The sequence below is a fragment of the Gilvimarinus polysaccharolyticus genome, from assembly GCF_001187555.1.
GTDB lineage: Bacteria > Pseudomonadota > Gammaproteobacteria > Pseudomonadales > Cellvibrionaceae > Gilvimarinus > Gilvimarinus polysaccharolyticus.
This window is the reverse complement of record NZ_LFIJ01000002.1, coordinates 1,107,888-1,165,558: the sequence shown is the minus strand read 5'-3', so window position 1 is coordinate 1,165,558 and position 57,671 is coordinate 1,107,888. Positions and strand designations below refer to the sequence as shown.

The following is a 57,671-nucleotide window of genomic DNA, read 5'->3' as shown; positions in this document are numbered from 1 at the left end:
CACTCTTATTGACGCTCAAAAAACTGCTCGCACGATTCGCTGGTCGATCGATATTGACCCGCAAGAGATGGGCTAACACAACTCATTCGCGCTTATTACGTACAAGCAATTGCAGCGGTGGCACTTGCCCCCGTAAAATAGCGGTTTTTATCGGTAAACAAACAGCCATGACCCGCGATTACGCCCGCAAAAAACGTCCTACTCCTAAGCGCCAAGCGCCGCGCAGCCAAATACCCTGGTGGGTCTGGTTGTTTATCGGCTCGATGCTGGGCGCTTTTATCATGTTTTTGGTGTATTTGTGGAATGTAGCCCCTAACCAACAGCCGCCAAAGGCCGCCGCTACAACACAAACCCCAACAGAGCCAAAACCCAAAGCCGAAAAAGAGCCCGATGCCCAAGCAGAACTACCCAAGCCGCGCTTTGATTTTTATAAGCTACTGCAAGAAGAGGAAGTCATCGTCCCGGCAACCGAGCCAAACCGGCGTGATAACGATACGCCGCCGGCCACGCCAGTTAAATATTTATTACAGGTGGGCTCGTTTCGCAACCCGGACGATGCTGACAAATTACGTGCACAATTGATCCTGCTCAACTTAGGTGCTCGCACCGAAAGCGTAACCATTAATAATAATGAACGCTGGCATCGAGTCGTGGTGGGCCCGTTCGACAATCAACGTAAGCTATCCAAAGCTCGCTCTACGCTGGTCACCAATCAGTACAATGCGTTGGTATTACAACGTAAGCCAGGCGGCTAACAACACTCGGCGCCACGCTTGAAATCATCAGGCGCGCCCCCATTTAACCTGTTCAAGGCCGCCGCAAATATATTTGCGGCGGCGCCTAGCATTTTAGTGCGTGCTTAACTGCACCCTTAACAACACAAGGACTTTCTGTGGAACAGTATCGAGGCACCACCATACTCTCCGTGCGCCGTGGCAACACCGTCGTCATCGGCGGCGACGGCCAAGTATCACTGGGCAACACCATTATGAAAGGCAACGCCCGCAAAGTTCGGCGTTTGTATAAAGACCAAGTACTAGCCGGATTTGCCGGCGGCACCGCCGACGCCTTCACCTTGTTTGAGCGCTTTGAGGCAAAACTTGAAGCCTATAATGGCCAACTGACCCGCGCCGCCGTAGAGCTGGCCAAAGACTGGCGCACCGAGCGCTCGCTGCGCAAGCTAGAAGCGTTATTAGCGGTTGCCGATAAAGAAGCATCGTTAATCATTACCGGTAATGGCGATGTCATTCAGCCCGAAGATGATTTGATTGCCATCGGTTCCGGCGGGGCTTTTGCGCAATCGGCCGCCCGCGCTCTACTCGACAACACCGATTTAGACCCCGGCAGCATCGTCAACAAAAGCCTCAACATTGCTGGTGACATTTGTATCTACACCAATCACAACCAGACCATCGAAACACTGGAATACTAACCCGCGAGTAATAGCGATATGTCTAGCATGACTCCCCGTGAAATTGTTCACGAGCTCGACCGTTTTATTGTCGGCCAACACCAAGCCAAGCGTTCAGTGGCCATTGCCCTGCGTAACCGCTGGCGCCGCATGCAAGTCGATGCCGACTTAAGAGCTGAGATCACCCCTAAGAATATTTTAATGATTGGCCCTACCGGCGTAGGTAAAACCGAGATCGCTCGGCGCCTAGCCAAGCTGGCCAACGCGCCATTTATCAAAGTTGAAGCGACTAAATTTACCGAGGTTGGTTACGTCGGCCGCGACGTGGAATCGATCATTCGCGACCTCGTTGAAAGCGCCATTAAAATGCAGCGCGAACAGGCCATGAAGCGTGTCGAACTGCGCGCGGCCGAAGCCGCCGAAGATCGAGTACTCGATGTACTACTACCCAAAGCGCGCGGCGAGAGCAACACTGACAGCGGTGAAAATACTCGCCAAATCTTTCGTAAAAAATTACGCGAAGGTGAGTTAGATGAGCGCGAGATTGAAATCGAAGTCTCGGCCACACCCGTAGGTGTAGAAATTATGGCACCGCCCGGCATGGAAGAAATGACCAGCCAGCTGCAAAACATGTTCTCATCTATGTCGAACGACAAAAAACAAAACAGCAAGATGACCGTTAAGCAGGCGCTTAAAACCCTGCAAGAAGAAGAGGCCGCTAAGCTCGTCAACAACGAAGACCTAAAGGCACAAGCCATTGAATCTGTGGAGCAAAATGGTATCGTCTTTATTGACGAAATCGACAAAGTCGCCAAACGCGGCGAAACCAGTGGCACCGATGTATCACGTGAAGGTGTACAACGCGACTTACTGCCATTGATTGAAGGCTGCACCGTGAGCACCAAACACGGCATGGTTAAAACCGACCATATTCTATTTATCACCTCCGGTGCGTTTCATTTAAGCAAGCCTTCGGACTTGATTCCAGAACTACAGGGACGCCTGCCTATTCGGGTTGAGCTGCAAGCGCTGACCCCCGATGATTTTGAGCGCATTCTTACTGAGCCCTCAGCGTCATTAACAGAACAGCATCAAGCGCTATTGCAAACCGAAGGCGTTAACATTCAATTTGCCGCCGGCGGTATTCGTCGCATTGCAGAAATGGCCTATGATGTTAACGAGCGCACCGAAAATATTGGGGCTCGACGCCTGCACACTCTCCTTGAGCGATTACTAGAAAGTATCTCGTTCGACTCTGGCAGTGGTGATACCGAAATATCAATTGATGCGGCTTATGTCGACAAACAGTTGGGCGAGCTGGCGCAAAACGAAGACTTGAGCCGATACATTCTTTAATAGCAAGCTGTCATGGACACCGTTAATGAGTAAAGCCCCAGACCGCATCACCTTGCACCGCAAAAGCGCCGAACTGGAGCTCCAGTTCGGCGCCGACCACTACCGGCTAACCGCCGAGTTTTTACGGGTACACTCACCCAGTGCCGAGGTGAAAGGCCATGGGCCAGGACAAGCGGTACTGCAAACGGGCAAACAAGAGGTCAATATCAAACGCATAGAGGCCGTTGGCAACTATGCTATTAAGCTGGTGTTTGACGACGGCCACGACACGGGTATTTACACTTGGGAGCAACTGCACGAGTTTTGTCAAAATCGCGAACACTTCTGGCAAAGCTATCTAGACGCAATACAAAGCGCAGGGGCAAGTCGGCTGCCCGATGATATTCAGGTAATTAAACTGATGTAGTGGCGCAACTTTCGCGTTTTTTTTAGATTATCGCTACAATAGCCAGCCTTTACTTAACCGGCCTTTTACCATGACCACCGTTCCCGCCTTTTATCCGCAACGTTACTTTTGGCTGCAAAGCTTATTATTACTTTCGTTGCTGGCAATCATTGCCTATTACTGGCAAGTCGACGACGTTATTACCGAGCACGCGGCACGCGAAGGCGGATTGATTGATTTAACCTCGGCACTCGGATACTTTTTGTGCTCGGGTTTAATGGTGGTACTGGGCGGCAAGTACATGGTCAAACACCACTACCCGCTGATTATCTCGGTGGTATTACTTGGATTGCGCGAACTGGACTTTGACAAACGCTACTCTAGTCTCGGGCTATTCAAGTCAGCGACCTTCCGCTCACAGGATGTATCAATACTAGAAAAAGTGGTAACTCTTGGTATTATTCTAATGGTGATTTGGCTTGTCATCATCCTCATCACCAAATATTTACGACCACTGCTGGCACGTGCTTTAGAGTTTAATATGCTCGCATTGAGTATTGCTTGTGCCGGCGGCTTATTGGTCGTAGCCCGAACCCTAGACGGTATCGCACGTAAATTGGCAACTTTTGACATCAATATCAGCCTGCACACCGGCATTCACACCACAATTATTGAGGAGGTGTTTGAACTAGGTGCGCCTTACTCACTGATTATTGCGCTGTTTTGTTATCTCCACGTGTATCGCCGCACCCGCTGATTTGCACGACCTACCTATAAACATCACAGCACTTTAAAAAAACAGCGCTAAGCCGAAACTGAGCCTACCGCTGTTTTTTAGTGATCGTCTCAATAATATTTGTGGTGGAACAGTCGTCATAGAAGCGCAACACAGCCACCTCACCGCCATACTCTTTAACAATTGGCCAGCCGACCACATCATCCTCTCCGTAATCGCCGCCTTTAACTAATACATCAGGGCGCAGCTGACGCAGCAAATTCTCAGGCGTATCTTCACTGAAACTAACCACCCAATCCACGGACTCAAGCCCGGCAAGTACCGCCATCCGCCGATCAACTGGATTAATAGGACGCGAAGGGCCTTTCAGTCGCGTCACCGACTCATCGGCATTAATCGCCACCACTAACCGATCACCCAAAGTGCGGGCTTGCTCAAGGTAACCTACGTGACCGGCATGGATAATATCGAAACAGCCATTAGTAAAAACAATCTTCTCGCCCTGAGCGCGCGCTTCAACCAACGCCAAAGACAACTGCTCGGCACTGACGACGCCACGCTCAACGCCTTGCTCTGCACCCACAGCTCGGCGTAACTCGGGGCCGCTAATAGTCGCCGTACCTAACTTTGCCACCACCAAACTAGCCGCCAAATTGGCAAGCCCTGTGGCCTCGGCAAGTGAATAGCCTGAGGCAATCGATGCCGACAACACTGCAATCACGGTATCGCCAGCACCTGTTACATCAAACACTTCGCGCGCACGCGCCGGTAAATGCAGCTCGCCCATTCCGGGGCGCAGGAGCGTCATCCCCTGCTCTCCTCGCGTTACCAGCAATGCCTGTAAATCCAGCTCGGCCATTAGCGCCGAAGCCTTATCAATTAGCACTTGCTCGGTGGGACACGCCCCTACAACAGCTTCCAGCTCGTGTAAGTTTGGCGTTAGTAAGGTTGCGCCGCGATAACGACTAAAATCGGTACCTTTAGGGTCTACCAGCACCGGCACTTGCTGCGCTCGTGCTAAACGAATCAAGGTTTGGCAATCGGCCAATGTACCTTTGGCGTAATCCGATAGCACCAGAGCACCGACACTCGACAACATAGCTTCAGTTTTACTGGGTAACTGGGCAGCATCATCAGCGCTAAATGCCTGTTCAAAATCCATTCGTAATAACTGCTGGTGGCGACTCATTACTCGTAGCTTAGTAATGGTCGGCTTACCGTTAGCCACCTGAAAGTCCGTGCGGATATTAGCCGCTGCTAACTGACCACGTAACACCTCAGCCGCCTCATCGGCGCCCACCACACTAATTAACGCAGCGCCGGCCCCCAGTGCCGCAATATTAAGCGCGACATTGCCAGCACCACCTGCGCGGTCATCTGTCTCATCAACGCGAACAACGGGCACTGGCGCCTCGGGTGAAATTCTCGAAGTGTCACCATGCCAATAGCGGTCGAGCATCACATCGCCAACCACTAAAATTTGCGCCCGATCAAAACGCGCTGCAGGAAGTTGCATAGTTTGAAACCTTTATAACTTAAACAATAAATCTTAGTGGGCAAGCACATCACTCGATGATGCATTGTGCAAGCGCGCATAATGACCATTCAATGCCATTAATTCGTGATGATTACCCTGCTCAACAATTTCACCGGCATCCATGACCACAATCTTATCGGCCTGCTCAATCGTCGATAGCCGGTGCGCAATCACAAACGTGGTGCGCCCTTTAGAAACTGTCTCTAAGGCCTGCTGAATATAACGCTCCGATTCATTATCAAGCGCCGAGGTGGCCTCATCGAGCATTAAAATAGGGGCGTCTTTTAAGATCGCTCGGGCAATAGCCAAACGCTGGCGCTGCCCTCCCGAAAGTCGGGTGCCACCTTCGCCAATAATGGTATTAAAGCCATCGGGTAACTCTTCGATAAACTCCAGCGCATAAGCTAACTCTGCCGCTTTACGGATTTTTTCTTCGCCAATATTTTGTAGCGCACCGTAGGCAATATTATTGGCAACCGTATCGTTAAATAACACCACGTTCTGTGTCACTAACGATATTTGTGCGCGCAAATTAGCCAAGCGGTAATCGCGGATATTAACGCCGTCGATATCAAGCGCACCATCAAACTGATGATAGAAGCGGGACAGCACGCTCACTAAAGTAGATTTTCCGCTACCCGAACGCCCTACTAATGCCACCGTCTCACCAGGGTTAACCTCCAGCGACAGGCCTTTAAGCACGGGTTTATTATCATCGTAGGCAAAACTTAAATCCCGAATCGATACTTTGCCACTTACGCGATCAACACTATAAGTACCGGCATCTTGTTCAGGCTGTTCATCCAACACCTGAAACACACTGTCGGCCGCTGCCACGCCTTTTTGAATAATCGGCACAATCTCGCTCAACTGGCGCATAGGCTTTAACACCATGCCGACAGCGACAAAGTAGGCAATAAAAGCACTGGCGTCGTGAATTTCGATATAACCTAGGGCTACCCACAACAGCGCTCCCATCGACAGCGCTACTAACGTCTGAATCAAGGGCGTATTAATCGTGGTGGTCATAACGATTTTTAAATTCTGTAGATAGTTGCGCCAGCTGGCGGCGGCAAAGCGACGGACTTCGTAATCTTCTCCGCCAAAACTGCGCATCACACGATAGCCATTGATCATCTCCGAGCTGACTTGTGTAATCTCTCCCATGCTGTGTTGTACTTTGGTACTTAGGCGACGCAAACGCTTTCCGACAAATCCCACTAATGCCGCAATGACCGGCACTACGGTCATCATTAATAAAGTTAACGCCCAATTTTTGTAAAACAAATACGCCAGCAGAGCAATTACTGTCGTACCCTCTCTTATCAATGTTTTTAAGGCTTCTGTCGATGCAGTCGTAACATTATTAACGTTAAAAGTAATAACCGACATCAGCTGACCCGAGTCGTTGCGATCAAAGTATTCGCCGGGCAAATAGACCATATGACTAAACAACTGTACCCGCAGCGTATCGACTATTCGGAACGACACCTTAGCGATTAAATAATTACCGACAAAACCAAAAAAACCACGCACCACAATAATGCCAAGAATAATTAACGAGGGCACCCACGCCGGCCCGCGCTCTTCGGCTTCAATAAATGTCAGCAAGTAATCCAAAAACTGAGCCATCGCCGGCTGTGCAGAGGAATACACCAAAAAGCCTAAAATACTAAAGACAAATAACATTCTGTGCGGCTTAAGGTACGCCAGCAATCTTAAATAAACAGCCAAGGAGGCCGTCTCGGATGCAGGGTTTGAGGTGTTAACTTTATTGCGAATCATAAGCCCTTCAGGTTCAGGGTGAATTAGTATTGGGACGTGTGCGCACCCAAAGATCGGCATATTTTACAAAAGTCGAATGAGACATGACTACCGCAATCAAAAAACCCTGCCCGCCATCGAGAAATCCACGACGTAAAATATACATCCGAATAAAACAAGATAAACCATGAGTGACAGCTGACAGTAACGAGCAACGTTTCCCGGCTTCGGCGCGAGCAATCGCCCACTGCTCGGCGTAAAGTGCCGACTTATTCACTAAATGGCGAACATCATCATACACAAAATGCAGTAAATCGCCGCTAAGACGTTGTTGCGGTAAACTCTGGGGGTTACTCAAACGCTCATGTACACGGGTATCATCAAAACCCGCCTGAGTGCGCGGATATAGACGCGGAATCCAATCGGGGTACATCGCTGTGTGCCGCATAAAGCGGCCAAAGCACCAACTTAAACGGTTCACATAATAAATTGTGGGTGAATTACAAATAGCCAATTCGATACTCGCGCGCAACTCAGGGGTAACACGCTCATCGGCGTCAATCATTAACACCCAGTCGCCAGTCGCCAATGCTTGTGCTCGCTGGCGCTGTACCCCAAAACCCTGCCAATCACTATTGCTCTCGACCCGCGCGCCATACTCATGCGCGATCTCGGTGGTGCGATCACAACTGCCTGAATCAAGCACCACAATTTCATCGACAAATTGTAAGCTCGCCAAACAATCGGCCAGCTTAGCAGCCTCATCTTTTACAATTAAAACAGCCGACAAACGCACAGCGGGAGTCTGCTGATCAACCTCACTCAACACGATGCTCCTCTATTTCTTGTACCACAACATCGGCGATCGTCTCGTCATTATCAGATTTGAACCTGCCTCGCTCCGCAGCCCGGACATACGCCCATAACACCACCATATAAAATAGGTACACGGTGACGCCGCTGTTATGACGAAAAAAAGCTTGGGTCAAACCAAAGGTCGCTATTGAGGCCACCAAAATCAGACCTGCGATGGCGTAAGGATCGCCCGCGCCACCACGCACAAATTTACGTGCAAACAGCGCAAAAGGCACCGCATACACTAGCAGCAGTGCAAACAACCCCAACAGCCCACGCCGTAAAAAAGCATCCAGTGAATCGCTGTGCACATGATCGTACTGATTAATAATAACCCGCGAGCGATCATCTTCAATCATGCCGGTGAGCTTTTCACCATAAGCTGATTCCCCCCAACCTAACAGAGGTTGCTTGGTTGCCAGGGCAATGCCTGCGCTCCACATCTCAAGCCGCATTCCTACCGAACTGCTCATGTGCACGCCACTACTGTATTCTTGATAATCACTGATTGCGCGATCAATACGTGCCTGAACCCCAGTCTGGGGAATGATATACAGTGCGATCAACCCGCTAGCGAACACCGCCAATGTCAGTGCCAACGTGCGTTTTGGTAAATAGCGCCGGTAGGCCCAATAAAGCAACGCCAGCATCACCGGTAACGCCAACCAACCGCCGCGAGCACCGGACAATAAAGACGCAGTGGCCCCCGCTAATGCGGCCACACAAAGCGCAGCCCACCACAATGTTGCGTGACGTTGTTCGCGCGCCCAACCAATACCGGTCAAACACAATACGCCCATCAACAACGATAAATTACCAAATTGAATCGGGTTCATAAAACCACCCGCGCGAACACGATTCTCGACCAGTATTTGCCACAACGCTAAAATGCCGCCGGCTAATGTGCCAATAATTAACGCACTCCACCAGTAGCTCTGACGTGGAGGGTAAGCCAGCAAAAGTAACAGTACCGGAATCGTCAATAAAAAACGGCTAGGCTCTTCATATGAGCTGCTAGGCAATTGGTGATAAAGGCTAATCGCCGCAGATATCATAAAATAAAATAACAAAGTGCCAATAAGCACCCAATCCGAGCGCCCTAAACACAGGCGAGGACGCTTAATAAATAAAATAGGTAGGCTGCACAAGATCAGCAAAGCTGGCGCATAAGAATAGCCAGAGGGAATAGCCAGGCACAAGGCCACCGCCGCCGCAACAGTATACGAGGCATAGCGACGCAATGGGGTTAACGGGGTTAAAGAGTCAGCGATGGCTGTCGGTTTCATTAATACACTCACCTACGCCTTCGCGCTCATGCTTGTTACTGCGTTCAATTCATCAACGCCTGTACATATAACAATGATGGTTACCGGTCTCAGCGCATTACTCTAGTGCTGCAAGCGCCGGCGTATTGAAGCATAAAACTCTACAGCCCGATACCGAGTGGCTCTACCAAGCTGTGAAAAACTGTAACATCAACCGCTAATGGCGCCATCGGTTAAACTCGCCAACGCCGCCACTACGCGAGCGGGCTCAAGCTCGCGCAAACACCGTAGGTGCTCAAGCGGACACTCGCGCTTAAAGCATGGCTGACAATCCAGCGCCTGCGACACAACGGCAACACGATCACTCAATGGCGGCGTGAAACCGGGAGAGGTCGATCCGTAAACCGCCACTAGTGGACGCCCTAATGCGGCTGCGATATGCATCAAACCCGAATCGTTACTCACGACAGCCGCAGTTACAGACATAAGATCAATCGCGTCTGCCAAGCTGGTACGCCCGGCCAACGAGACACAGTAAGCTCGATCACTCTTGGCAAGCGCGGTAATAATACTGTCGGCTACCGCGCGATCTTTTTCAGAGCCAAACAGCCACACCTGCCAACCTGCGGCAATAGCGCTTGCCGCTACCGCCGCATAGTGCTCGGCAGGCCACTGTTTAGCCGGACCAAACTCGGCACCGGGACACAAAGCCAGAACCGACTGCTGTAACGTTAAGCCGTATTGCACGCATAATGCTGGCAGCGTCTCACTTTGAACGTGTAATTCAGGGCGCGGCAAAACATCCGGCAATGATGCCCCCGGCTCAAAAGCCAGCGCGGCAAAACGTTCAACCATTAATGGATAGCGTTTAGGATCGAGCTTACGAATGTCATTCAGCAAGCCAAAACGCATCTCACCCCGCCAACCAATACGCGTTTCGATACCGGCAAAAACAGGCACTAAAGCCGACTTAAGAGAATTAGGTAAAACGTAGGCACGACTGTAATCGCGCTTGGCCAGTGCGCGCCCCAAGCGATAGCGCTCAGCCAACAACACTTGACCATGCCCCAAAGGCATATCGATGCTATCTGCTACCTCGGGCATGCGCTCAGTCAACGGCCGACTCCAAGCCGGCGCCAACACATCGATCTCGCTATTAGGGTACAGCTGACGCAACAGCTTAAATAAACTTTGCGCCATGACCATATCGCCGACCCACGAGGGGCCGACAATCAAGGTACGTCGAGACGAGTTGGGCTTACTCACAAAGACAATTAACCGGCAACTGGAGCCAACCAGCCTTTGTGTTGCGGCAAGCGGCCTTTAACGGCATCAAAATACAAGCCTTGCAGCTGGGTGGTGATAGGTCCGCGCTTACCTTCGCCGATCACCCGACCATCGAGTTCACGAATAGGTAAAACCTCGGCAGCCGTACCGGTAAAGAACACCTCATCGGCAATGTAAACTTCGTCGCGGGTAATACGTTTTTCACGCACTTCATAACCGCACTCTGCTGCCAAAGCAAAAATAGTATTACGGGTAATACCATCTAAACATGAGGTGAGCTCGGGCGTGTAGATGATGTTGTCACGAATCACAAAAACGTTTTCGCCACTGCCCTCTGCCACGTAACCTTCGTTATCCAGCAACAAAGCTTCTTCACAGCCGCTATCGAGCGCCTCTTGCAAAGCCAGTAACGAGTTAATGTAGTTACCGTTGGCTTTTGCTTTACACATAGTGATGTTTACGTGGTGACGCGTGTAGCTTGAGGTGCGAACTTTAATGCCGACATCGCGCGCCTCAGGTGACATGTATGAAGGCCAATTCCAGGCGGCCACCATCACATGCACTTTTAGATTATCGGCCCGTAAACCCATACCCTCTGAGCCGTAAAAAGCCATCGGCCGCAGGTAGCTCTCGTCTAGGTTGTTTTCACGCACCACTAATTTTTGCGCCTCGTTAAGCTGCTCTTTTTCAAAGGGCAGCTTCATGCGCATAATATGAGCCGAACGGAACAACCGATCAGTGTGCTCTTGCAGGCGAAAAATACAGGTGCCGTCTTCGGCAGTTTGGTACGCACGAACCCCTTCAAACACACCCATACCGTAATGCAATGTGTGTGTCAGTACATGTACCCGCGCATCGCGCCAAGGCACCAGTTCGCCGTCCAGCCAAATTACGCCGTCGCGATCGGCAAATGACATAGCCAACTCCTAAAAAATTAAAATAAAAGTAAGGGAGGGGCGCAATGCCCCCAACGAACAGTGCAATTATTCAGCACTGCCTGTAACTGTTCAGATTGCATTAAAAATTGCACCGAGCAAGGCAAAAAATATGAGTTTACGCGTGTAAATAATCATTTTTAAACGATGCACTGCTCGATTTAGGCTGTGAACTTAAGCTGCCGAGCGTTATGTTTGATCTGGGCTTAACATTAACTGCTGCCACAGCTCGTTCACTTGCTGACGCTCGGTGGTAAACACATCCTCACCTTGCAGTACCGCCTCCTGGCGCTGTAACGCTAGGCGGTGTCCGGTGGACCGATAAGCCTTGTAGGCTGCAATCAGTTGGGCTACTGTTTCTGCGGTCATCAGACCAACTTGCTCCAGCGTCTCCAGTATCCGGATGTTATCCGTGTACTGGGTTAGCGCAGGCGCTTTTTGGGCCCATGCTAAAACGCCATATTGAACCATAAATTCAATATCGACGATACCTCCAGCATCCTGCTTAAGGTGAAATAATTGCGAGTTTTTATCCGCCTGCCCTAGGTGTGCACGCATTTTCTCGCGCATTTCGATCACATCGTGACGCAGAGCCGCAGTATCACGTTTTTGCCTTAACGTCGCTTCGCGCACCTTTTCAAATCGCTCGGCTAATAATTGATCGCCGGCCACCGGTCGCGCCCGCACCGCTGCCTGATGCTCCCAAGTCCACGCCTCTGTGGATTGATATTTTTGGTACGCGGCCAGCGAAGCAACCAACATCCCAGAATTACCCGACGGCCGCAGCCGCATATCGACTTCGTACAATTGTCCAGACGCCATTTGCGTGGTGATAATATGAATCATGCGCTGACATAGACGCGTGTAAAATGTTTGATTATCGACCGATTTTTCGCCATCGGTGCTGCACTGGGTATCGATGTCGTGAATAAATACGAGATCTAAATCCGAGCCGTGCCCCAACTCGATACCACCGAGCTTGCCGTAGCCGACGATAATAAGGTTTGGCTCGCGCTCCACCGAGCCATCTTGGCGACGGGGATAACCATTGCGCGCGACCATATTCTCCCAAGCCAACGCCAACACATGCTCTAAGATCACCTCCGCAATATAGGTGAGGTAATCACTGACCTTCATCAGTGGTAACGCGCCGGTTACCTCACTGGCGGCAACACGCAGTGCGTGCGCCGAGCGAAAATAGCGCAGCGACTCCATGTGCCCTTCTAGATCATCCCACCCCATACGCAGCACTTCACGGCGCAACTCGTCACGCAGCTCATCCTTGCCCGGCGGCGCGTACAAGCTCTCGGGAGTGAGCAGCTCATCCAGCAAAATCGGATGGTTGGCAAGCTGATCGGCAATCCAGGGACTCGCCGCACTCAAGCGCACCAGTTGCTGCATAGCTGTGGGGTTTTCGACCAGCAGCACCAAGTAAGCACTGCGCCGAGCCACCGCCTGAATAAAGGGCAACACTCGCTTTAGCCCCTCCGATGCCTCGATCTCAGGGGCCTGATCTAGGGCGTGCAACAAGCGGGGCATAAACATATCTAAACGGGTGCGACTCGACGCCTGCATCGACAACACTGGCCGGCTTTGGCGCAAGTCCTCTAGCAGAGCAAGCACGCGCTCGGCATTTACCCAATTGGCCTCGGTGAGCACTTCAAGCGCTTGAGCGTCAGAGTCCGCCACCTCCCACACACTAAACCAAGCGTCCAGCGCTTCGGCAGCTACCTCGTGCTCGGCGTCGGGATCGGCGATCACTTGCTGAAACTCACGATCAACAAGCGTACGACGTGTCTCGAGCGCCGCTAAAAATGTTGCCCAATCGGGGTAACCCATCACCATCGCCAAGCGCAAGCAGTCAAGCTCATCAATGGGCAACGATTGCGTCTGACGATCTTGATAGCCTTGGATCGCGTGTTCGGTGTTACGCAAAAATATATAGGCCTCAAGCAACTCGGCCCCCGAGCCCTCGGGCAAGTATTTTTGTTGTTCTAGCAACGGCAATAATTTACACACTTGGCGCTCGCGCAAAGCCGTCTCTCGGCCACCGCGAATCAACTGAAACAATTGCACCACAAACTCAACTTCGCGAATGCCACCCACGCCAAGCTTAACGTCTAGATCCATGCCTTTGCGCTGCACCTGACGGTTGATCAACCCCTTCATGGAGCGCAAAGAGTCGATCACGCCAAAGTCGACGTACTGACGGTACGTAAACGGCGCCAACAGCTGCATTAAGTCATCACCGGCAGCCTCGCCTCCCGTCACCCAGGCCACTGGGCGCGCCTTGATCATGGCGTAGCGTTCCCAGTCACGCCCTTGCGATTGATAATAACGCTCCATCGCATCAAAATTTTGTACCAACGCGCCGCTTTGCCCATGGGGCCGCAAGCGCATATCAACCCGAAACACAAAACCGTCGGCACTATTAGTGTCGAGACTCTGAATCAACTTTTGTCCGAGCCGCACAAAAAATTCTTGATTGCTTAAGGTTTTGCGCTCACCGTTCGTCTCGCCCGCCTCGGGGTAAACAAAAATCAAATCAATATCGGAGGAAACATTTAGCTCGCAGGCACCCAGTTTGCCCATCCCCAATACAACTAACGGCTGCACTAAGCCCGAGGCGTGTCCTACAGGCTCACCGAAACGCTTAATCAGCGCGGCATAGTGCCAGTTAAGCGTCGCATTAATAATGGTGTCAGCCAGTGCCGATAGCTCGGCGGTGGTCTCAACCATACTCGTGGCGCGGGTAAAGTCGCGCCAAATAATACGCACCATGGCGCGGTTGCGCTCAAGCCGTAAGGCACGGTCCAGCGCGGGCTGATCGGGGCAGGCAGCAAGTTGCTCGGTCAGCGCTTGTAAGTCGCGAGGAGTTTGTGCGCGAAACAAGCTATCACGAGCCAAAGTCACCAAATGTGCAGGGTTAACACTTAGTGTTTTTGCCACAAATTCACTGGCAGCCAACACATAACGTAGCTGCGCCAAAAACTCGTCCGCCGCCGGTGCCTCCGGCACCTCATCAACCAATGCCGCAGGGTCGCCTACACCTTCGTCAGCAAGCGCTTGCTGCAGGGCTTTTAACCATTTATCGGCGGTATCGGCTAACGGCGCGGGCAGGTTCCAGCGGTCGGTCATGGTAGCTCCAAGGCTTACAAGTTACTGCGGCGGTGCGACGCGCAGCACTTCTTCTAGGGTGGTAAGGCCGGCGGCAATTTTTTGCGCACCCGATAACCGCAGCGTACGCATTCCTTCACGCATGGCCTGTTTGCGCAATGCCTGTAAGTCGCAGCCTTCGGTAATCAACTGTTTCAAACTATCGGACAACACTAAAATTTCAAAAATACCTTGGCGCCCTAAATAGCCCGTGTTGCGGCACTCTAAGCAACCTACTGGGCGATACACGGTCTCGGGCATGGTAACTTTCCAAGGCTTCACCAGCGCACCCCACTCTTCACGCGGTAAGCTACCAGCCTCTTTACAATGCGGACACAAAGTTCGCACCAATCGCTGCGCCATAACACCCAGCAAGGTGGCATTAATAAGGTACGCAGGAATACCCAAATCTAACAATCGCGCAATGGTCGCGGGGGCATCGTTAGTGTGCAGCGTAGACAATACCAAGTGGCCGGTAAGCGCCGCCTGCACCGCCATTTGAGAGGTCTCTAAGTCACGCATTTCGCCCACCATAATAATGTCTGGGTCTTGGCGCATAAGTGTGCGAATGCCAGCGGCAAAGTCCAACTCAATTTTGTGATGAACCTGAGTCTGATTGAAACTCTCTTCTACCATTTCGATAGGGTCTTCAACGGTGCTGACGTTCACCTCACTGGTGGCCAGCTTACGCAACGAAGAATACAAAGTAGTGGTTTTACCCGAGCCGGTAGGGCCGGTCACCAACACGATACCGTTGGGCTTGCTGGTCATGCCTTCCCAGCGAGCAAAATCTTCGCCGACCAACCCCAAGTCGTGAAAGCTTCTGAGCAACACCTCGGGGTCAAAAATACGCATCACTAATTTTTCACCAAAGGCGGTGGGCAACGTGGAAAGCCGTAGCTCCACTTCGCTTTCATCACTGCGGCGGGTCTTGATCCGGCCGTCTTGCGGCTTGCGTTTTTCGGCGATATTCATGCGCCCCAACACTTTAAAACGGCTGACAACCGCCATTGCCACCGAGGCGGGCAGCTCGTAAACATCGTGCAGCACGCCATCTATGCGAAATCGGATGCGCGCCACCTCGCGGCGCGGTTCGATATGAATATCGCTGGCGCGCTGATCGTAGGCATATTGCAGCAACCAATCGACAATATTAATAACGTGCTTATCATCGGCATCTGGATCGCCCAGGGTCTTTAACTCAACCAGCTGCTCAAAATTAGTAGCCCCCGATCCAGCCGATCCACCGCTGGCACCAGAAACCGAGCGCGCGAGGGTATAAAACTCTATACTGAAGCGATCTATATCGGCCGGATTGGCAAACACCCGCCGCACCCGGCGGCGTGCCACATGCTCTACCTGCGGTTCCCAACCGGCCATAAACGGCTGGGCGCAAGCGATAACTACTTCGTCAGGGGTCACCTCAACACACAATATACTGTGGCGCCTGGCAAATGCGTAAGAGACCACAGCGGTAACTTGGGAGACGTTAATTTTGAGCGGATCGATATGCACTACGTCCAATCCAGCGCGCTCGGCCAACCAATGGGTTAGAGTTTCGGCATCCAGTAGTTTGCCGGGCCGAGTTAAGTCATCAACCGCTTGGCTGGCGATATACGCCAAAGGGTGCATGGCTGTTTGCTGGCGATTACGGTTAGCGCCCTGCAGCAAGTTGGCGTCTGCCTGACTCATGCGCCCATCGGCCACCAACTCATTCAACAGTGAGCGTAAATCCAACACTCGATCCGTCGCAACCTTTTGCGTCATACCATACTCCGTCAAGCTTTATGTCAGCTGCGATTGTAGCGCGCATCGACGGCAGCCGTCACGGCGCCGATTGCCATCTACTGCAAACAAATATGCCTTAACGGGTGACCTGACGCACAGATATTTTTATACTGCCCGCTCATTTTACGTAAGGAATACATTTTATGGCCCTTGGTAACCCTTTTTCCAACATGTTTGGACGCTCGCCCATTAAGCCTATGCAAGAGCATATGGCCGTGGTCGTTAACGCCTCAAGCAAGCTGGTGAGCTTCTTCGAGGCTGTCATCAACGATGACTGGGAACAGGCTCATGCCACCCAACAAGCCATTGTTGAGCTTGAGCACCAAGCCGATGACATGAAGAAACAACTGCGCTTGCACCTACCAAAAAGCTTATTTTTACCCGTACCGCGCACCGATTTACTCGAACTATTAAGCATGCAGGACAAGATTGCCAATAAAGCGCAAGATATTGCCGGTATTATGCTGGGTCGTAAAATGCGTATTCCCGCGTCACTGCAGCAGCTGTTTATCGAGTTTGTGCAATCGGGCCAGCGCACCGCAGAGCAAGCCCTCACCGCCATTAACGAGCTCGATGAATTACTCGAAACCGGGTTTAGTGGCCGCGAGCTTACTCTGGTAGAAGACATGATTGAAAAGCTCGATCAATACGAGCGTAAAAATGACGACCTACAAGTCGAGATTCGTTCAGAGCTGTATAAGCTCGAGTCCGAATGGCCGCCTGTAGATGTTATTTTTCTTTACAAGGTTATCGACTGGGTGGGGGATTTGGCCGACCGATCTCAGGCCGTTGGCAGTCGCCTACAGCTTTTACTTGCTCGCTGATACACGGCAGAACACTGCCTGATTTGCACCAACAATATTACTGGGGATACCTACATGACCGTTATCGCAGAATACGGCCAGATTCTTTTAATACTCGCCTGCGTATTTGGGCTTTTTATGGCCTGGGGGGTTGGTGCCAACGATGTTGCCAATGCCATGGGCACATCTGTTGGCTCTAAAGCGCTAACTATTAAACAGGCGATAATCATCGCCATGATTTTTGAATTCTTAGGTGCCTATCTCGCCGGCGGCGCCGTTACCGCGACCATCCGCAAAGGGATTATCGACCCCGCCATTATGGCCGGAACTCCCGAGCTACTGGTGTACGGGATGCTCTCGGCGCTACTGGCCGCTGGCACTTGGCTGATGATCGCCAGCATCCTCGGCTGGCCGGTATCCACCACCCACTCCATCGTCGGCGCCATCGTCGGGTTTGCCGCCGTGGGTATTTCGGTAGAAGCCGTCGCCTGGAGCAAAGTGCTGTCCATCGTCGCCAGCTGGGTAGTGTCGCCCATGTTAGCGGGAACCATGGCGTTTTGGATATTTCGCTCTGTCCAGCGGCTGATCTTAAATACCGAAGATCCGTTCTCTTCCGCCCAACGCTACATTCCTTTTTACATGTTCGCCGTGGGCTTTTTAATAGCCATGGTAACCATCCTTAAAGGCCTCAAACATGTCTTTAAAGATTCTGGTTTTTCCTTGAGCTTTCTCCAAAGCGCCGGAGTCTCCACCATTTTGGGTTTGGTAGTCGCTATCATCGGGGTGTATTTTTTACGTAACATCAAACGTGATGAAGCGAATGACTCTGGCAACCGCTTTGCTAATGTTGAACGTCTGTTTGCCATCCTTATGGTATTTACCGCATGTGCCATGGCATTTGCTCACGGCTCAAACGATGTTGCCAATGCTGTTGGCCCACTGGCCGCCATTATCAGTGTCATCAAAACCGGCAGTGTCACAACCACATCGGCTATGCCCAGCTGGGTGCTACTCATTGGTGGCGCGGGTATTGTTATTGGCCTTGCTACCTACGGCTTTAAAGTCATGGCAACCATCGGTAAAAAAATCACCGAGCTTACCCCCAGTCGCGGCTTTGCCGCCGAACTAGCCGCCGCCGCCACAGTAGTATTTGCCTCGGGTACCGGCCTGCCGATCTCCACCACTCACACCTTGGTAGGCGCCGTTCTTGGGGTTGGTCTGGCGCGCGGTATTGGCGCACTTAACCTGCGAGTTGTCGGCTCTATCTTCATGTCCTGGATCGTCACCTTACCAGCCGGTGCCGGACTCGCCATTTTATTCTTCTTTATGTTTAAAGGGATTTTTGGCTAACACCTCAACTCCACGTAAACATCTGTAAAAAGCCCGCATACGCGGGCTTTTTACTTTTAGCGGCAGAGTTAAAGTAATCCACAAATAGTGCCAAGCAATATTAGCTGTATTACACTCTCAAAACGATTTCTGAGACAAGCTGTTATGACCCTCAACCTAAAGCGCTACACCCACCACTTAAGCCGCTTGGTCGCCCAGCGTTCGGTCAGCTGTGCGCTGCCCGAGTGGGACACCAGCAATAAAGGTGTCATTGATCAACTCGCGGAAGACTTCAGCGAGTTGGGGTTTCAGGTTGAGGTTATCGCCGTGCCGGAGCATCCTGGCAAGTACAATTTACTCGCCACACTCGGCCGTGGCGAAGGCGGTTTAGTGTTTGCTGGACACAGCGATACCGTACCGTTTGACGCTAAACACTGGAGCTCCGACCCGTTCACCCTCACCGAGCGCGACGGCAAACTGTATGGCTTAGGAGCCACCGACATGAAAGGGTTTTTCCCTGCGGTTATGGAGGCGGTGCGCGATATTGACCCCACCAAACTACAGGCGCCGATTATTGTGCTTGCCACCGCCGATGAAGAGAGCAGCATGAGCGGTGCTCGAGCACTATTAAACACTGGCATCGCCCCCGGCCGCTATGCCGTAGTGGGCGAGCCCACCGGTATGCGCCCGATCAATATGCATAAAGGCATTTTGATGGAGTCTATCCGGGTGCTGGGTAAAAGTGGGCACTCATCCAACCCCGCTTTAGGCAATAGCGCGTTAGAGGCTATGCACGAAGTCACAGGCGAGCTTATACACTATCGCCAAGAGCTACAGACACGTTTTCACAACCCAGGCTTTACGGTAGCTGTACCCACGCTTAATTTAGGCTGTATTCATGGCGGCGATGGCGCCAATCGTATTTGCGGCGAGTGCGAGCTACACTTTGATTTACGCTCTGTGCCCGGCATGCACAACGATGAGCTGCGCGCCGAGATTAATCACAGGCTTGCGCCAATTGCCGAGCGGCGTCAGATTGATATTGTTTTTTCGACCCTATTTGAAGGTGTTGACCCGTTACTGCAACCACGCGACAGCGATCTTATTCGCGCCTGTGAAATGCTAACGGGAGTCACGGCGGAGGCCGTCGGCTTTGCCACCGAGGCTCCTTTTTATCGGCAGCTAGACATGCAAGCGGTTGTCATGGGGCCTGGCTCCATTGATCAAGCTCACCAACCCGATGAGTTTATCGCTATCGACCAACTGGCACCGGCAATTAAGGTATTAAAATCGCTTATTCATCATTTTTGTCAGCGCCAAACATCTGCGCCTCCACACCACAAGGGCCAAGCATGAGTGTGAGCAATATCCAAGATTACGCAAAATGGTTTCGCCATTCATCGCCCTATATTAATGCCCACCGCGGTAAAACCTTTGTGGTTATGCTGCCCGGAGAAGCACTCACGCACACCAACTTTAGCCATATCATTCACGACTTGGCGCTACTGGCAAGCTTAGGAGTCAAGCTGGTACTGGTGCATGGCGCACGCCCGCAAATCGATTTGCGCTTACATACCGATCAACGTACACCGGTGTTTCATGGCAACTTACGCATCACTGACAGCGAATCACTGCAAGGAGTCGTACAGGCTATTGGGGAAGCACGCATCACCTTAGAGGCGGCGCTGTCTACCGGGTTGCCCAACTCGCCCATGCACGGCGCACGCATCGAGGTGGCCAGCGGCAACTATGTCGCAGCCATGCCTCATGGGGTCATCGATGGTGTCGATTTACAGCACACAGGCAAAGTGCGCCGCATTAATGCCACCCAACTCACCCGCGCCCTAGATGCTGGCGCGATGGTGCTTCTATCTCCACTGGGATACTCCGCCACCGGCGAGGTGTTTAACCTCACGTACGCCGATGTTGCCACTCAAACGGCCATCGCGCTTAAAGCCGACAAACTCTTGGCCTATTGTGACACCGACGGCGTAACCGATGCCTCGGGCCGGCTGGTACGGCAATTTACCCTCGCTCAATGCAAACAGCATTTAAATGAGAATATCGACCAAGCCAGTGAGCTGGCACAGCTCGCCCTAGAAAGCGCCTACCTCAGCTGCTTACAAGGCGTACAACGTGCCCAGCTAATTAACTACACCACAGACGGCGCCCTACTGGCCGAATTGTTCACTCGCGACGGCCAAGGGACGATGGTTTACTCTGGCCACTACGAGCAATTACGCGGCGCCACGATCGACGATGTGGGTGGAATTTTAAGCCTAATAGAGCCGCTAGAGTCAGAGGGCATACTGGTTCGTCGCTCCCGCGAACTACTCGAAACCGAGATTTCAAAATTTAATGTATTGGAGAAAGACGGCACCATTATCGCCTGCGCCGCCGTCTACCCGTACGGCCAAGTAGCAGAGTTAGCATGTGTTGCCACACACCCTGAATACCGTAAAGGCGGGCGCGCCAGCCAGCTGTTAGAACAACTGGAGCGGCGCGCTCAAGATACCGGTATCAACACGTTATTTGTACTCACTACCCAGACTGCTCATTGGTTTTTAGAGCACGGCTTTGTTCCCGGCGCCATCAGCGATTTACCATTAGAGCGCCAGTCGCTGTACAACTACCAACGCGGCTCTAAGGTATTTATTAAAGATATTCGCTAAACCCACCCACCAGTGTCCAGCTACGCCGCCTGACCTTGCCGCGCCGATCTGATATTATCGGCGGTTAAAATTTTCCGACGTTTAGCTTTTGTGCTGAATGTTTTATTTGATAGTGCCAACGGGGTATTTATGCCAACCTATCGCTCCAGAACCACCACCGCCGGCCGTAACATGGCCGGCGCCCGCGCCTTGTGGCGCGCCACCGGTATGAAAGACGATGACTTTCAAAAGCCGATAATTGCCATCGCCAACTCGTTTACGCAATTTGTGCCAGGTCATGTGCACTTAAAAGACATGGGTCAACTGGTTGCTCGCGAAGTTGAAAAAGCCGGCGGTGTAGCCAAAGAATTCAACACCATCGCGGTGGATGACGGCATTGCCATGGGCCATGACGGTATGCTTTATTCGCTGCCTTCACGCGATATTATTGCCGACTCCGTCGAGTACATGGTTAACGCCCACTGTGCCGACGCAATCGTCTGCATCTCTAACTGCGACAAAATCACTCCAGGAATGTTAATGGCCGCCATGCGCCTTAACGTGCCCGTTATTTTTGTCTCGGGCGGCCCTATGGAGGCCGGCAAAACAAAATTGCTCGATCATGGCCTCGACTTGATCGATGCCATGGTGATGGCCGCTGACGACAGCGTCGACGATGAGACTCTCACCGAAGTTGAGCGTAGCGCCTGCCCTACCTGTGGCTCTTGTTCGGGTATGTTTACCGCGAATTCGATGAACTGCTTAACTGAAGCACTGGGTTTGTCTCTACCCGGTAACGGCACCATCGTCGCGACCCATGCCGACCGTGAAAAACTGTTTAAAAATGCCGGACATCGGATTGTCGAATTAGCCAAACGTTACTACGAAGGTAACGAGAAACACTTGCTGCCTCGCGCAATTGCCTCGAAGGCCGCTTTTGCCAATGCCATGGCGCTAGACATCGCCATGGGCGGCTCCACCAATACTATTTTGCACTTGTTAGCTGCAGCGCAAGAAGCCGAGTTAGATTTTAGTATGAGCGATATCGATCGTATATCGCGCGAAGTACCCCAGCTGTGTAAAGTCGCGCCCAACAGCCCGCAATATCATGTCGAAGATGTTCACCGCGCCGGCGGTGTAATGGCCATCTTAGGTGAGCTGGATCGCGCTGGCGTACTGGATACCAGCGTACCAACCGTTTACGGCGACACCTTAAAAGAAGCGTTGGATGAATGGGATATTATGCGTAACCCATCTGCTGAGGTAGTCGAGTTTTTTAAAGCCGGCCCCGGCGGTATACCCACTCAAGTTGCATTCTCGCAAGCGGCGCGCTGGCCCAGCCTTGACGGCGACCGCGCCACTGGCTGTATTCGCTCACTCGAACACGCATTCTCCACCGAAGGCGGTTTAGCCGTTCTATACGGTAACATTGCCGAAGATGGCTGCGTGGTAAAAACTGCAGGCGTAGATGACTCTATCTTGGTGTTTGAAGGCCCTGCGCACGTAGTGGAAAGCCAAGAGCAAGCAGTCGAACATGTACTAAACGATAAAGTATTAGCTGGCGAAGTGGTGATTATTCGCTACGAAGGCCCTCGCGGCGGACCGGGCATGCAAGAAATGCTCTACCCAACCAGCTACCTTAAATCAAAAGGTTTAGGTAAAGCGTGTGCCCTGCTAACAGATGGGCGCTTTTCTGGCGGCACCTCTGGCTTGTCCATCGGCCACGCCTCACCCGAAGCCGCTGCTGGCGGTGCTATTGGTTTGGTCGAACATGGCGACATTATTCGTATCGATATTCCTGCGCGGACCATCAATGTACAAATCAGCGCCCAAGAGCTAAATGAACGCCGCGAACGCATGGAGCAACGGGAAAAACCCTGGAAGCCTGAGCAACCGCGCCCGCGTAAAGTAAGCGCATCGCTTAAGGCTTATGCCATGCTGGTCACCAGCGCCGATAAAGGCGCTGTACGAGATTTAAGCCTGCTCGATTAAACACCGGCAGCCAAAGCAATCTAAAAAGCCTGTGCCATTCATTTGTGTCACAGGCTTTTTTTGTATCAAATAACAAACCTTATTAGATATGTCTTGATTTAACTAAAGCGGTTATGCCACTCAAACACCAAGCACAAAAAAACCGGCATAAGCCGGTTTTTTTGTGCTGATCAACAACTAATTACTTAGCCGTCTTTCAATGCTTCTTGACGTTTTTTCTCGCTTTCAGCGTATTTTGTCCACTGAGTGGCAAACTTACGACTGCGATCATCTTTTGCAGCTTGCTTAAAAGAAGCTACAGCAGCGTCAAAGTTATTACGCGATAGCTCTGCTTGACCAATGGTCAAATGAACTGAATCTGGGCGACTTAAACCGCCTTTTTTCAGAGCATTTTTACCAGCGGCAACAGCTTCGTTAAATTGATCTAACGAAAACAACAAACGCGCCAAATTAAAATACAAGTCGCCATCTTCAGCTTTAGCGGCTGCTCGTTTCATTTCGACCAAAGCTTTGTCCGTCTCTTGCGCTAAACGCCAAGAGTTAGCCAGCAACTCTAAGTTTTTAGACGTAGGCTCAATAATTTTATCTACATTGATGCCTTTATCTAAAACTTTAGCCGCCTTGTAAGGCGCATCCTGATCAATAAAACCGCCAGCTAGAGTACGCAACTGACCATCTTTATTTAAACCACCCATTACGTACATAGAGTCTAACGCACGATAGTAGTCATCAGTACGACCCAACTCGTAATACAAGCCCACCAGCTGACGCCAGTAACTCATCTTAGGGTATTGACGCACCAACTGCTCGACCACTTTCAAAGTAGCCGGATAGTCTTCACGCGTGTAATAAACTGCGCGAGCGAAGCCTAACCACTCTTCTTTAGGGATTTTGCCTGCGTCTTCATACTGACGAATAGCTTCCAGCATGTTTGCCAGTGCCGCATCTGAATTTTCGTTGGCATAAAACACCTGAGCGATCACAGCATACTGATCGGCCGAGATGTTGGTTACCATCTTGCTCCAACGCTTTAGATAATCTAGTGCTTTTTTCGGCTGATCTTCTTGGCTATACAGCTGCGCCAAGGTATACAGATACTGAGCTTCAGTACCCACTGGAAGGTTCGGAGTTTGCTTTACTACGTTCTCAAAACTTTCGATTGTTTTTTCGGTATTTTCGAGATTGTAATAAATAGAACCAAAGTAGGTGTAAACCATAACCTTTTCATACGGGTTGTAATCACCCATATCTTTGGCCATTTCGTTTACGATCTGCAACGCTTTACGCGGGTCAGACTTAGCACCCTCGGCAATAGCTTCTTCTGTCGGGTCTAACGCTTCGCTGACCTCTTGCAGATCTTTAATGAAGTTCTGCGACAAACCAGGCAAGCGACGCGGACTCAGCTTTTCCTCCGCCGGACGCATAATTTCTGAACTTTGAGCCTGTACACTACCGGCAACAAATAGCGATTGCTCGGGCACCAGTTGATACGCAGCAAAGCCAGTAAGTGCTGGCGCTGCAAGCAGCGCCGATGCTAATAATGACTTTTTAAAGGTGCCTGAAATTATCGATTTTACATTCTTCATTTTCATCACCCTTATTGCGCAAGCTCAAAGACAAAGCGGTTACGAACACCCACTACTTCCATAGGCGTACCGTCAACAACTCGTGGCTTATACTTGAACTTCTCGGCTGCTTTAATGGCTGCACGGTCAAAGATGCTGGTTTCCTTACCGGCTTTATCGATACCTTCGATAACAACTACATCTTTGGTAGAACCATTAATGGTTACCGTAAACTCTACTGTCACAAAACCTTCGATACCACGTTGCGCCGCACGACGCGGGTACTGAGGCGCCACTTTAACGATAGGCAGATATTCACCATCACCACCAATGCCACCGGCACTAATATTGATATCAGAGCTTAACGTCGGTGCCGTCATATTTAACCCTTCAGGGTTAATATCAGGCGTATCGAAATCAGGCTCTGGAATATCCGGCGGCGGAGTTTCAGGCGTTTCAGGCTTATCAGGCTTAGCCGTCTCGTAACGGACTTCGATCTCGGTATCCGGCATGCGAATATCTTCGATACGTACCTGCTCTTCTTGCTCATCAGCCTTCAGATCAGAGTTGATCAGTGAGTGCATCAGAAAAAGAAGGCCGAGGGTCACGACCACCGCCAAAACGGCAGCAATAATTACTCTTACAAGATTCATAGCGGCCTATTTCTTAGCTGTAGAGACAGCGACGTTACTCACATTCAACTGACGAGCAGTATCGGCAACTTCGGCTAGCAGTTCAACGCTAGATTCAGCATCAGCCTGAATAACAACGGAGCCTCTTGGGTTGTCGGCAAGCAAGCGCTCTATTTGCGCTCGCACCCCACGGGGATCGATCTGGTTTTTATCAATCCAGATTTCATCCTCGTCTGTGATAGCAATCAGGATACTGGCGTTTTTCTTTTCGTCAGCCATGGTTGCTTCAGGACGAGTCACTTCGACCCCGGCCTCTTTAATAAATGTGGCAGTCACAATGAAGAAGATCAACATGATGAAAACCACATCGAGCATAGGGGTTAAATCGATCGCCCCGGTCTGATCGTCTTCAGATTCGTTTTTCCTGCTCATGACAAATCTCTTATTACTGGTTGATACGACGTGCCAGCCTTAGTGATCCATTGTCAGGTGATCGGCAAACAACTGATTTTCACGCTCGGCAATACGATTGAGGTAGGTGTTGGCAAACAAGCCAGACAGCGCAGCAACCATGCCCGCCATTGTCGGGATTGTCGCTTTAGATACACCGCCTGCCATTTCCTTGGCATCACCACCACCGGTCATCGCGAGAACGTTAAACACTTCAATCATACCGGTAACCGTACCCAGTAGACCAAGCAGAGGACATAAGCTCACCATAGTGGCGATCATGTCCATATTGGTATTCACCTTCTGCTCAATCTTAGAAATCAGTGCCGTACGGATCTGGCGGGCGTTCCAAGATTTGCGCTCACTGCGCGCTTCCCACATATCCAAAGACTGTTGAAGATCACCTTTTAGACCGCCTTTGAAATACCACACCCGCTCAAAAATCAGGGTCCACATGACAAAGGTAAGGGCGGCAATGAATAACAATACCATACCGCCCTGATCCAAAAAGGCTCTAATGGCTGCGATAGCTTCCATTAATGCCAGCATGCTTCTATCTCCTACTTGCGTTCTGCGTTTTCGGCGATGATACCAGCCGACTGTTCTTCAAGAACATGAATAACACGCTTGGCTCGGCCATTAACCACGGTGTGGATCAATACCACAGGAATCGCTACTAACAGACCCCAAACCGTTGTGATCAATGCAGAGGAGATACCGCCTGCCATGTTTTTCGGATCACCTGCACCGAAAATTGTAATCGCTTGGAAGGTCAAGATCATACCGGTAACGGTACCCAACAGACCCATCAGCGGTGCAACAGCGGCGATAATTTTTAGAATCGCCAAGCCACTTTCGATAGCCGGACGCTCTTTCAATACCGCTTCTTCGAGTTTTAGCTCCAAAGTTTCGGTATCGGCGCTTGAATTTTCTTCAGCCGCTTTCAATACACGACCCAGAGGGTTGTTAGTATTGGCCTTCTTAGACTTCAACTGACTGCTAACCTTCGCGCTTACAGTAAACAGGTAAACGATGCGCCACAGACCAATCAACAGACCCAGTGCACCCACAGCCATAATGGCATAACCAACCACACCACCTTGAGTCAACAAGCGCTCTTTCCAGGTTGGGCTGTTAATCAGCGCACCTAGCAAAGTGCCGCCAGCGGGACCGGTGGGGTCAAGACCAACACCAACCAAACCAGAGGTGGCCGATTGCAACTCAGACGCCGAGTTCAAGTAGTTACTGTCAGGCTGACGAATCAGCTCTTCCATTTTGTAACCGTCTTGCACGTAGTTTAAGTATTTGCCTTCAGACACTAAGTTGTAAGAACCGATACGCACAACTTGTTGCTCAGCATTTTCGCCATTAGGCTTGATCACAGTACCGGTAAAGGTAACAACGCGACCGCTCTCAACCATTTGACGCTGCTGCTCGTACCACAGACGCTCGATTTCATCGAGGCTAGGCAAGCGAGTGCTTGAGTTCATTTTATCGATCAGCTCTACCAAGAACTCACCGCGGTTTGGATACTGCGCCGAGATTAGAGAGGTGTTCAAGGTTGAACGTAAGTCACCGGCAGTAGAAGTTAAATGACCGAACAGTTCACGCAGTGAACCGAGACGCTCATTAAACTGCTGACGCTTGGCATCCACATCAAGCTCTTGCTTGGCATGGGTATCTTCTAAACGCTCAGAACGACGCTCTTCAGCAGCCAAAGTATCTTGGGACTGCTTTAACAAGCTCGCCTGATTGCCTTTTTGGCGGGTAAATTGTTGCTCACGCTTACGATGCTCTGCAGTTTCAGAGATGCGTGAGTCTTTTACCATGTTTAACAGCTCATCAAGGCTTGCAGCCTTGTCGCTTTCTTGTGCCATTACAGCACTGGTGCTCAGTAAGCCGGCAGCCACAACTACCAGACAGCGTTTTGCAAACTTCATTTTCATTTTGCTGCCTCCGGCGCTTGGACAGGTACAAACATAATGTCTTTAGAGGCTTCGTTACGCGCAATGCGCAAGCCTTTCAGGATAGTGCTGCGGTATGAGTCATCTAACTCAACCCATGCACCCTGAGTAGGATCCCAGGCACCTGAAGATTCGGTGTCGGTTGTTTGGTACATCAGAGAAACGCGGCCGATACGCAGAATGTTAACTTCGCGCTCTTGTCCACCCACTTCTAATGTGTCGCGGTACGCCTCGATGAAACGACCGTAATCGCTCTCGATTTTGTAGGCTTCCAACACTTGACGGAATTTTTCAGCAACTGAGATATCGGCGCGATCTTGGTTGTTACGCAGCATCTCGATACGAGCCAGACGATCATCTATTTTAAATGGCTTGTCTAACTTCACGAACTGTTCCAGCCCGTCGAGCATACGCATAACCAACGGCTGGATGCGACGTTCGATAACGGTAACGTTTTCGATGGATTCGTCCAGATCTTTGATTACGGCCAACTGAGCAGCGATTTGCTTTTCAAGCTGACTGTTGTAAACGCGCATATCTTCGACCTGCTTATTAACCTGCTTAAATTGCACTAGCAGATCCTCAGTCTCCTGAGATAAACGGTCAATACGTTTTTGAGAGTCTCGCGCCAAAGTAGTTTTGGCCTGACTTACCTGAAGAATTTCGTCCAGGGTTTGATCTGCCAAAGCCACACTACCTACTAGTGCGCTGGCAGAAAGCACAGTGGTCAGAGCCACGGCTTTCAATCGCTGTTTTTTCATAATTCCCCCAACTCGGGTGCTTGCAATCAGGTTATATGCGACAGAATTCTGCCACAGACACATAATCCACGAATACCTCTTTCGAGGCTGCTTAAGAACGCAGCATTGTAATAAGAGGGTTCCTCTACATTCAATGCTTTATCCAAATGGTATTGCGCATGTGTACATCGGTATCAGAAAGGTAACACTTTTTGGCGTCACACCCGAACACGAGTAACACTTGGTCAATCATTAACCTGCACATTGTTGCTAAATCGGCCTGCCTTATACGGTTTAATTATTAAGACTCGGCGACTCTGCACGACTCCAGTATCAAAAACTGATGACGCAGCGGAGCCTCTGCATCACCCTCTTGGCGAGATACTTCCCGCCAAATCTCGCTCGACAGCTCAGGGAAAAATGCATCCGCCCCTTCCACTGTTACCGCTATTTCCGTTTTGTAAATTCGATCGACGTAAGGCAGGGCGGCACGATATATCTGCTCGCCACCAATAATTACCACCTCGTCACCTTCGGCCTCAGCTCGTGCCAGCGCAATTGCCTCTGGCACACTGGCAACACACCGCACACCCTCGGGGGCGGGCCACTCTCGATCACGACTAATAACGATATTTAACCGGCCCGGTAGCGGCCGACCAATTGACTCGTAAGTTTTGCGGCCCATCATAATAGGCTTACCTAAGGTCACGCACTTAAAGTATTGTAAATCGGCCGGCAAGTGCCAAGGCATTGCATTGCCTTTACCAATCGCATTGTCCTGCCCGCAGGCGACAATCATTGCTACCTTCATAATATTCTCGGCTTTTTATATGCCCGCAATTAAACGGCAATAGGAGCCCTGATCCGCGGATCGGGGTTATAGCCCTCAAAGCTAAAATCTTCTAGCTGATAATCAAATACCGATGCCGGCCGGCGCGCAATAACCAAGCGCGGCAAAGCTTTAGGCGTGCGCGCCAACTGCTGATAAACAATGTCATCGGTCAGATGGTTATGATACAGATGGCAATCACCAAAGGTATGCACAAAATCGCCCACCTCTAGATCACACTGCTGGGCGATCATATGAGTTAATAGCGCATAGCTGGCAATATTAAACGGCACCCCCAAAAACAAATCGGCACTGCGCTGGTACAGCTGGCACGACAACTTGCCATCGGCGACATAAAACTGAAACAGCGTATGGCAGGCCGCCAACGCCATTCGACCCGCTGCCACATTGGCTTGCGGCGCCATCGATTCGTCGGGAAGGTCGGCCGGATTCCAAGCGCTGACAATTAAGCGACGCGAGCTGGGCTTAGTTTTAATTTGCTCTATAACATCACTGATTTGGTCAATTGTGCTGCCGTCGGGGCAGGCCCAGCTGCGCCATTGCTTACCATACACGGGACCCAGGTCCCCCGCATCGCTGGCCCACTCGTTCCAAATATTACAGCCACGCTCTTGCAGCCAGGTAACATCGGTTCGGCCCTGCAAAAACCACAGCAGCTCGACAATAATGCTTTTTAAATGCACTGCCTTGGTGGTGACCAACGGAAACCCTTGGCTTAAATCAAAACGTAACTGACGACCAAACACCGAGCGGGTGCCAGTGCCGGTGCGATCGCCGCGATCTGTGCCGGAGTCGACCACATCGCGCATCAAATTTAAATATTGTTTCACGAGACATCCTTAGTGACGGCTTGTGGTTTAGTGCGGCCGCTAAACTTGTAGGCGTAAATTAACAAACCGACACCCAAGATAGCCATAGGTAAGCACAGCAACTGGCCACGAGTAACCCAGCCGAGCAAATCAAACTGAATGTGCTGATCCGGCTCACGGGCAAACTCGGCCAAACTGCGAAAGCAAGCATAGCCAATTAAAAACACACCACTTACCGCCGCCGTGGGGCGTGGCTTACGTGAAATCCAATACACTAAAACAAACAGCAGCAGCCCCTCAAGAACCAACTGGTATAACTGCGATGGATGGCGCGGCAGCAACTCGGGATCTTTGGGAAACACCATCGCCCAAGGCAAATCGGTAGGGCGCCCCCACAACTCTTGGCCGATAAAGTTGCCCAGCCGACCAAAGCCAAGCCCTAACGGCACAATAGGCGCGACGAAATCTGTCAGACGCAAAAAAGGGATATGAATACGGTGAGCATAAAACAGCATGGCCAGTGTTACGCCGATAAGCCCGCCATGAAACGACATACCGCCTTCCCATATACGGAACAACCAAAGCGGATCGCGCATCCAGGCATCAAAATTGTAAAACACGACATAGCCAACACGCCCCCCCAGCACGACACCAAACGCGCCGTAGGTGATGAGGTTTTCGACCTGTGCAGGCGTTACTGGAGAACCCGGCAACTTGGCGCGACGCATTGCAATGTACCAAGCCGATGCAAACGCCAGCAGGTACATAAGGCCATACCAGTGAACATCCAGAGGACCAATAGATACAGCGATGGGATCGATATTGGGATGGGTGAGCATAAAACAGCGCCAGCAATAAAAAGAGCGGCAATCATAACACCGCAAATGAGTCAGTTAAAACCACGACACCGCTTAAGCGCGCAATTTAAAAAATCCGATAAAACATCCAAACCAAACCGCTAGGCGTCAAGCTCTAGCGGTCGCACCACACGGTTAACACCGATATCTTGCAACATTTGGTCGATTCGCGCGCGCACCTGCTCGGCCTCGACCAAGTGCATAACATCCTCTAATAACGCCTCAGCTTGAGCCAGATTGATGGCGCGAATCACCGACTTAACTTTAGGCAGGTTAGTGGCGTTCATTGACAGTACATCGTAGCCCATCGCCATAAGCAAAATCGCCGCGCCAGGATCGCCCGCCAACTCGCCACAAATACCCACGCTAACACCTTGAGTGTGGCCGTCGCTTACCACCTGCTGCAAGGCGCGAAGCACGGCCGGGTGAAAGGCTTGATACTGATCGGCAACTCGGGCGTTATTGCGATCGACCGCCAGCAAGTACTGGGTTAAATCGTTACTGCCGACCGACAAAAAGTCCACCCTTGCGGCCAATTCGCGAGCCTGATAAACCGCTGCGGGCACCTCAATCATCACCCCAAGCGGCGGCAAATTAACCTCATAGCCCTCTTCTAGCAATTCATTGTAAGCGCGATAAATAAGCGCCTTAGATTGCTCCAGCTCCGACACACTAGAAATCATGGGCAGCAAAATGCGCAAGTTATCCAGTCCGCTACTCGCCTTTATCATTGCCCGAATTTGGGCAAGAAAGATTTCGGGATGATCAAGGGTTACCCGGATGCCGCGCCACCCCAAGAACGGATTGTCTTCCTGGATGGGGAAATACGGCAAGGCTTTGTCGCCGCCAATATCCAAGGTACGCATGGTAACTGTGTGAGGTGCAAAAGCCTCTAATTGTTCACGGTAAATAACTCGCTGCTCTTCTTCCGAAGGAAAACGATCACGCAACAAAAACGGCACCTCAGTCCGATACAGGCCCACGCCTTCGGCACCACGCTCGAGCGAACGCACCACATCGGCCATCAAACCGGTGTTTACCCACAGAGGTAAACGGTAGTGATCTAATGTCTCACAAGGAAGATCTTTAAGCGCCTCCAGCCCCTTTACCAGCTCTAGCTCTTCTTTGGCGATAGCTTGGTAATGTTTACGTAATTGCTTGCCCGGATCGCTGTAGACCACTCCCTTGTAACCGTCGACAATAACCGGCCGACCATCCATTCGGGTATAGGGCAAATCAATCGCCCCCATCACTGTAGGAATCCCCATGGCGCGAGCCAAAATAGCGACGTGCGAGTTACCCGAGCCCTGCACCGACACCAAACCCGCCAATTTACTCTCGGGCACTTCGCCCAACATTGAAGCGGTTAGCTCATCGCCAATTAAAATAGTGTTTTCAGGGTAGATTTTACAGCTTTGATTGGACTCTTGCAGGTAAGCCAGCACTCGACGCCCGAGATCGCGTACATCGGTGGCGCGTTCGCGTAGATACGCGTCATCCATATCGGCAAAATTATTTTCGTGCTCGAGGATCACCTCACTCCAGGCATAGGGGGCACAGGTGCCCTCGCGAATCCTGTTGGTCACCTCGCCGCCCAGAGCAGCATCATCGAGCATCGCCAAGTAAGCATCAAACAGCGCTCGCTCTTCGCGATTCAAGCGCCCCTCCAACTGCTCTCCCAGCGCTTTAATATCGTCCCGCACAGCATTGAGGCAGCGCTTAAAGAATGCCAGCTCTGCATCAATATCCTCGCATCGCTGGTATGGCACGCCTTTTAAATCGGCCAGCGGAGCCACTACCACCGACTCGCCAATAGCGATGCCAGGCGCGCCCGAGACACCGACAAAGCGTGTCTGTGCGGCCGCAGCACCCACGGCCACCATAGTGCCAGTCGCCTCGGCATGGGCAATAACACCGGCCAACTGAGCCGACATAGTCACCAAGAAGGCCTCATCGCCTTCGTCAAAACGGCGACGTTCGGATTGCTGTACGACCAACACCCCCAGCACCTGGCGATGATGAATAATAGGCACACCCAAAAACGAGCTAAAGTGCTCTTCACCCGTCTCTGGAAAGTATTGATAAGCAGGGTGAGCTTCGGCATCTTCTAAATTAACCGGCTCTTCGCGCGTTGCCACTCGCCCCACCAAGCCCTGGCCGAGCATCATCCGCACCCGCCCTACCGCTTGTTGCTGCAGACCGTCAGTGGCCATTAACACATAGTCGTTGCTCGGGCCGCGTAAATACACCGAGCACACCTGGGTTTGCATAGCTCGTTTGACACGCGTGACGATAATCGCCAGCGCTTTGGGCAAATCGCGAGCGGCATTCACCTCCTGAACAATACTACGCAATGAGTTGAGCATGGATTCCATTAATTTCTCAGTTCTTAATCACTCATTTAAACTGCACTCAGCCGGCAGCGGTACGCTCAAGCTGACAGAGCACTGGCGACAATTCTTTTAAGGCTCGACGATAGACGTCGCGCTTAAACGCAACTACTTCGCCCAGCGGGTACCAATAACTTACCCAGCGCCAGTCATCAAACTCGGCACGACCGCCATTTTCTAAGCAGATACGGGCATCACCCGCTTTAATTTTTAATAAAAACCACTTTTGCTTTTGACCAATACACAACGGCTGCGTATTTTGGCGAATTAAGCGGTGTGGCAAGCGGTAACGCAGCCAGCCTCGGGTGCAAGCGAGCACCTCGACATCGGCCTCGGTGAGTCCCACCTCTTCTCCCAGTTCTCGAAACAGCGCCTGCTCTGGGGTTTCATCCTGGTGGATACCACCTTGAGGAAACTGCCAAGCATCTTGGCCGCCCACGCGCCGCGCCCAGAGAACCTGCCCCTGATCGTTGCTTAAAATAATCCCAACATTGGGGCGAAAGCCATCGGCGTCTATCACATTAAATTCCCGTTGTGTCCGTCTTTTTATTACGTGGCGGTGAAACTCTTGTATTGTTCCACAAAAAGGCCTGCTGCAGCAATTGAGGTTACACAACCCGGGCGCGAACACCAAGTCAATAACTCGCAAGGCTTGAGAGCTAATGCCGCCGGCGCTATGCTAGCGCGCTTATCACACAGAATTTAAGGAAATCATGTGGCACTGGCCATTTTTGACCTAGACAACACCCTGATTAACGGTGACAGCGACCATAGCTGGGGCGAATTTTTACTGGCGCGTAAACTGGTGGACGAACAGCAGTATCGCCGCCAAAACGATCAGTTTTATCAAGATTACCAGCGCGCCTGCCTTGATATTGATGCCTATTTGCGGTTTGCTCTAGAGCCTTTAACCCAGCACAGCCCTACCGAGCTGGCCCAATGGCAGCAAGACTTTATGCGCGAATGCATAGAGCCGATTATGCTACCAAAAGCGCAACAACTGCTAGCAAAGCATCGTGAACGAGGTGATTACTTACTCATTATCACCGCCACCAACGGTTTTATTACCCGCCCAATAGCCAAACGCCTCGGAGTCGATGAAATCCTAGCCACCGACCCCGAACTTAAAAACGGCCGCTACACCGGCCGCTACCTAGGTACGCCATGCTTTGGCGCCGGTAAAGTTACCAACCTCAACGTGTGGCTTAAGCAACACAATAAAAACCTAGAAGACAGCTATTTTTACAGCGATTCTATTAACGATTTACCATTACTCGAACAGGTATCACACCCGGTTGCCGTCAACCCTGACGAGCGCTTAGCCGCCATTGCCCGCGAGCGTCATTGGCCGATTATGGATTTACACTAACCATCATGAAAATTATTTGGGGGGTTTTTGCCTTAACTCTGCTGACCAGCTGCGAGCGCAATACGGCGCCGCCCCAGCCATCAACCCAATTACCAACGGCCAATAGCACAACAAGCACCGCCGGAGCCGACCAAACTGCTATTCAACGCAAGAGCGTGCAGCTGTGGGATGATACCGGCCGGCAATTGCAGCAATTTACTGCCAGCTGCGAAACATTACAGACAACGGTAGCACAACTGCTGCTAACCCCCGATGACTCTCACCTGCAGGCCGCTCAACACCAGTGGCGTCAAACCCACGGCCAGTTGCGTCAACTGGCGATACCCATGGCCCTTGCAACGCATAACCCCGGGTTATTTACGCCGCTGGCACAGGCGCTCAGCAGTATCGACCAACAGCCCATTGCCGCCGGCTACCTAGACAGCGTCACGGGCTATCCCCACAGCGGTCTGATCAATGACATTAGCCTCGACATCAACCACACCCATTTGCGCCAGCAACACGGCTTAACCGCCGCCAACGAGGCCAGCCTAGGCTTACACCCGTTAGAATTTATATTGTTTGGTGAAACCGGACAGCGCCGCGCCGCAGATTTTGTCCAGGCAACTGCGGGCACAGCAACATTGCTTGACCCGCACAATCGGCGGCGTGACTACCTTACTGTTGCCAGCACACTCTTGTGCGATGACAGCGCCGCGTTAACACGCCAATGGATCGATCCGCAATCGCCCATCGCCGCACCCTATTTTGCCTTAACACCAGCCGAGCGATTGCAATTGTGGCAGCAAATGCTCAGCCATGAATTAGCATCTCTAAGCTCACCGCAGGCAACGCAACACTGTGAGTTTGCCGCAAACGGTTGCAGCGTAAGGTGGCGCCAGCAAGGGCTAAACCACTTTATTATCGAAGCCGAAGACTTGCTGCCCATTCTGACAAAACAGCAAAAGACTCAATGGCTAAGCGCTGCGGCAGCTCTGCGCACCGCACTCAGCACCGAGCCGAGCAACGATGCCGCCGCGCGGCAAGCGGTATCAGCATTAGCCCAAGCCCTTAATGATCGCGATTAAATACTCGGGTAAACACGGCTTTTAAGTAATTTGTTTCGATAATCGCGGGGTGTACTGGGTGATCTGGTCCCTGCCCGCTAAAATGAACCAAGCGCGCATCGCGTCCGGCTTTTTGAGCACTGGCCCGGACGATGTCAGTTAACGTCTCGGCGGCCAAATGCATCGAGCAAGAGGCTGACACTAGCAAGCCGCCCTCTGCCAACAACTTTAACCCCAGCTCATTAATATGTCGGTACGCCGCCTCACCCGCTTTTTGATCTTTACGACGCTTAATAAACGCCGGCGGGTCGAGTACGACTACATCAAATTTTTCGCCCTCGGCCAACAGCGCTTTCATCACTTCGATCGCTTTGCCCTGCCGCCCACTAACACGATCCTGCACGCCATTTAACTCGGCATTAGCCACCACTCCGGCAATCGCACGGGCCGACGCATCGACACATACCACCCGCTCGGCACCCGCGGTTGCCGCCTGAATACCCCAGCCGCCAATGTAGGAAAAAACATCTAACACGCGCTTGCCGTTGACCCACTGGCGCAGCTGTGCCCGACCCATTCGGTGATCGTAAAACCAGCCCGTTTTTTGTCCCGAGGCGATCGGCGCGACAAATCGTGTATCGTTCTCGATCAGCTCGACCTCGTCGGGCACCTCGCCGTAAGCCACCTCGGTATAACGGGTCAAGCCCTCCAGCTCGCGGGCGCTGTGATCATTAGCAAGCAACACTCCTGTGGGCTGTAATAACGTCACCAGCTGTTCAACCACCAGCTCGCGCACCGCCTCCATTCCCGCCGAGGCGATCTGTACGACAAGGTAATCACCAAACCGGTCGACCACCAAGCCAGGCAGCAAATCACTATCGCCAAAAATCAAACGATAATAAGGCTGACTAAAGGCTTGTTCACGCAGAAAAAGAGCATTAGTAATTCGCGACTGCAGTAACTTAGCGTCAAGCTGGGCTTCATCGCGACTGATAAGCCGAGCGCAAATAAGGCTGGCGGGATTAATCAGCGCCACGCCTAGTAATTCATCGCGGTTATTCACAACCCGCACCTGTTGACCGGGGCTGAAAGCTTTCAGTGGACTGCGGTTAACGTCTACTTCGTTGCTGTAGATCCACAAATGACCACGACGCAAACGGCGATCAGTTTGTGGCTTGAGGTAAAGGCTGGGCAGGTTCATCGGCGATCTCCGCGATCTAAAGGGGCTAAACCGCGCCAGTATACTGAAAAACTACTCAGTCAGTGTATTTAATGGCACCTGCGTTTGATCACCAAAGGTTTTTATGTCGACCTCAGTCGCACTTTCTTTGCACTCACCACGCAACCATTGCTGTTGCATATTAAGACGAAAATCCAGCTCCATATATCCGTCTCGGCAATAACCTGTTGCCGCCACAACGTATGCCGTACGACGCTGCAGTTTTTCGTAATCACGCCGGTCCGGAACGTAGCGTGGCGCTTGCACCAGTGCACGTGCGGACAGCTCGGTCGCCCGCCCTAATAAATAGGTAAATTGCTTACTATTATTGGGCGAGATATGAACCGTGAGTGACTGCGGGGTATTGCCGTAAGAAGGCACGGATGAGCAGCCCACTAAACCTGCCAGCAATAAAATGCTGCCCAGCGGCCAAAACAATGCCAACCGGCAACGAGCAGTTAAAACTGGACTGATTAAAAAGAAGTTGATCATAAATGGCTTAGGTTGAATAAATCAGACGTTACCCTAAGCCATTTTTTGCGTCGCAACAAGAGCGCCGGCAAAGCTACGGCAGCACTACCTGCACCATATTAGAAGGCGCCGACTCGCCGCTCTCGTTAATGGCAATCACTCGGTAGTAATACATCTGGCCCGGCACTAAGGTATCGGGGTCACGAAACAACGCTTGTTGATAGGGTCGATACTCTTGCAAGCCATCTGAGATATTGTCACCAATCACCCGCCAAGGGCCGGCAGCATTAATAGCCCGCTCGATACGATAAGTACGCCCCAGCGGTGCGCCCATAAAGTCTATTCGCACGCGTGGATCGGCAATGGCCCGCAACTTAGGAGCCTCGGGTGCGGGCAATGGCGGTGCGGCATTTAAACCAATCATTTGCGCTTGCGCTTTACGCACTAAATTCACCACTTGCAACTCCTCGTTCGCAGCGCCCTCAGAGAAACCTGGAATATGGTAACTGTAGTGACCGGTATACTCTTTATGCCAATAAAAGCCACCGTTATGACGATGCCCGCGAAAGCCCCAAATAAAAGCACCCGCAGCACGCGCGCCTTGATACTCGGTGTGTACCGCCGCCTGCATAATGTCATTCAGCCCTGCGGCATCGCGCAGGCCAAACTCACCGATTAAGTAAACCTTTTTACCCGCTATCGATTTCAAATCCGCCAAAATTTGCTCGGGGTTATTATTGTTATTTGTGGTGTAAAAATGATTAGAAATAATATCCACATTGGGATCATCAAGAGCAAACTTATTAATTTTTAAATAAGTCCCATCTATGACCAAATGATTGCTATCGAGCTCTTTAATAAGCGCCGCTGTCTGGGTCACAAACGCCTCGCCGGAGTCTTTTAACTCGTTGCCAGTCTCCCAAGCCATAATGGCTTTTTCATCTTTGTAACGACGATTAGTCAGAGTGTTAGTGCGATTGATAACTTGACGAATAATAGCTTGATAAGCCGCATAAGTTTTACTATTAGTGTCGTAAAAATCGTCGGCTGATTCACCGTAAAAAGCGGCCAGCTGCTCGCGTCCACCCCACCATTTCCAGTGATCAATAAAAGGTAAAATCAAACGCAGGCCATACTGATCTGCCAGTGCAATCATGCGATCATAATGCACCATCGCGGCCTCATTTAAGCGCGGCATATCACCGGCTTGTAGCGGGGCCAAAATATGCGTTTCTCGACCACACTCAACATCTGCCGGAGTCGCCACAGACAATACGTAAACACGCATTGCACGGTGGCCACTTTTTACCAACGCTTTAATCCAGTTTTCTTGTTCATCAGCGGTAGGCCAACGAAAGTACTGCCCCCAGCCACGTGGATCTGCAACGCAAGTGCCGCGTGCATCATCTTCTATGCGGTGTAGCTCGGGGGCGTGAATGCCGGCAAAGCGAAACTCTTGCTCCCCCTCCATCAAGCGGTGCCCGTCGCGACTAATAAACTCATCCAAAGCCTGGGACGGCAAAGCGACCAACAATAAAGACATAAATAAAACAAAAAGCATTAAAGCTCGAGGGGAAATCGCCATGACTGCTCCGGAAAATGATATTTCCCGCAAGCTTAGCAGCTTAACGGCAAAATGTAACCCGTTACACGCATTGCTTCTTGGTCGACGAACAACGCCTAAGCTTGCACGCAGACCCGATTGCGACCTTCGTCTTTTGCGCGATACAAGGCGCTATCGACGCGATCAAGTATTGCATTAAAAGGCTCGCCTGGATGACATACGGTGACACCAAAGCTCATTGTCATATGGATCGAATCGTCACCAAAGCGAAATTCGTGAGCCTCGACCGCGGCGCGAATAGCCTCGGCCGCCGCCTCTGCTTGCGCCAAATCACAATTTTCCAACAACAGTAAAAACTCTTCGCCGCCCCAGCGGCACAATGTGTCTGAATCACGAACACAACTAGCAATAACCGCCGACACTGTGCGTAACACCTCGTCACCACGCTGATGGCCATAGCTGTCGTTGATTTCTTTAAAGTGATCCAAGTCCATACTCGCCAAAGCCAGCGGAGTATTCCGGCGTCGGGTGTTTTTAACGGCGCGGGCAAAGACCCAATCGAATGCTTGCCGATTAGCGGCTCCGGTAAGCTTGTCTTGGGTGGCCATTTTTTCAAGCCGGCGCTGATAACCTCGCACAGTTAAGTGTGCCAGCAGTACAACAATCACGGTAATCGCGAGTGACACTAAAATGTTAAGCACCAGAGCGCGCTCGATCCTCTGGGCAGCTGGGTCGTTGATCTGCTCCACCACCAAATACCAGTCAAACTCCGGCACTAAACGACTGTTAAGGTAAACCTTATTACCATCTTCCCTATTGTAAGTTAGCGAGGCAGTCTGACTGGTGAGCACTTGAGTAAGAAGTCGATCCTGGCCAACTTTATCTTTTAAATACATGGCACTGTTAAAGCCACTGCCATGTAAGGCGAGCTGACCGTTGCGGTCAACAAAATAAATTATCCGACCATAGCGCTTCTGGTAGTCTTCGATTAATGCCATCACCGACGCAACAGACAAACCAACACCCGTGATGCCGACTAAGTCACCGCGCTCATCCAGTACTCGGTAATTAACAAAAATACTCAACCGGGTCGGATCAGCAGTGTCATGATCGACATTAATCTCGTGCTCGCCGGTCAACTGACGCGCATGAAAGTACCAACTGTCAGCGGGGTCCGTCGAGTCAACTTTTTTAATAATTCCGCTAGGGTGGTAGTAATTACGGGTTTTCTCAGAGACAAAAAAAGCGGTGATGGTATCGTACTTATTTTGAATACGTGTCAGATACTCTGCGATTCTAGCTGGCTCCTGCTCGCCGCTAATGACCCACTCAGTAACAAAAGTGTCGTGCGCCATCAGCGATGAGATCAGTAACGGCTGCAGTAAGTCTCGCTGAATTTCGGAATAAATATTATCACTCGTCAAGGGCAACATTTGCTCTTGCAGCTGAGCTGCCACCGAGTCTTTAGCGACAAAGTAGCTGACCAAACTGGTGGCGAGAAACCCCACCAGCAACAGCAAACAAAGTGCTGATACAAAAAATAACTTGCGCTGTATCATAAAACGGGGCTCGTGTAGAAAAATGCGACATTGGCGTCAAAAACAACACATGATAGCACAACATCACAAGGACAAAAGCCCGCTTGTCTCTAGGCGATCCATACCTGTTTCGCATTAACAAATTCACGAATCCCGTGCGGGCCGAGTTCGCGACCATAACCCGAGCGCTTAATGCCGCCACTGGGCAAACGTGGATCAGTTTTTACGATGCCATTAATAGCCACTTGGCCGGCATTTAGTCGCCCCGCAGCCTGCTGTGCGGCGTCCGTATCCGCCATCCAAAGAGCGGCGCCTAAGCCGTACTCAGTGTCGTTAGCGATACCGATGGCCTGCTCTAAATCGGTCACAGGTGCCACCGCCATGATCGGGCCAAAGGTCTCCTCCTGAAACGCACACATATCGGTGGTGACATCGGCCAGTAGCGTTACCGGATAAAAATACCCTTTACCAACAGGCAACTCCCCCCCTAATAAACAGCGTGCGCCGGCGTTGACCGTTTCGGTCACCTGCCGGTGTAGGTTTTGACGTAAATCGTCCCGCGCAATAGGGCCAAGGTCGGTACTCTCAAGCGTCGGGTCGCCAAGAGTTAAGGCCGCCAATCGCGTGCGCAACATTTCGGTAAACTCAGGGTAAATACTTTGCTCAACCAGAATGCGCTTAGCAGCAATACACGATTGTCCGGCATTGATAATCCGAGACAAAACGGCAATATCGGCGGCCCGCTCCAGATCGGCATCTGCCAAAACAATAAAAGGGTCAGAGCCGCCCAGCTCTAATACCGCAGGCTTTATCTCGCTGCCGGCCACCGCCGCCACTTTGGCGCCGGCGCCGGCCGATCCGGTAAACGAAACAGCCATAATGCGTGGATCGCGAATGGCCTGCTCTACCTGCGATGTTTCGATCGCTAAATTAACCACCACATTAGCGGGCGCCCCAGCCGTGACAAATGCATCGGCGATAGCCTGGGCGCAAGCAGGCACATTCGGGTCGTGCTTCATCACGCAAGTGTTGCCGGCCATCAGCGCTGGAGCCAAATAACGAAACGCTAACCACAGCGGTGCGTTCCACGGCAAAATACCCAGCAACGTCCCCAGTGGTTGATAACGCACGTAGCTAAGACTCGCGTCAGAGGACAGCACATCGGCCGTTAAAAAGTGTTCGGCGTTATCGGCATAAAACTCGGCGCAACTTGCCGCTTTTTCTACCTCGGGGCCACCCTCCTTAATAGGTTTACCCATTTCATCGGCCATTAATTTTGCAAGAGCCGGCTTCTGGTGACGCAATTCTTTCGCCACTGCGCGCAACACATCAGCACGTTGAGTAAAGCTTTTGGCCTGCCAAGATTCAAACGCTTTATTGGCATCACCAATTCGCTCACTCATTGCGGCATTGCTTAGTGCCGGATAATCGGCAATTTTTTCTCCCAGATAAGGGTTCGTTGCTGTCAGCATAAATTCCTCTCTAGCTTGCGCTTTGGGTATTATCAGAGACTGTATCCTGGGGTTTAGCTGTGGCATTAGCAGCATTTTTATCGTGTTGGTTGTTCGAGTTTTTTTTGTTTTTTCGTGAGTTAGAAAGCTGTGCCATAGAGCCTGCATTGGTATCGGGCTTGACGGTAAAGTCTTGCTCCATACTAAAAAAGGATTCACAGCCTTCTGCCGTGATATGAATAGTATCGGAGATACCGCAGGTTTTATCGCCATCAACCCCCCACATCCAAGGGATAATATGAAACGTCATACCCTCTTGCAAAATGGCCGACTCGCCCTGCTTTAAACTCACTATATAACCTTCATCCCAACTGGGTGGAAAAGCAATGCCGATGGAGTAGCCCGAACGGGTAATCAAGCGTGCACCGACATCGTTATCGGAGATAATATTGCGCACCAGATTATCCGCATCGGATACTGTCATGCCGGGCTGGAAACTTTTATGCACGGCAGTCAATGCCTGCTTCATTTTCTCTTGAGCTTTATACATAGAGTCGGATAAATCACCCAACACGATAGTTCGCATCATGGCGGTGTGATAACGTCGATAACAGCCACCCACCTCTAAAAACACATGCTCGCCAGATTGCACAGTACGCCCCTCCCACGTGGCGTGACCAATCATGGTACGCGGCCCCGAGGTAACGTACGGCATCACCGCCGGTGGCTCGCCGCCTGCGCGAAACATTCCAGCGCTAATAGCCGCGCCAATTTCGTTCTCAGTGGCGCCGGCCTCACACGCGGCAATACCCGCCTGCATTCCCGCCTCGGTCGCCGTTGCCGCACGTCGCATAATATCGATCTCGACAGGCGATTTGCAGATCCGTCCCTGCTCGACAATACCAAAACAATCTAGCAACTTGCCGCCCGTTAAGGTGGTGTGAATACAGTCTTGATGATAAGCCGGAAAAAAATAACTATTGCGCTCGTAACCAATACGCTTGTTAGCCAAACCAAAGGCGCGCAACGCATCTACCAACATTTGAATCGCGTCCCCTGTATCTGGATAGGGCCGTGTGTGTTCGACCCAAGTGCGGGCGATAACATTGGACTCCTCCAATGTCCGAGTAATCATAAAAGGCTCATCGTCTAGCGGTACGACCAGCGCCTGAAAAAATGAATAACCGGTAGTTTGGTAATCGGTCAGGTACATAATGTTTTCTGGATCAGAGATCACCACCGCATCTAGGTGCCGTTGCGCAATACGAGTGCGCAGCTCGCTGATGCGGCGCTCGTACTCAGCAAACGGAAAAGTCATATCATCTCGCTGTCTCATAACTTCACCTCCATCACTTTTTGCGTGTGTGCGACTACCGTCTTTAAACCTTGCAACAAATCCGCGTCTGGTATTGTCAGCGGTGGTATTAACTTAATCACTCGGCCGCCAGAGCCGCAAGCCGACACCAACAAACCATCGGCAAAACACGCCGAAACAATCGCTTTAGCGCGCTCACCGTCACCTACATCTATACCGTAGATCATACCGGTTCCACGCACCTGTACTGCATCAAATTTATCTTCAAGTGGACTGATGGCATCGAGCATCTGCTTACCTTTAACGAGGACCTCTTGCATAAAACTTGCGTCCTCAAAATAACTAAGTGCTTCCGCGCCGGCCACAAAACTGAGCCCTTGCCCTCTAAATGTGCCAGTGTGCTCACCGGGATTCCAATGTTTATCGACCTCGGGCTTAACTAAATTCATAGCCATTGGAGTACCCCAGCCGCCCAAACCTTTGGCCAGACACACGACATCTGGATCTAACCCCAAAGTATCAAAACTAAAGTAACTACCGGTGCGCCCGCAGCCGACTTGAATATCGTCGATAATAAACAGCGCGCCCACCTCTTGCGCAAGAGCTTGTAAATCTTGCAGCCACTTTTTATCGGCGACGTTCACACCACCTTCGGCCTGAATTGTCTCAACCAAAAAAGCCGCCGGTGGCAATACGCCACTGGAACCGTCTCGGTATAACGCGCGCAGCTCGTCAACCACACCCGCACCACCGCTTAATGGATTGTCGGCGGTATGTTTATCGGCACCAAATGGGTAGTGCGAAACGTGGTTAAGCGGGACCCCCGCAGCACCGCGAAACGCTTGGTTGGCGGTACAGGCCAGCGCCCCCAAAGTCATGCCGTGAAAGCCGTGGGTAAACGCGACAATTTCTGTGCGCCCAGTTGCACGGCGTGCAATTTTTAGCGCAGCCTCTACCGAGTTAGTACCGGTGGGGCCCATAAATTGCATTTTATGCGGCATACCTCGGGGCTCTAAAATCGTTTTGGTAAAACGCTCCATAAAACGGCGCTTAGCCGTACTGTGCATATCCAAACTGTGGGTCACGCCATCGGCATTGATATAATCGATGACGGCTTTTTTCATACGCTCATTGTTATGACCAAAATTCAGCACCCCAGCCCCAGCAAAAAAATCAATATAGTCATTGCCTTGATCATCTGTTTGTCGCGCATTACTCGCCGTATCAAAAACAACAGGATAAACGCGGCAGTAGCCTCTTATCTCGGATTCGCGCTGTTCAAATATGCTCATACTCGTCTCCTTAAAAGTGCCGTGGCACAACATGCCGGCGGGGCCGGCTGTGATATTAAAAATTAGGGCAGCGGCGCACCCACCAACTGGGCGTATAAACGCACTACAGGCTCTAACAAGCGATCATTAAAATCGTAATATGAGCTGTGACAGGGCGAGTCATGACCGGCGCCATCGTCGGCGCCGATTAACGCAAAAGCGCCCGGAATTTCTTGCAGGTAATAACTGAAATCTTCAGAGGCCATAATCGGGAGGCGTGTCGACGTGTCGAGCGCCGCATCACCATACAGCTTCCGCCAACTGTCACGCACTGCGCTAGCTTCTGCATGATGATTAATAGTCGGGTTATAGCGCGGTATAATCTCAACATCGCACTCAACGCCGTAACTCCGCGCCGTATGCTGTGCGATCTCGGTAATAAGTTGATTAACGGTATCGCGAGCGACAACATCTGAAACACGAATACTGCCGCCGATCACAGCCTGTTCTGGAATCACGGTGGCCGCAGCGCGAGCGTCGATAGAGGTGACACTCACCACGCAGGTTTGCTGTGGCGCCAAACGGCGACTAACCACTTGCTGTAAAGCTAAAGTAATAGCGCTGGCCGCCAACACCGGATCGCGACACAGCTCCGGTTGGCTGGCGTGCCCACCCTTGCCCTTAACCGTGATTTGGAAAGTACCGTTGCCACACATCACAATACCGTCGGGGCACACCAACTTGCCATACTCAATGGCAGGCCAGTTGTGCCACCCATAAATGCAATCGACCCCCTCCAGTGCACCATCATCGATCATTTTACGGGCGCCGTGGCCTCCCTCTTCGGCCGGCTGAAACAATAAGGTGACAGGGCCCGACAGCTGCGACTCGACATGCTTAAGCCAAGCCGCCGTTGCCATCAGTGCCGCGGTGTGTCCGTCGTGACCACAAGCGTGCATGCAACCGGGCACTTGCGATTGCCACGCAACCGCCGACTGTTCGTGAATGGGTAAGGCGTCTATGTCACCGCGCAGAGCCACAGACCGCGCAGCGCTGCCTTTAGCACCAAGGTTTAACCAGGCAACCGTACCGGTACCAGCGCACTCGCGCCAGGCAATACCTAGCCGATCAAGCTCGGTGCGAATACGCTGCGCCGTGCGGTGCTCTTGCCAGCCAAGCTCAGGCTGGGTGTGTAACTCATGGCGCAATTGCTGCGCAAACACCAGGGTCTGTTGCCAATAAGTCGACATACTCCTCCTTGCAGATCTACTCAGTCAAAATAACCAAGTGATAGAACGCACAGATCTGTGCGTGTAAGCGCGGCGGCGGGAAATGATATTGCAGCGCTATATTCATAGTAGTTGTGTTGCAAAGGTTGTTCCAACCGAAACTCGTACTCTCAGTTCGCTCTTGCCATTACTTACAACCTACAACAACGTGCCAATATAACAACCTTTGTCAGGGGTGACTTTTTCGCACTCTGTGCAGTTGGGCACAACATCGACTAAAAAAGCCGCACAACATCGGCGGACAAACAAAGTCATTACGCACCTGGCCCAATGAAATAGACGCTCAAAGCTGCCAACAGCCACCCTTTATACCGTTCACCAGATTAATAACGTTATTAAGAAGACCCGTTCCCCCTAGGCAGAAATACTCAACTGGCCTAAGTCGCCCCTTAATAATCTAAAACAATCTAAGTACGCACCAACCGAGCTACAAAAATCACTCACAACATCAAGTGACCCTATAGGTGTAAATCGAGGAAAGGAGGAAAGGAGAAAAGTAAAAAAGAAAGGAAAAATTACAGAAAAAACACATCTTTTTATTAAAAAAAAGCCCAGCAATGCTGGGCAAAAAGTCAGCTTAACGGAATTCTAAACTATTTCCAGCGAGTGATTTTATGGCCTTTAACGGCATAAAACAGAATAAACAAATAAGCCGGAATAGAAACAGCATAAGCTAATTGACCATCACCGGTATCGGCAAAATGACCGTAAATTGGAGGCAAAATTGCACCGCCGGCGATACCCATAATCAGCAAGGCAGCGCCTTTACTGGTGTATCGGCCAAGGCCCTGTAGCGACAGCGGCCAAATAGCCGGCCAACACATAGAGTTGGCAAAGCCAAGCAATGCAACAAAATAAATCGCGTTGGGAATCTCAGGCATACCCAGCAAGCTGAGGGTGGATGCCGACATCACTGTGTTTTGCAACGAACCGGTCATCACACAAACAGTAAAAATAATACCCAAAATGGCAGAGCTCATTAATGCCGTTTGCTGACTAATAAAACGTGGGATCACAACAACACCGACTAAGTATCCAATCACCATAAAGATCATAGTGTAGGAAGTCAGCATGGAGCTTATCGAGCCATCGAGTCCGGCCTGTTTACCCAGTAAGCCAATAGCGTCACCCGCAATCACCTCGACACCGACGTAAAAAAACAACGCCAGAGCACCCAGCACTAAATGAGGAAACTGGAACACACCGGACAAACGAATATCGCCATCTTCTTGGCCGTCCAAAACCTCATCTTCAATATTCGGGATGGGGGCAAATATCATTGCCACACCTAAAACGGCCAAAACAATTGCCATACCCACATAAGGGTTCACCAGCTGGGCTGCCAATTCATGCAACTTGGCGTCGCGAGCAACCTCGGTCAATGCCGCAAGCTCAACTTCCGAAACACCAGTAATGCCAGAAAGCACCAACGCCGTAAACACAATAGGTGCCACCACCCCCGCACCCTTATTAAGTAAACCCATCACACAGATACGCACAGCGGCAGACTCTGGCGGGCCAAGCTTAACCACGTAGGGGTTAGAGGCGGTTTGCAAAATTGTTAAGCCGGTGCCGACAACGAACTGCGCCAACAAGAAAATACTAAAATGCCGGCCATAAGCGGCGGGTATAAAGATCAAAGCACCCGCGGCAACAATAAACAAACCAATCGCCATACCATTTTTATAGCCGGTGCGCTCAATAATGTAGGCCATCGGCAGCGCCATAACCGTATACGCAATATAAAAAGCCGAGGTAACCAACATCGCCTCAAAGGCGCTTAAGTTACAAATTGTTTGCAAAAATGGAATCAAGGCGCCATTGAGCCAAGTAACAAAACCAAAGATAAAAAACAGGCCTGCGACAATAGCCATAGGCACAATTACGCTGTGCTTTACTTGGGGGGCTGCGCCAGCAGCTGCGGTAGCTTCATTACTCATAAGGATTACCTACGCCTTCCTTTACCGTCGTATTAAACGCCGGATGCTTTAGTTTTTTTAATTATGACCTAGCCTGACTAGCCCCTTCAGTATAGCGACTAGCGGCCTTACTAGAGTGACAATATCCGCTAAAGACAACGTTGTCAAATATTTATAAAGATTGCACAATAACCGCTACTTAAAGCCGACCCGTTGCGCCGAGCTAGCCTCGGACACCTATCACACTAAATTTTAAGCAAAAAAAAGCCGCCTCTATTGAGGCGGCTTTTTCGGCAGAGGAAGTGTCTTACGACTCTTCGCCTTGCTCGCTAGCAGCAGGAACTTCTTCGCCCGACTCTGCTTTTTGGTCGGCTATAGCCTCTTTAATGGACAGCTTAATACGACCGCGCTGATCCACATCCAGACACTTAACCTTAACCACTTGGCCTTCTTTCAGGTAATCGCTAACGGCATTAACGCGCTCGTCGGCAATTTGCGAGATGTGCACAAGGCCATCTTTACCAGGTAAGAAGTTAACAAAAGCACCAAAGTCGACGATCCGAACCACGATACCTTCGTAGGTAGCGCCGATTTCGGCTTCGGCGATAATGCCTCCGATCATGTTAACAGCCGCTTGCAGCGCCGTGTTATCAACCGCGTAGATCTTAACAGTACCATCGTCGTCAATGTCTACCGACGCACCGGTCTCTTCGGTGATAGAGCGGATAGTAGCGCCGCCTTTACCGATAATATCGCGGATTTTATCTGGGTTAACTTTGATGGTTTCAAAACGTGGTGCGTTGTCGCTAACCGTATCACGCGACACAGATAAGACTTTGTTCATCTCGCCAAGAATGTGCAAACGTGCGTGCAATGCCTGCTCGAGTGCGATCTCCATGATCTGCTCAGTGATACCTTCAATTTTGATATCCATTTGCAGAGCGGTAATACCGCTAGAAGTACCGGCAACTTTAAAGTCCATATCGCCCAAGTGATCTTCATCACCCAGAATATCGGTCAAAACAGCGAATTTATCGTCGTCTTTAACCAAACCCATGGCAATACCTGCAACAGGCGCCTTAAGCGGTACACCGGCATCCATCAGCGCCAAAGAGGCACCACATACAGAGGCCATAGAGCTTGAACCGTTAGATTCAGTAATCTCACTCACAACACGCAAGGTGTAAGGGAAAGATTCCAGCGGTGGCAACACAGCAGCAATACCGCGACGCGCCAAGCGACCGTGACCCACTTCGCGACGGCCAGTGCCGCCCATGCGACCACACTCACCTACCGAGTAAGGAGGGAAGTTGTAGTGCAGCATAAAGGGATCTTTACGCTCGCCTTCTAAGGCATCGATGATCTGTGCATCACGCGCATTGCCCAAAGTGGCAACGACGATAGCCTGAGTTTCACCACGGGTGAACAGAGCAGAACCGTGAGATTTGCCCAGCACGCCAACCTCAACATCAATAGCCCGTACTGTTTTAGCGTCACGACCATCAATACGAGGCTCGCCGGCCACGATGCGGCTGCGAACAATAGATTTTTCAACTTTAGCGAAGACCTTTTTAACATCATCGCTGTTGTACTCAGAACCTTCTTTGGCTAGTTCGGCAACTGCTTGGTTGCGTAACTCACCTAAACGATCATAACGCTTGGCTTTATCGGTGATGCGGTAAGCAACCCCAATAGAGTCAGCAAAATCGCGCTCAAGAGCCGTGCGTAATTCGGTTTTTTCTGCGGCGGGTGACCATTCCCACTGCGGCTTACCGGCATCACGAGCGAGCTCGGCACAGGCTTGCACAACCGCTTGCATTTCTTGGTGAGCGTAAAGTACAGCGCCCAACATAGTGTCTTCTGGCAGCTCACTGGCTTCCGATTCCACCATCAATACGGCGTCTTTAGTGCCGGCCACAACCATATCTAACTCAGAAGTTTTTTGCGCTTCGTAGTTAGGGTTTAACAGATAGCCACCCTCGGTGGTGTAACCCACGCGTGCAGCGCCAATTGGACCACTAAACGGAATACCAGAAACCGCCAATGCCGCTGAGGTACCGATCAATGCGGCAATATCAGGATCAGTGGTTTTACAGGTGGACATAACGGTACAAACCACCTGAATTTCGTTCATAAAGCCGTTTGGAAACAGCGGACGAATCGGGCGGTCGATCAGACGTGAGGTCAAGGTCTCTTTTTCAGTCGGACGGCCTTCACGCTTAAAGAAACCACCGGGGATTTTACCGGCAGCGTAAGCTTTTTCGATGTAATGCACAGACAACGGGAAGAACGGCTGGTCTGGCTTAGCTTCTTTGGCGCCAACAACAGTAACCAATACTGCGGTTTCGCCCATAGTCACCATAACCGCACCAGTAGCCTGACGCGCGATGCGTCCGGTTTCTAGAGTTACGGTTTGATCACCATACTGAAATTTCTTAATAATCGGATTCACTCTTTTATCCTTTTTTGCGTTTGTTTGCTCTACGCAGCTTGTCGGTCAAATATGGTGTACAACAAAAAAGTGCCCGCATAAAGCGGGCACAGTGCAATTAGCGACGCAGACCCAATTTTTGAATCAGTGCAGCATAACGGCTGAGATCTTTACCCTTCAGGTAGTCCAGCAATTTACGACGCTGGTTTACCATGCGGATCAAACCGCGGCGGGAGTGGTGATCTTGTTTGTGGCCGGCGAAGTGACCTTGCAGCTTGTTGATGTTGTGCGTCAACAAGGCAACTTGTACTTCAGGAGAACCGGTATCACCTTCAGCTTGTTGATACTCTTTAACAATTTCAGCTTTATCAGCAGCACTTAGTGCCATAATCATATCCTCATTCAATATGCATGATTTACAGCCGTACCCGTGCATATTTACAGGTAGGCCAAAGTTAATGCCCGCAACGCTAGGCAGGTATTGCCCTCAGCCCGCAGGCTAAGGATTTACCGACGTATCGATAAATTTTAGAATTTGTGGCATATGGGTAACAAATAGACCGCTTAGCTAGCGCTAGCGGGGCTTGCAACCAATCGCTTGGGAGCGACTCGGCCCTCGTCTATGCTAGCAACGCCTAAAAATTGGCCACTTTCACAAAAGACTCGCACCATATCACCTTCTTCGCCTGCGCGGTAGACCTGAGCATCCATTACCGGGTTGCCCAAACGAAAATAATAGGCACTAGATTCAGCTAAGGTGATGGCAGCCAAGGCCGCTACAGGAGTATCTGTAGGCAGTAAATGATGGTCCAGCAACTCCGACAAACCATCGCCGCGCTCGGCGTTTAGCTCGTCGATGCTCACGCACTGGGATTCATCAAACGGCCCTGTGGCGGTACGGCGCAAAGCACTCACATGCCCGCCACAACCAAGAGCTTCACCTAAATCTTCGGCCAGTGAGCGAATATAAGTGCCTTTACTGCACTTAATATCGACTTCGACCTCAGCGCGCTCGCCCGGTCGAAATGTCAGCAGTTCAAATTCATAGATCGTCACTTGGCGAGCTTTACGCTCAACCTCTATACCCTGGCGCGCCAACTTATACAAAGGCTGGCCATTTTGCTTTAGCGCCGAATACATAGGCGGGACCTGATCGATCTCGCCACTTAGCGTTTGTATTGCCTTAAGTACAGCAGCCTCGGTAACCTGAGCGGCACTGAGGGTTTCTAGCACTTCGCCTTCGGCATCACCGGTGGCAGTTTTCTCACCCAACACAAAGGTCGAGCGATAGCGCTTATCGGCATCCAATAAAAACTGGCTAAACTTGGTTGCCTCACCAAAGCACACGGGCAGCACACCGGTTGCCAATGGATCTAAGCTACCGGTATGACCAGCTTTAGCAGCAAAAAATAAACGCTTAGCACGCTGCAACGCGTGGTTAGAGCTCAAACCTAGGGGTTTATCCAACAACAGTACGCCATCAACGGCGCGACCTTTACGTCGACGCGCCATTATTCGTCCTCGTCGCTCGGCCTAGCTTTATCGGCGGCTACCGCACGATCAATCAGAGATGACAGCTCTTGACCACGCACGGAAGTATGATCGTAATGAAACTGCAGCTTAGGCACAGTGCGCATGTTTAACTCTTTGGCCAACATAGTGCGTAAAAAGCCCGAGGCCTTATTAAGCACACCAACACTGATACGGCTCTCGTCTTCATCAGCACCTACCAAGGTGACATAAACTTTAGCGTAAGCCATATCACGAGTAACTTTTACCTCGTTAATATTGACCATTCCCACGCGGGGGTCGCGAATTTCTTGCTGGATCATATTAGCCAAGTAACGCTGAATAGCATCACCGACGCGGTCGGAACGAGTAAATTCTCTAGGCATGGATACACCTGCTCAATGAGTGCGACAGATGCGTCGCCATAAAACAATAAAGCCCCGGCACCTCACGATGCCGGGGCGAGAGGATCACGCAACCATTACAGTTCGCGAGCCACCTCTTTAACGTCAAAGACTTCGATCTGATCGCCGACTTTTACGTCGTAGTTCTTCACGCCGATACCACACTCTACACCGTTGCGGACATCGTTAACGTCGTCTTTAAAGCGGCGCAATGACTCGAGCTCGCCTTCAAAAATAACCACGTTATCGCGCAGAACACGAATAGGCTTGTTACGGTACACGGTGCCTTCGGTCACCATACAGCCGGCCACTTGGCCAAACTTAGGCGAACTAAACACTTCACGTACGTCAGCAATACCAATAATCTCTTCGACACGCTCAGGATCAAGCATACCCGACAATGCGCTTTTCACTTCATCCAGCAACTGATAAATAATGCTGTAGTAGCGAATTTCAACGCTTTCTTGTTCGGCCATGCGGCGCGTAGCACTACCTGCACGAACATTAAAGCCAAGCACAATCGCGTTAGCGGTTAACGCCAAGTTGATATCGCTGTCGGTAATACCACCAACACCAGATGACACCACTCGAACTTCAACTTCTTCGTTGCCGATATCGGCCAATGAAGCCAAAATTGCTTCGAGCGAACCGCGCACGTCGGTTTTAACAACCACCGGCAAGACTTTTGTCTCGGCGCCGTCCATACCGGCAAACATGTTTTCAAGCTTGGCAGCTTGCTGACGCTTCATTCGGTCAGAGCGCTCTTTCTCTTGGCGGTACTCAGCCATTTCACGCGCTTTACGCTCATCATCCAAGACGACAAAATCGTCACCGGCGCTTGGCGCTGCGTCCAAACCAAGAATCTCTACCGGCGATGATGGCCCGACGTTTTTAACTTGTTGGCCCAGCTCATTGGTAGCGGCGCGTACACGGCCGTAGCTTTGACCCGCCAACACTAAATCGCCGTGCTTAAGCGTGCCTTGCTGTACCAATAAGGTCGCCACAACACCGCGGCCCTTATCAATTCGCGACTCGACCACAACACCACGCGCTGGAGCATCAACAACCGCTTTTAGCTCAAGCAGTTCAGCTTGCAATGAAATCGCTTCAAGCAACTCATCAACGCCCGCACCTGTGTGCGCAGAAACTTGTACAAACTGAGTGTCACCACCCCAATCTTCTGGCACAACGCCTTTGGCAACCAACTCGTTTTTAACGCGATCTGGATCGGCACTTTCTTTGTCGCATTTGTTAATCGCAACAACCATTGGTACACCAGCGGCCTTGGCGTGGTTAATAGCTTCTTCCGTTTGCGGCATTACACCGTCATCGGCTGCAACTACTAAGATCACCACATCGGTACACTGAGCACCGCGAGCACGCATTGCGGTAAAGGCAGCGTGACCGGGAGTATCCAAGAAGGCAATTTCGCCCTGGCTGGTTTTAACCCGGTAAGCACCAATATGCTGAGTAATACCACCGGCTTCGCCAGAGGCAACTTTCGCTTTACGAATATAATCGAGTAACGAGGTCTTACCGTGATCGACGTGACCCATAACGGTCACAACAGGAGCACGTGATACCTCTTCACCCTCTACCTTGATTTGCTCTTCAAGATGAATTTCGATGTCATTTTCAGTCACCAGCTTAACGCTGTGACCCATTTCTTCGACCACTAGCTGAGCGGTTTCTTGATCGAGCGGCTGATTAATGTTGGCCATAACGCCAAGCTTCATCAACTGCTTAATCACATCGCCCGCCTTAACGTTCATACGCTGAGCAAGCTCAGACACAAGAATCGTTTCAGGCACTTCCACCTCGTGAGTTATTTTCTGCGAGGGTCTCTTAAAACCGTGCTGGTTAGATGCTTTGTGGGCCGCGCGTGCGGCTTTACGACGAGCCAAAAACGCTTGATCGACATCATCATTTGCCAGCTCGTACAAGTCGGCTTTAGATGATTTTTTAGGACCCATGCCTTTTTTACCGGCTTTGCCCGCACGTTTTGCGCGTGGGTTATCCTCATCATCCGGGCCACCGCTGCGACGATCTTTCTTACGACCGTGCTTAGTGTCTGGCTTATCGGCGGCAGGAGCCACTTGCGGAGCCGGTGCTGCAGGCTTAGCGGCTGCAGGCTTGCTTACTTTTGCGGCAGGCTTAGCTTCAGCGGCGACCTTCTCGGCAGCTTTGGCTTCCTCTTGTTCACGCAACTGGGCTTCACGCGCCGCCTCTTCGGCTTTGCGACGGCCTTGTGCGGCTTGACGTTTTTCTTCTATGTCATCCACAAATGAGCTGCGCTGTGGCGGCGTTACCGCCTCTTCTGCGGCTGGCACTTCAACCACCGGTGCTTCCGGCTCAACGATAGGCTCAGGCTCAACGATAGGCTCGGGCGCTACCACTACTTCGGGCACCTCTAGCGGAGCATCCACCACATCCTCTACCACTTCATCTTCTGGCAGTTCGGTGGGCGTACGCTTGACGTAGGTGCGCTTTTTACGCACTTCAACATTTACCGTCTTGCGTCCACTGCCACTACCCGTTTTTAGGGTCGTAGTGGTTTTACGCTTGAGAGTAATTTTGCTCGGCTCTTCTGACGCCGACTCGCCGTGGCTAGTCTTTAAATAAGCCAACAGCTGCTGCTTTTCTTCATCAGAGACCAATGCATCCTCAGCGGTATGCTTCAGCCCAGCTTCCTGCATTTGCTTCAGCAGTCGCTCAACGGGAGTACCCACTGATTTGGCGAGTTCGCTAACTTTTACTTCTGCCATTTCATATCCTCAGTTTCGTATATTGCCCACAACACCAATCATTGCTACTGGCGCTTAGGCAAACCAGGGCTCTCGGGCTTTCATAATCAATGCCGCGGCGCGCTCTTCATCCAAGCCGTCAATCCCTACAAGATCATCCATCGCCTGTTCGGCAAGATCTTCCATGGTGACGATGCCACGGCCGGCCAACACAACAGCCAGTTCTTTGTCCATGCCTTCCATATTCAGTAGGTCATCTGCCGGAGCCGCTCCTTCAAGCTGCTCCTCTGATGCCAATGCTTGAGTCAGAAGCGCATCTTTAGCGCGCGCACGTAGCTGCTCTGCTACGTCTTCATCAAAGCCTTCAATAGAGGCGATTTCTTCTAATGGCACGTAGGCCACTTCTTCGATGGTGGTGAAACCTTCTTCAACCAACACCTCAGCAATATCTTCATCCACATCCAGCGCGTTCATAAACACCTGAATGTAACCGCCGGTTTCGGCTTGCTGTTTCTCTTGCCAGTCAGCAACGCTCATCACGTTGATGTTCCAGCCGGTCAGTTCACAGGCCAAACGTACGTTCTGACCGCCACGACCAATAGCCATCGCGAGATTCTCTTCGGCTACCGCAACGTCCATCGTGTTGCTTTCTTCGTCGACAACAATAGATTCTATTTCGGCCGGAGACATAGCATTGATAACAAACTGCGCAGGGTTATCGTCCCACAACACAATATCAACGCGCTCATTACCCAGTTCATTAGATACTGCTTGCACTCGCGAACCGCGCATACCAACACAGGCACCTACGGGATCGATACGACCATCATTAGTGTTTACCGCAATTTTAGCGCGCAACCCAGGGTCGCGTGCAGCGCCTTTCATTTCGATAATGCCTTCAGATATTTCTGGCACTTCGATTTTAAACAGCTCAACCAACATCTCAGAGCTTGCGCGGCTCAAAAACAATTGCGGGCCACGCGCTTCCGAGCGAACATCCTGCAACAACGCACGCACACGGTCGCCCATGCGAAAAATCTCACGCCCGACCAACTGATCGCGCGGCAACAACGCCTCGGCATTATTACCCAAATCAACAATAACGCTATCGCGGGTTACCTTTTTAACGGTACCGCTTACCAGCTCGCCAACACGGTCCAAATACTCGTCGACCATTTGCGCACGTTCGGCTTCACGAACTTTTTGCACAATAACTTGCTTGGCGGTTTGTGCCGCAATGCGACCAAATTCTACGTTTTCAATTTTTTCACGGTGAATATCGCCGACCTTTAAGTTAGGGTCTGCCTCTTCGGCTTCTTGAGTGGTTAGTTGCGTACCCAGCTCAGCCAACACATCATCGGCAACCACTTCCCAACTACGATATGTATCGTAATCACCAGTGGCGCGATCAATGGTCACCTCAATAGTTGAGTCTTCATCAAAACGCTTTTTACTGGCCATCGCCAAAGCACTTTCAATCGCCTCAAAAATTACGTCTTTTTCTACGCCTTTTTCGTGGGATACCGCGTCGGCGACAAGCAAAATTTCTTTGTTCATGAGTTTGCCTCGTTCAACTCCTGGGCCAATCAAATCGTCTGATTAAAACTGGGGGACAATATTCGCTTTCTCAATCGAGTCTACCGGCAGCAGATATTCTTCATTATCTACCACCACCACGACATCTCCATCTTCGATGCCGATCATTTTTCCTTTAAAGTTACGCCGCCCATCAAAGGGGACTCGCAACTTAACTGTAATAACATTGCCGATATAGCGCTGGAACTGCTCAAGCGTATAAAGCGGACGATCCATGCCGGGTGATGACACCTCTAGGCTGTACTCGCCTGCGATAGGATCTTCAACGTCCATCAAGCTGCTAAGCTGGCGACTGACTTTTTCGCAATCTTCCAGCGCCACACCATCGGCTTTATCGATATAAACACGCAATACCTTGCTCGGGCCACTGGTGACGTATTCAAGCCCCCAAAGTTCGCACTCCAATGCAGTAACCGCAGGGGCAAACATCGCAACCAACTGCTCTTCTTTCGACGCCATACATTGCCCCCGACAAACTGATTACACAAAACGGTTTAAACGAACAAGGAGCCGCACCAATGTACAGCTCCAAAATGACAGCGGATCAACCCGCAAGCCGAATGATGCAGATAAACTCAATCGTTGCGCGTCCAGCCTTTGCACTTGACGCACGATTCAGCCCAAAAACAAAAAATGGGCCCTAGGCCCATCTTTACATCTGCACCACCGATAAGTGGCAGCGGCGAACCACTGATTTTCAGATACAAAAAAGCCCCTAACAGGGGCTTTAAAGATTGCGCACGTTCACGCAACAATCATTAGAGACTTGCACACACACCTGCAAAAACCCAATGACCTGTGTAACTAGCAGCCCCGGTAAGCTGCCTGCACGCACAAACTATGCGCACCGACGGACACTTAAAGTATCCATATTAGCTTAACTGTCTTTAATGAGCCGAAGCTCAAATCAAAACATTAAACTGTAATTTGGTAGCGGGGGCTGGATTCGAACCAACGACCTTCGGGTTATGAGCCCGACGAGCTACCAGGCTGCTCCACCCCGCATCATCAACTCGCTTCTGGGATTT

The 57,671-nt window shown here is 51.2% G+C and carries 48 protein-coding genes and 1 tRNA gene (1 of these 49 only partly in view); 13 read left to right on the top strand and 36 right to left on the bottom strand.

The window, feature by feature from the left end:
- The 6 genes from GILYN3_RS13645 to GILYN3_RS13620 form a co-directional block, all read left to right on the top strand.
- Positions 1–76: the end of a primosomal protein N' gene (locus GILYN3_RS13645; protein WP_049723505.1), read on the top strand. It extends 2,117 nt beyond the left edge of the window; 76 of the gene's 2,193 nt are visible here — the last part of the coding sequence; its start codon lies beyond the left edge, outside the window; the stop codon is at positions 74–76.
- A 91-nt stretch (positions 77–167) separates the two neighbouring features.
- Entirely contained in the window at positions 168–755 is a 588-nt protein-coding gene (locus GILYN3_RS13640) for an SPOR domain-containing protein (protein ID WP_049723504.1), read from the top strand.
- 137 nt (positions 756–892) lie between these two features.
- Entirely contained in the window at positions 893–1,432 is a 540-nt protein-coding gene (hslV, locus tag GILYN3_RS13635) for an ATP-dependent protease subunit HslV (protein ID WP_049723503.1), read from the top strand.
- Between the two features lie 18 nt (positions 1,433–1,450).
- Positions 1,451–2,767 carry an ATP-dependent protease ATPase subunit HslU gene (hslU, locus tag GILYN3_RS13630; RefSeq protein WP_049723502.1) on the top strand — a complete coding sequence of 439 codons (1,317 nt, stop codon included), beginning with the start codon at positions 1,451–1,453 and terminating at the stop codon, positions 2,765–2,767.
- Between the two features lie 25 nt (positions 2,768–2,792).
- Positions 2,793–3,173, top strand: a complete 381-nt coding sequence (locus GILYN3_RS13625; RefSeq protein WP_049723501.1) for a gamma-butyrobetaine hydroxylase-like domain-containing protein — start codon at positions 2,793–2,795, stop codon at positions 3,171–3,173.
- Between the two features lie 70 nt (positions 3,174–3,243).
- Entirely contained in the window at positions 3,244–3,909 is a 666-nt protein-coding gene (locus GILYN3_RS13620; RefSeq protein ID WP_049723500.1) for a hypothetical protein, read from the top strand.
- A 64-nt stretch (positions 3,910–3,973) separates the two neighbouring features.
- Here the strand turns inward: GILYN3_RS13620 and hldE are convergent, their stop codons facing one another.
- The 8 genes from hldE to GILYN3_RS13580 all read right to left on the bottom strand — a co-directional run bounded on the left by hldE (position 3,974) and on the right by GILYN3_RS13580 (position 16,454).
- The gene (hldE, locus tag GILYN3_RS13615; RefSeq protein ID WP_049723499.1) at positions 3,974–5,404 is read right to left on the bottom strand and encodes a bifunctional D-glycero-beta-D-manno-heptose-7-phosphate kinase/D-glycero-beta-D-manno-heptose 1-phosphate adenylyltransferase HldE; all 1,431 of its coding nucleotides are present in this window, start codon (positions 5,402–5,404) and stop codon (positions 3,974–3,976) included.
- 33 nt (positions 5,405–5,437) lie between these two features.
- The gene (gene msbA / locus GILYN3_RS13610; protein ID WP_049723498.1) at positions 5,438–7,210 is read right to left on the bottom strand and encodes a lipid A export permease/ATP-binding protein MsbA; all 1,773 of its coding nucleotides are present in this window, start codon (positions 7,208–7,210) and stop codon (positions 5,438–5,440) included.
- Positions 7,211–7,223: 13 nt separating this feature from the next.
- Positions 7,224–8,018 (bottom strand): glycosyltransferase family 2 protein, encoded by a 795-nt coding sequence (locus GILYN3_RS13605; protein WP_232305597.1) that lies wholly within the window; start codon positions 8,016–8,018, stop codon positions 7,224–7,226.
- Positions 8,008–9,330: an O-antigen ligase family protein gene (locus tag GILYN3_RS13600; protein WP_049723497.1), complete on the bottom strand. Its 1,323-nt coding sequence runs from the start codon at positions 9,328–9,330 to the stop codon at positions 8,008–8,010. The genes GILYN3_RS13605 and GILYN3_RS13600 overlap by 11 nt, the downstream gene beginning before the upstream one ends.
- A gap of 189 nt (positions 9,331–9,519) precedes the next feature.
- On the bottom strand, positions 9,520–10,575 hold the full coding sequence (gene waaF / locus GILYN3_RS13595; protein WP_198147358.1) for a lipopolysaccharide heptosyltransferase II: 1,056 nt from the start codon (positions 10,573–10,575) through the stop codon (positions 9,520–9,522).
- 8 nt (positions 10,576–10,583) lie between these two features.
- Positions 10,584–11,513, bottom strand: coding sequence for a branched-chain amino acid transaminase (locus tag GILYN3_RS13590; protein ID WP_049723496.1), 930 nt, complete (start codon positions 11,511–11,513; stop codon positions 10,584–10,586).
- A 207-nt stretch (positions 11,514–11,720) separates the two neighbouring features.
- A complete protein-coding gene (gene glnE / locus GILYN3_RS13585; protein ID WP_049723495.1) occupies positions 11,721–14,669 on the bottom strand; it encodes a bifunctional [glutamate--ammonia ligase]-adenylyl-L-tyrosine phosphorylase/[glutamate--ammonia-ligase] adenylyltransferase in 2,949 nt (982 codons plus the stop codon).
- 21 nt (positions 14,670–14,690) lie between these two features.
- A complete protein-coding gene (locus GILYN3_RS13580; protein WP_049723494.1) occupies positions 14,691–16,454 on the bottom strand; it encodes a GspE/PulE family protein in 1,764 nt (587 codons plus the stop codon).
- A gap of 164 nt (positions 16,455–16,618) precedes the next feature.
- Here GILYN3_RS13580 and GILYN3_RS13575 point away from each other — a divergent pair, with 164 nt between their 5' ends.
- The 5 genes from GILYN3_RS13575 to ilvD all read left to right on the top strand — a co-directional run bounded on the left by GILYN3_RS13575 (position 16,619) and on the right by ilvD (position 23,250).
- The gene (locus GILYN3_RS13575) at positions 16,619–17,299 is read left to right on the top strand and encodes a TIGR00153 family protein (RefSeq protein ID WP_049723493.1); all 681 of its coding nucleotides are present in this window, start codon (positions 16,619–16,621) and stop codon (positions 17,297–17,299) included.
- Between the two features lie 54 nt (positions 17,300–17,353).
- Positions 17,354–18,628, top strand: a complete 1,275-nt coding sequence (locus GILYN3_RS13570; RefSeq protein ID WP_049723492.1) for an inorganic phosphate transporter — start codon at positions 17,354–17,356, stop codon at positions 18,626–18,628.
- Positions 18,629–18,772: 144 nt separating this feature from the next.
- A complete protein-coding gene (argE, locus tag GILYN3_RS13565) occupies positions 18,773–19,963 on the top strand; it encodes an acetylornithine deacetylase (protein WP_049723491.1) in 1,191 nt (396 codons plus the stop codon).
- The gene (gene argA / locus GILYN3_RS13560) at positions 19,960–21,279 is read left to right on the top strand and encodes an amino-acid N-acetyltransferase (protein ID WP_084005446.1); all 1,320 of its coding nucleotides are present in this window, start codon (positions 19,960–19,962) and stop codon (positions 21,277–21,279) included. Before argE ends, argA begins: the two co-directional genes overlap by 4 nt.
- 129 nt (positions 21,280–21,408) lie before the next feature.
- Positions 21,409–23,250 (top strand): dihydroxy-acid dehydratase, encoded by a 1,842-nt coding sequence (ilvD, locus tag GILYN3_RS13555; protein WP_049723963.1) that lies wholly within the window; start codon positions 21,409–21,411, stop codon positions 23,248–23,250.
- A gap of 185 nt (positions 23,251–23,435) precedes the next feature.
- Here the strand turns inward: ilvD and GILYN3_RS13550 are convergent, their stop codons facing one another.
- The 11 genes from GILYN3_RS13550 to GILYN3_RS13500 form a co-directional block, all read right to left on the bottom strand.
- On the bottom strand, positions 23,436–24,836 hold the full coding sequence (locus GILYN3_RS13550; protein ID WP_049723490.1) for a tetratricopeptide repeat protein: 1,401 nt from the start codon (positions 24,834–24,836) through the stop codon (positions 23,436–23,438).
- Between the two features lie 11 nt (positions 24,837–24,847).
- Positions 24,848–25,468 (bottom strand): energy transducer TonB, encoded by a 621-nt coding sequence (locus GILYN3_RS13545; RefSeq protein ID WP_049723489.1) that lies wholly within the window; start codon positions 25,466–25,468, stop codon positions 24,848–24,850.
- Positions 25,469–25,474: 6 nt separating this feature from the next.
- Positions 25,475–25,879: an ExbD/TolR family protein gene (locus GILYN3_RS13540; RefSeq protein WP_049723488.1), complete on the bottom strand. Its 405-nt coding sequence runs from the start codon at positions 25,877–25,879 to the stop codon at positions 25,475–25,477.
- A gap of 39 nt (positions 25,880–25,918) precedes the next feature.
- The gene (locus GILYN3_RS13535; RefSeq protein WP_049723487.1) at positions 25,919–26,446 is read right to left on the bottom strand and encodes a MotA/TolQ/ExbB proton channel family protein; all 528 of its coding nucleotides are present in this window, start codon (positions 26,444–26,446) and stop codon (positions 25,919–25,921) included.
- An 11-nt stretch (positions 26,447–26,457) separates the two neighbouring features.
- The gene (locus tag GILYN3_RS13530) at positions 26,458–27,843 is read right to left on the bottom strand and encodes a MotA/TolQ/ExbB proton channel family protein (protein ID WP_049723486.1); all 1,386 of its coding nucleotides are present in this window, start codon (positions 27,841–27,843) and stop codon (positions 26,458–26,460) included.
- On the bottom strand, positions 27,840–28,622 hold the full coding sequence (locus GILYN3_RS13525; protein WP_049723485.1) for a DUF3450 domain-containing protein: 783 nt from the start codon (positions 28,620–28,622) through the stop codon (positions 27,840–27,842). Before GILYN3_RS13525 ends, GILYN3_RS13530 begins: the two co-directional genes overlap by 4 nt.
- A gap of 280 nt (positions 28,623–28,902) precedes the next feature.
- Positions 28,903–29,412 (bottom strand): dihydrofolate reductase, encoded by a 510-nt coding sequence (locus GILYN3_RS13520; protein WP_049723484.1) that lies wholly within the window; start codon positions 29,410–29,412, stop codon positions 28,903–28,905.
- A gap of 29 nt (positions 29,413–29,441) precedes the next feature.
- Complete coding sequence (locus GILYN3_RS13515) at positions 29,442–30,281, bottom strand: thymidylate synthase (protein WP_049723483.1); 840 nt, start codon at positions 30,279–30,281, stop codon at positions 29,442–29,444.
- On the bottom strand, positions 30,278–31,099 hold the full coding sequence (lgt, locus tag GILYN3_RS13510) for a prolipoprotein diacylglyceryl transferase (RefSeq protein ID WP_049723482.1): 822 nt from the start codon (positions 31,097–31,099) through the stop codon (positions 30,278–30,280). The genes GILYN3_RS13515 and lgt overlap by 4 nt, the downstream gene beginning before the upstream one ends.
- A 119-nt stretch (positions 31,100–31,218) precedes the next feature.
- Positions 31,219–33,483 (bottom strand): phosphoenolpyruvate--protein phosphotransferase, encoded by a 2,265-nt coding sequence (gene ptsP / locus GILYN3_RS13505; protein ID WP_049723481.1) that lies wholly within the window; start codon positions 33,481–33,483, stop codon positions 31,219–31,221.
- Positions 33,484–33,529: 46 nt separating this feature from the next.
- Positions 33,530–34,027: an RNA pyrophosphohydrolase gene (locus tag GILYN3_RS13500; protein ID WP_049723480.1), complete on the bottom strand. Its 498-nt coding sequence runs from the start codon at positions 34,025–34,027 to the stop codon at positions 33,530–33,532.
- Between the two features lie 195 nt (positions 34,028–34,222).
- On the opposite strand from GILYN3_RS13500, the gene GILYN3_RS13495 reads away from it, so the two are divergent.
- Both GILYN3_RS13495 and GILYN3_RS13490 read left to right on the top strand, forming a co-directional pair.
- Complete coding sequence (locus GILYN3_RS13495; protein ID WP_049723479.1) at positions 34,223–34,876, top strand: histidinol-phosphatase; 654 nt, start codon at positions 34,223–34,225, stop codon at positions 34,874–34,876.
- A gap of 5 nt (positions 34,877–34,881) precedes the next feature.
- Positions 34,882–35,943: an imelysin family protein gene (locus GILYN3_RS13490; protein WP_049723478.1), complete on the top strand. Its 1,062-nt coding sequence runs from the start codon at positions 34,882–34,884 to the stop codon at positions 35,941–35,943.
- Here the strand turns inward: GILYN3_RS13490 and GILYN3_RS13485 are convergent.
- The 17 genes from GILYN3_RS13485 to GILYN3_RS13400 form a co-directional block, all read right to left on the bottom strand.
- Positions 35,927–37,123 (bottom strand): class I SAM-dependent rRNA methyltransferase, encoded by a 1,197-nt coding sequence (locus tag GILYN3_RS13485; RefSeq protein ID WP_049723477.1) that lies wholly within the window; start codon positions 37,121–37,123, stop codon positions 35,927–35,929. The genes GILYN3_RS13490 and GILYN3_RS13485 overlap by 17 nt on opposite strands.
- A 51-nt stretch (positions 37,124–37,174) precedes the next feature.
- Positions 37,175–37,633, bottom strand: a complete 459-nt coding sequence (locus GILYN3_RS13480) for a hypothetical protein (protein ID WP_049723476.1) — start codon at positions 37,631–37,633, stop codon at positions 37,175–37,177.
- 73 nt (positions 37,634–37,706) lie between these two features.
- The gene (locus GILYN3_RS13475) at positions 37,707–39,155 is read right to left on the bottom strand and encodes a glycoside hydrolase 5 family protein (RefSeq protein ID WP_198147387.1); all 1,449 of its coding nucleotides are present in this window, start codon (positions 39,153–39,155) and stop codon (positions 37,707–37,709) included.
- Positions 39,156–39,292: 137 nt separating this feature from the next.
- Positions 39,293–40,735 carry a sensor domain-containing diguanylate cyclase gene (locus tag GILYN3_RS13470; protein WP_049723475.1) on the bottom strand — a complete coding sequence of 481 codons (1,443 nt, stop codon included), beginning with the start codon at positions 40,733–40,735 and terminating at the stop codon, positions 39,293–39,295.
- An 89-nt stretch (positions 40,736–40,824) separates the two neighbouring features.
- Complete coding sequence (locus GILYN3_RS13465) at positions 40,825–42,186, bottom strand: NAD-dependent succinate-semialdehyde dehydrogenase (protein ID WP_049723474.1); 1,362 nt, start codon at positions 42,184–42,186, stop codon at positions 40,825–40,827.
- 10 nt (positions 42,187–42,196) lie between these two features.
- Positions 42,197–43,501: an ectoine hydrolase gene (gene doeA / locus GILYN3_RS13460; RefSeq protein WP_049723473.1), complete on the bottom strand. Its 1,305-nt coding sequence runs from the start codon at positions 43,499–43,501 to the stop codon at positions 42,197–42,199.
- Positions 43,498–44,772, bottom strand: coding sequence for an aspartate aminotransferase family protein (locus tag GILYN3_RS13455; protein WP_049723472.1), 1,275 nt, complete (start codon positions 44,770–44,772; stop codon positions 43,498–43,500). The genes doeA and GILYN3_RS13455 overlap by 4 nt, the downstream gene beginning before the upstream one ends.
- A gap of 62 nt (positions 44,773–44,834) precedes the next feature.
- Complete coding sequence (gene doeB2, locus GILYN3_RS13450) at positions 44,835–46,001, bottom strand: N(2)-acetyl-L-2,4-diaminobutanoate deacetylase DoeB2 (protein WP_049723471.1); 1,167 nt, start codon at positions 45,999–46,001, stop codon at positions 44,835–44,837.
- A gap of 632 nt (positions 46,002–46,633) precedes the next feature.
- A complete protein-coding gene (locus GILYN3_RS13445) occupies positions 46,634–47,980 on the bottom strand; it encodes a sugar MFS transporter (protein ID WP_049723470.1) in 1,347 nt (448 codons plus the stop codon).
- Between the two features lie 286 nt (positions 47,981–48,266).
- The gene (gene pnp / locus GILYN3_RS13440) at positions 48,267–50,411 is read right to left on the bottom strand and encodes a polyribonucleotide nucleotidyltransferase (protein ID WP_049723469.1); all 2,145 of its coding nucleotides are present in this window, start codon (positions 50,409–50,411) and stop codon (positions 48,267–48,269) included.
- A 97-nt stretch (positions 50,412–50,508) separates the two neighbouring features.
- The gene (gene rpsO, locus GILYN3_RS13435) at positions 50,509–50,778 is read right to left on the bottom strand and encodes a 30S ribosomal protein S15 (RefSeq protein ID WP_049723468.1); all 270 of its coding nucleotides are present in this window, start codon (positions 50,776–50,778) and stop codon (positions 50,509–50,511) included.
- 176 nt (positions 50,779–50,954) lie between these two features.
- On the bottom strand, positions 50,955–51,902 hold the full coding sequence (truB, locus tag GILYN3_RS13430) for a tRNA pseudouridine(55) synthase TruB (protein WP_049723467.1): 948 nt from the start codon (positions 51,900–51,902) through the stop codon (positions 50,955–50,957).
- The gene (rbfA, locus tag GILYN3_RS13425; RefSeq protein WP_049723466.1) at positions 51,902–52,285 is read right to left on the bottom strand and encodes a 30S ribosome-binding factor RbfA; all 384 of its coding nucleotides are present in this window, start codon (positions 52,283–52,285) and stop codon (positions 51,902–51,904) included. The genes truB and rbfA overlap by 1 nt, the downstream gene beginning before the upstream one ends.
- A gap of 95 nt (positions 52,286–52,380) precedes the next feature.
- Positions 52,381–55,068, bottom strand: a complete 2,688-nt coding sequence (infB, locus tag GILYN3_RS13420; protein ID WP_049723465.1) for a translation initiation factor IF-2 — start codon at positions 55,066–55,068, stop codon at positions 52,381–52,383.
- Positions 55,069–55,122: 54 nt separating this feature from the next.
- Positions 55,123–56,604, bottom strand: a complete 1,482-nt coding sequence (nusA, locus tag GILYN3_RS13415) for a transcription termination factor NusA (protein ID WP_049723464.1) — start codon at positions 56,602–56,604, stop codon at positions 55,123–55,125.
- A gap of 42 nt (positions 56,605–56,646) precedes the next feature.
- Positions 56,647–57,102: a ribosome maturation factor RimP gene (gene rimP, locus GILYN3_RS13410; RefSeq protein ID WP_049723463.1), complete on the bottom strand. Its 456-nt coding sequence runs from the start codon at positions 57,100–57,102 to the stop codon at positions 56,647–56,649.
- Positions 57,103–57,571: 469 nt separating this feature from the next.
- A tRNA-Met gene (locus GILYN3_RS13400) sits at positions 57,572–57,648 on the bottom strand.
- Positions 57,649–57,671: the final 23 nt, after the last annotated feature.

Excerpts from the sequence above, each read along its gene's own strand:
- ilvD (WP_049723963.1), top strand. The coding sequence starts at position 21,409 with ATGCCAACCTATCGCTCCAGAACCACCACCGCCGGCCGTAACATGGCC.
- GILYN3_RS13545 (WP_049723489.1), bottom strand. The coding sequence starts at position 25,468 with ATGAATCTTGTAAGAGTAATTATTGCTGCCGTTTTGGCGGTGGTCGTG.
- rbfA (WP_049723466.1), bottom strand. The coding sequence starts at position 52,285 with ATGCCTAGAGAATTTACTCGTTCCGACCGCGTCGGTGATGCTATTCAG.
- GILYN3_RS13535 (WP_049723487.1), bottom strand. The coding sequence starts at position 26,446 with ATGCTGGCATTAATGGAAGCTATCGCAGCCATTAGAGCCTTTTTGGAT.
- GILYN3_RS13575 (WP_049723493.1), top strand. The coding sequence starts at position 16,619 with ATGGCCCTTGGTAACCCTTTTTCCAACATGTTTGGACGCTCGCCCATT.
- GILYN3_RS13570 (WP_049723492.1), top strand. The coding sequence starts at position 17,354 with ATGACCGTTATCGCAGAATACGGCCAGATTCTTTTAATACTCGCCTGC.
- rpsO (WP_049723468.1), bottom strand. The coding sequence starts at position 50,778 with ATGGCACTAAGTGCTGCTGATAAAGCTGAAATTGTTAAAGAGTATCAA.
- GILYN3_RS13550 (WP_049723490.1), bottom strand. The coding sequence starts at position 24,836 with ATGAAGAATGTAAAATCGATAATTTCAGGCACCTTTAAAAAGTCATTA.
- doeA (WP_049723473.1), bottom strand. The coding sequence starts at position 43,501 with ATGAGACAGCGAGATGATATGACTTTTCCGTTTGCTGAGTACGAGCGC.
- argA (WP_084005446.1), top strand. The coding sequence starts at position 19,960 with ATGAGTGTGAGCAATATCCAAGATTACGCAAAATGGTTTCGCCATTCA.
- GILYN3_RS13525 (WP_049723485.1), bottom strand. The coding sequence starts at position 28,622 with ATGAAAAAACAGCGATTGAAAGCCGTGGCTCTGACCACTGTGCTTTCT.
- GILYN3_RS13625 (WP_049723501.1), top strand. The coding sequence starts at position 2,793 with ATGAGTAAAGCCCCAGACCGCATCACCTTGCACCGCAAAAGCGCCGAA.
- GILYN3_RS13480 (WP_049723476.1), bottom strand. The coding sequence starts at position 37,633 with ATGATCAACTTCTTTTTAATCAGTCCAGTTTTAACTGCTCGTTGCCGG.
- truB (WP_049723467.1), bottom strand. The coding sequence starts at position 51,902 with ATGGCGCGTCGACGTAAAGGTCGCGCCGTTGATGGCGTACTGTTGTTG.
- lgt (WP_049723482.1), bottom strand. The coding sequence starts at position 31,099 with ATGCTCACCCATCCCAATATCGATCCCATCGCTGTATCTATTGGTCCT.
- hslU (WP_049723502.1), top strand. The coding sequence starts at position 1,451 with ATGTCTAGCATGACTCCCCGTGAAATTGTTCACGAGCTCGACCGTTTT.
- GILYN3_RS13455 (WP_049723472.1), bottom strand. The coding sequence starts at position 44,772 with ATGAGCATATTTGAACAGCGCGAATCCGAGATAAGAGGCTACTGCCGC.
- GILYN3_RS13520 (WP_049723484.1), bottom strand. The coding sequence starts at position 29,412 with ATGAAGGTAGCAATGATTGTCGCCTGCGGGCAGGACAATGCGATTGGT.
- glnE (WP_049723495.1), bottom strand. The coding sequence starts at position 14,669 with ATGACCGACCGCTGGAACCTGCCCGCGCCGTTAGCCGATACCGCCGAT.
- argE (WP_049723491.1), top strand. The coding sequence starts at position 18,773 with ATGACCCTCAACCTAAAGCGCTACACCCACCACTTAAGCCGCTTGGTC.
- GILYN3_RS13590 (WP_049723496.1), bottom strand. The coding sequence starts at position 11,513 with ATGTCATTTGCCGATCGCGACGGCGTAATTTGGCTGGACGGCGAACTG.
- ptsP (WP_049723481.1), bottom strand. The coding sequence starts at position 33,483 with ATGCTCAACTCATTGCGTAGTATTGTTCAGGAGGTGAATGCCGCTCGC.
- rimP (WP_049723463.1), bottom strand. The coding sequence starts at position 57,102 with ATGGCGTCGAAAGAAGAGCAGTTGGTTGCGATGTTTGCCCCTGCGGTT.
- GILYN3_RS13600 (WP_049723497.1), bottom strand. The coding sequence starts at position 9,330 with ATGAAACCGACAGCCATCGCTGACTCTTTAACCCCGTTAACCCCATTG.
- GILYN3_RS13490 (WP_049723478.1), top strand. The coding sequence starts at position 34,882 with ATGAAAATTATTTGGGGGGTTTTTGCCTTAACTCTGCTGACCAGCTGC.
- GILYN3_RS13640 (WP_049723504.1), top strand. The coding sequence starts at position 168 with ATGACCCGCGATTACGCCCGCAAAAAACGTCCTACTCCTAAGCGCCAA.
- GILYN3_RS13445 (WP_049723470.1), bottom strand. The coding sequence starts at position 47,980 with ATGAGTAATGAAGCTACCGCAGCTGCTGGCGCAGCCCCCCAAGTAAAG.
- hldE (WP_049723499.1), bottom strand. The coding sequence starts at position 5,404 with ATGCAACTTCCTGCAGCGCGTTTTGATCGGGCGCAAATTTTAGTGGTT.
- doeB2 (WP_049723471.1), bottom strand. The coding sequence starts at position 46,001 with ATGTCGACTTATTGGCAACAGACCCTGGTGTTTGCGCAGCAATTGCGC.
- GILYN3_RS13540 (WP_049723488.1), bottom strand. The coding sequence starts at position 25,879 with ATGAGCAGGAAAAACGAATCTGAAGACGATCAGACCGGGGCGATCGAT.
- nusA (WP_049723464.1), bottom strand. The coding sequence starts at position 56,604 with ATGAACAAAGAAATTTTGCTTGTCGCCGACGCGGTATCCCACGAAAAA.
- infB (WP_049723465.1), bottom strand. The coding sequence starts at position 55,068 with ATGGCAGAAGTAAAAGTTAGCGAACTCGCCAAATCAGTGGGTACTCCC.
- GILYN3_RS13620 (WP_049723500.1), top strand. The coding sequence starts at position 3,244 with ATGACCACCGTTCCCGCCTTTTATCCGCAACGTTACTTTTGGCTGCAA.
- GILYN3_RS13485 (WP_049723477.1), bottom strand. The coding sequence starts at position 37,123 with ATGAACCTGCCCAGCCTTTACCTCAAGCCACAAACTGATCGCCGTTTG.
- GILYN3_RS13475 (WP_198147387.1), bottom strand. The coding sequence starts at position 39,155 with ATGTCTTTATTGTTGGTCGCTTTGCCGTCCCAGGCTTTGGATGAGTTT.
- GILYN3_RS13470 (WP_049723475.1), bottom strand. The coding sequence starts at position 40,735 with ATGATACAGCGCAAGTTATTTTTTGTATCAGCACTTTGTTTGCTGTTG.
- GILYN3_RS13580 (WP_049723494.1), bottom strand. The coding sequence starts at position 16,454 with ATGACGCAAAAGGTTGCGACGGATCGAGTGTTGGATTTACGCTCACTG.
- GILYN3_RS13530 (WP_049723486.1), bottom strand. The coding sequence starts at position 27,843 with ATGAAAATGAAGTTTGCAAAACGCTGTCTGGTAGTTGTGGCTGCCGGC.
- msbA (WP_049723498.1), bottom strand. The coding sequence starts at position 7,210 with ATGATTCGCAATAAAGTTAACACCTCAAACCCTGCATCCGAGACGGCC.
- GILYN3_RS13465 (WP_049723474.1), bottom strand. The coding sequence starts at position 42,186 with ATGCTGACAGCAACGAACCCTTATCTGGGAGAAAAAATTGCCGATTAT.